At 68.2% G+C, this 55,697-nt stretch carries 52 protein-coding genes and 6 pseudogenes (1 of these 58 running past the window's edge); 30 read left to right on the top strand and 28 right to left on the bottom strand.

The window, feature by feature from the left end:
• Together ACZ4RZ_RS44960 and ACZ4RZ_RS44955 are read left to right on the top strand one after the other, a co-directional pair.
• Positions 1-193: the 3' portion of a hypothetical protein gene (locus ACZ4RZ_RS44960; protein WP_467753377.1), read on the top strand. The gene continues 230 nt to the left of window position 1, outside the view; only the last 193 of its 423 coding nucleotides appear in the window; its start codon lies beyond the left edge, outside the window; its stop codon occupies positions 191-193.
• Positions 194-219: 26 nt separating this feature from the next.
• A pseudogene (locus ACZ4RZ_RS44955) lies at positions 220-837 on the top strand (transposase); the annotation flags it as partial.
• Positions 838-863: 26 nt separating this feature from the next.
• Here the strand turns inward: ACZ4RZ_RS44955 and ACZ4RZ_RS44950 are convergent.
• Both ACZ4RZ_RS44950 and ACZ4RZ_RS44945 read right to left on the bottom strand, forming a co-directional pair.
• Positions 864-1,817, bottom strand: coding sequence for a GNAT family N-acetyltransferase (locus ACZ4RZ_RS44950; RefSeq protein ID WP_467753352.1), 954 nt, complete (start codon positions 1,815-1,817; stop codon positions 864-866).
• Positions 1,818-2,293: 476 nt separating this feature from the next.
• Positions 2,294-2,497 carry a hypothetical protein gene (locus tag ACZ4RZ_RS44945; protein WP_467753351.1) on the bottom strand — a complete coding sequence of 68 codons (204 nt, stop codon included), beginning with the start codon at positions 2,495-2,497 and terminating at the stop codon, positions 2,294-2,296.
• Positions 2,498-3,292: 795 nt separating this feature from the next.
• Here ACZ4RZ_RS44945 and ACZ4RZ_RS44940 point away from each other — a divergent pair.
• The 6 genes and pseudogenes from ACZ4RZ_RS44940 to ACZ4RZ_RS44915 all read left to right on the top strand — a co-directional run bounded on the left by ACZ4RZ_RS44940 (position 3,293) and on the right by ACZ4RZ_RS44915 (position 9,008).
• On the top strand, positions 3,293-4,483 hold the full coding sequence (locus ACZ4RZ_RS44940) for a glycosyltransferase (protein ID WP_467753350.1): 1,191 nt from the start codon (positions 3,293-3,295) through the stop codon (positions 4,481-4,483).
• Between the two features lie 190 nt (positions 4,484-4,673).
• Positions 4,674-6,824: an RNA polymerase recycling motor ATPase HelR gene (helR, locus tag ACZ4RZ_RS44935; RefSeq protein WP_467753349.1), complete on the top strand. Its 2,151-nt coding sequence runs from the start codon at positions 4,674-4,676 to the stop codon at positions 6,822-6,824.
• Between the two features lie 6 nt (positions 6,825-6,830).
• Positions 6,831-6,980, top strand: a pseudogene (locus ACZ4RZ_RS44930) (glycosyltransferase); the annotation flags it as partial.
• Positions 6,981-7,205: 225 nt separating this feature from the next.
• Entirely contained in the window at positions 7,206-7,910 is a 705-nt protein-coding gene (locus tag ACZ4RZ_RS44925; RefSeq protein WP_467753348.1) for a hypothetical protein, read from the top strand.
• Positions 7,891-8,100: a hypothetical protein gene (locus ACZ4RZ_RS44920; RefSeq protein ID WP_467753347.1), complete on the top strand. Its 210-nt coding sequence runs from the start codon at positions 7,891-7,893 to the stop codon at positions 8,098-8,100. Before ACZ4RZ_RS44925 ends, ACZ4RZ_RS44920 begins: the two co-directional genes overlap by 20 nt.
• A gap of 539 nt (positions 8,101-8,639) precedes the next feature.
• Complete coding sequence (locus ACZ4RZ_RS44915; RefSeq protein WP_467753346.1) at positions 8,640-9,008, top strand: PRC-barrel domain-containing protein; 369 nt, start codon at positions 8,640-8,642, stop codon at positions 9,006-9,008.
• A 98-nt stretch (positions 9,009-9,106) separates the two neighbouring features.
• Here ACZ4RZ_RS44915 and ACZ4RZ_RS44910 read toward each other — a convergent pair whose 3' ends face one another.
• Positions 9,107-10,378, bottom strand: coding sequence for an MFS transporter (locus ACZ4RZ_RS44910; RefSeq protein ID WP_467753345.1), 1,272 nt, complete (start codon positions 10,376-10,378; stop codon positions 9,107-9,109).
• Positions 10,379-10,455: 77 nt separating this feature from the next.
• Positions 10,456-11,214, bottom strand: coding sequence for a GntR family transcriptional regulator (locus ACZ4RZ_RS44905; protein ID WP_467753344.1), 759 nt, complete (start codon positions 11,212-11,214; stop codon positions 10,456-10,458).
• A gap of 303 nt (positions 11,215-11,517) precedes the next feature.
• Here ACZ4RZ_RS44905 and ACZ4RZ_RS44900 point away from each other — a divergent pair.
• Both ACZ4RZ_RS44900 and ACZ4RZ_RS44895 read left to right on the top strand, forming a co-directional pair.
• Positions 11,518-11,759, top strand: a pseudogene (locus tag ACZ4RZ_RS44900) (IS5/IS1182 family transposase); the annotation flags it as partial.
• A 146-nt stretch (positions 11,760-11,905) separates the two neighbouring features.
• Positions 11,906-12,681: pseudogene (locus ACZ4RZ_RS44895) on the top strand (IS5 family transposase).
• A gap of 38 nt (positions 12,682-12,719) precedes the next feature.
• On the opposite strand, the gene ACZ4RZ_RS44890 reads toward ACZ4RZ_RS44895, so the two are convergent.
• Both ACZ4RZ_RS44890 and ACZ4RZ_RS44885 read right to left on the bottom strand, forming a co-directional pair.
• Complete coding sequence (locus ACZ4RZ_RS44890) at positions 12,720-13,088, bottom strand: DoxX family protein (protein ID WP_467753343.1); 369 nt, start codon at positions 13,086-13,088, stop codon at positions 12,720-12,722.
• Positions 13,085-13,603: a cupin domain-containing protein gene (locus tag ACZ4RZ_RS44885; protein ID WP_467753342.1), complete on the bottom strand. Its 519-nt coding sequence runs from the start codon at positions 13,601-13,603 to the stop codon at positions 13,085-13,087. The genes ACZ4RZ_RS44890 and ACZ4RZ_RS44885 overlap by 4 nt, the downstream gene beginning before the upstream one ends.
• Positions 13,604-13,683: 80 nt before the next feature.
• Here ACZ4RZ_RS44885 and ACZ4RZ_RS44880 point away from each other — a divergent pair, with 80 nt between their 5' ends.
• A complete protein-coding gene (locus ACZ4RZ_RS44880) occupies positions 13,684-14,535 on the top strand; it encodes a LysR family transcriptional regulator (RefSeq protein ID WP_467753341.1) in 852 nt (283 codons plus the stop codon).
• Between the two features lie 661 nt (positions 14,536-15,196).
• Here ACZ4RZ_RS44880 and ACZ4RZ_RS44875 read toward each other — a convergent pair.
• Complete coding sequence (locus tag ACZ4RZ_RS44875; RefSeq protein WP_467753340.1) at positions 15,197-16,180, bottom strand: 2-hydroxyacid dehydrogenase; 984 nt, start codon at positions 16,178-16,180, stop codon at positions 15,197-15,199.
• A 162-nt stretch (positions 16,181-16,342) separates the two neighbouring features.
• Here ACZ4RZ_RS44875 and ACZ4RZ_RS44870 point away from each other — a divergent pair, with 162 nt between their 5' ends.
• Positions 16,343-16,912, top strand: a complete 570-nt coding sequence (locus tag ACZ4RZ_RS44870; protein ID WP_467753376.1) for a gluconokinase — start codon at positions 16,343-16,345, stop codon at positions 16,910-16,912.
• A gap of 63 nt (positions 16,913-16,975) precedes the next feature.
• Positions 16,976-18,814 carry a glycoside hydrolase family 15 protein gene (locus ACZ4RZ_RS44865; protein ID WP_467753339.1) on the top strand — a complete coding sequence of 613 codons (1,839 nt, stop codon included), beginning with the start codon at positions 16,976-16,978 and terminating at the stop codon, positions 18,812-18,814.
• A 244-nt stretch (positions 18,815-19,058) separates the two neighbouring features.
• Here ACZ4RZ_RS44865 and ACZ4RZ_RS44860 read toward each other — a convergent pair whose 3' ends face one another.
• Entirely contained in the window at positions 19,059-19,598 is a 540-nt protein-coding gene (locus tag ACZ4RZ_RS44860) for a hypothetical protein (protein ID WP_467753338.1), read from the bottom strand.
• A gap of 32 nt (positions 19,599-19,630) precedes the next feature.
• Positions 19,631-20,248, bottom strand: a complete 618-nt coding sequence (locus ACZ4RZ_RS44855) for a TetR/AcrR family transcriptional regulator (protein WP_467753337.1) — start codon at positions 20,246-20,248, stop codon at positions 19,631-19,633.
• A 215-nt stretch (positions 20,249-20,463) separates the two neighbouring features.
• Here ACZ4RZ_RS44855 and ACZ4RZ_RS44850 point away from each other — a divergent pair, with 215 nt between their 5' ends.
• Entirely contained in the window at positions 20,464-21,054 is a 591-nt protein-coding gene (locus ACZ4RZ_RS44850) for an ATP-binding protein (protein WP_467753336.1), read from the top strand.
• 15 nt (positions 21,055-21,069) lie between these two features.
• Here ACZ4RZ_RS44850 and ACZ4RZ_RS44845 read toward each other — a convergent pair whose 3' ends face one another.
• Together ACZ4RZ_RS44845 and ACZ4RZ_RS44840 are read right to left on the bottom strand one after the other, a co-directional pair.
• The gene (locus tag ACZ4RZ_RS44845) at positions 21,070-21,201 is read right to left on the bottom strand and encodes a hypothetical protein (RefSeq protein ID WP_467753335.1); all 132 of its coding nucleotides are present in this window, start codon (positions 21,199-21,201) and stop codon (positions 21,070-21,072) included.
• 27 nt (positions 21,202-21,228) lie between these two features.
• Positions 21,229-21,369 (bottom strand): hypothetical protein, encoded by a 141-nt coding sequence (locus ACZ4RZ_RS44840; protein ID WP_467753334.1) that lies wholly within the window; start codon positions 21,367-21,369, stop codon positions 21,229-21,231.
• Between the two features lie 161 nt (positions 21,370-21,530).
• On the opposite strand from ACZ4RZ_RS44840, the gene ACZ4RZ_RS44835 reads away from it, so the two are divergent.
• Complete coding sequence (locus ACZ4RZ_RS44835) at positions 21,531-22,346, top strand: hypothetical protein (RefSeq protein ID WP_467753333.1); 816 nt, start codon at positions 21,531-21,533, stop codon at positions 22,344-22,346.
• Positions 22,347-22,556: 210 nt separating this feature from the next.
• On the opposite strand, the gene ACZ4RZ_RS44830 is transcribed toward ACZ4RZ_RS44835, so the two are convergent.
• Positions 22,557-22,994, bottom strand: a complete 438-nt coding sequence (locus tag ACZ4RZ_RS44830; protein ID WP_467753375.1) for an Lrp/AsnC family transcriptional regulator — start codon at positions 22,992-22,994, stop codon at positions 22,557-22,559.
• 84 nt (positions 22,995-23,078) lie between these two features.
• On the opposite strand from ACZ4RZ_RS44830, the gene ACZ4RZ_RS44825 reads away from it, so the two are divergent.
• On the top strand, positions 23,079-23,987 hold the full coding sequence (locus ACZ4RZ_RS44825; RefSeq protein WP_467753332.1) for an SMP-30/gluconolactonase/LRE family protein: 909 nt from the start codon (positions 23,079-23,081) through the stop codon (positions 23,985-23,987).
• Between the two features lie 97 nt (positions 23,988-24,084).
• Here ACZ4RZ_RS44825 and ACZ4RZ_RS44820 read toward each other — a convergent pair whose 3' ends face one another.
• On the bottom strand, positions 24,085-25,356 hold the full coding sequence (locus ACZ4RZ_RS44820) for an SMI1/KNR4 family protein (protein WP_467753374.1): 1,272 nt from the start codon (positions 25,354-25,356) through the stop codon (positions 24,085-24,087).
• A 363-nt stretch (positions 25,357-25,719) separates the two neighbouring features.
• Here ACZ4RZ_RS44820 and ACZ4RZ_RS44815 point away from each other — a divergent pair, with 363 nt between their 5' ends.
• From ACZ4RZ_RS44815 to ACZ4RZ_RS44795, 5 genes are all read left to right on the top strand, one after another.
• Positions 25,720-27,261, top strand: coding sequence for a carboxylesterase/lipase family protein (locus ACZ4RZ_RS44815; RefSeq protein WP_467753331.1), 1,542 nt, complete (start codon positions 25,720-25,722; stop codon positions 27,259-27,261).
• 425 nt (positions 27,262-27,686) lie between these two features.
• Positions 27,687-28,241, top strand: a complete 555-nt coding sequence (locus tag ACZ4RZ_RS44810) for a YwqG family protein (RefSeq protein ID WP_467753330.1) — start codon at positions 27,687-27,689, stop codon at positions 28,239-28,241.
• A gap of 452 nt (positions 28,242-28,693) precedes the next feature.
• Positions 28,694-29,185, top strand: a complete 492-nt coding sequence (locus tag ACZ4RZ_RS44805) for a peptidylprolyl isomerase (protein ID WP_467753329.1) — start codon at positions 28,694-28,696, stop codon at positions 29,183-29,185.
• A gap of 374 nt (positions 29,186-29,559) precedes the next feature.
• A complete protein-coding gene (locus ACZ4RZ_RS44800; RefSeq protein ID WP_467753328.1) occupies positions 29,560-30,252 on the top strand; it encodes a nucleotide-binding protein in 693 nt (230 codons plus the stop codon).
• On the top strand, positions 30,249-30,473 hold the full coding sequence (locus tag ACZ4RZ_RS44795; protein WP_467753327.1) for a hypothetical protein: 225 nt from the start codon (positions 30,249-30,251) through the stop codon (positions 30,471-30,473). Before ACZ4RZ_RS44800 ends, ACZ4RZ_RS44795 begins: the two co-directional genes overlap by 4 nt.
• Before the next feature lie 162 nt (positions 30,474-30,635).
• Here the strand turns inward: ACZ4RZ_RS44795 and ACZ4RZ_RS44790 are convergent, their stop codons facing one another.
• Positions 30,636-31,268 (bottom strand): thiamine pyrophosphate-binding protein, encoded by a 633-nt coding sequence (locus ACZ4RZ_RS44790; RefSeq protein WP_467753326.1) that lies wholly within the window; start codon positions 31,266-31,268, stop codon positions 30,636-30,638.
• Positions 31,269-31,407: 139 nt separating this feature from the next.
• Between ACZ4RZ_RS44790 and ACZ4RZ_RS44785 the strand changes: the two genes are divergently transcribed.
• A complete protein-coding gene (locus ACZ4RZ_RS44785) occupies positions 31,408-32,001 on the top strand; it encodes a TetR/AcrR family transcriptional regulator (protein WP_467753325.1) in 594 nt (197 codons plus the stop codon).
• A 37-nt stretch (positions 32,002-32,038) separates the two neighbouring features.
• Here ACZ4RZ_RS44785 and ACZ4RZ_RS44780 read toward each other — a convergent pair whose 3' ends face one another.
• A complete protein-coding gene (locus ACZ4RZ_RS44780; RefSeq protein WP_467753324.1) occupies positions 32,039-32,257 on the bottom strand; it encodes a hypothetical protein in 219 nt (72 codons plus the stop codon).
• A 144-nt stretch (positions 32,258-32,401) separates the two neighbouring features.
• Here ACZ4RZ_RS44780 and ACZ4RZ_RS44775 point away from each other — a divergent pair, with 144 nt between their 5' ends.
• Both ACZ4RZ_RS44775 and ACZ4RZ_RS44770 read left to right on the top strand, forming a co-directional pair.
• A complete protein-coding gene (locus ACZ4RZ_RS44775; protein WP_467753323.1) occupies positions 32,402-32,572 on the top strand; it encodes a hypothetical protein in 171 nt (56 codons plus the stop codon).
• Positions 32,569-32,787, top strand: a complete 219-nt coding sequence (locus ACZ4RZ_RS44770) for a hypothetical protein (RefSeq protein WP_467753322.1) — start codon at positions 32,569-32,571, stop codon at positions 32,785-32,787. The genes ACZ4RZ_RS44775 and ACZ4RZ_RS44770 overlap by 4 nt, the downstream gene beginning before the upstream one ends.
• 89 nt (positions 32,788-32,876) lie before the next feature.
• Here the strand turns inward: ACZ4RZ_RS44770 and ACZ4RZ_RS44765 are convergent, their stop codons facing one another.
• Positions 32,877-34,103, bottom strand: a complete 1,227-nt coding sequence (locus ACZ4RZ_RS44765; protein WP_467753321.1) for a cytochrome P450 family protein — start codon at positions 34,101-34,103, stop codon at positions 32,877-32,879.
• Positions 34,104-34,209: 106 nt separating this feature from the next.
• On the opposite strand from ACZ4RZ_RS44765, the gene ACZ4RZ_RS44760 reads away from it, so the two are divergent.
• Positions 34,210-35,442 carry an FAD-dependent oxidoreductase gene (locus ACZ4RZ_RS44760; protein WP_467753320.1) on the top strand — a complete coding sequence of 411 codons (1,233 nt, stop codon included), beginning with the start codon at positions 34,210-34,212 and terminating at the stop codon, positions 35,440-35,442.
• 122 nt (positions 35,443-35,564) lie between these two features.
• On the opposite strand, the pseudogene ACZ4RZ_RS44755 reads toward ACZ4RZ_RS44760, so the two are convergent.
• The 4 genes and pseudogenes from ACZ4RZ_RS44755 to ACZ4RZ_RS44740 all read right to left on the bottom strand — a co-directional run.
• Positions 35,565-35,741: pseudogene (locus tag ACZ4RZ_RS44755) on the bottom strand (IS701 family transposase); the annotation flags it as partial.
• A gap of 317 nt (positions 35,742-36,058) precedes the next feature.
• Positions 36,059-36,487 carry a DoxX family protein gene (locus ACZ4RZ_RS44750; protein ID WP_467753373.1) on the bottom strand — a complete coding sequence of 143 codons (429 nt, stop codon included), beginning with the start codon at positions 36,485-36,487 and terminating at the stop codon, positions 36,059-36,061.
• A 514-nt stretch (positions 36,488-37,001) separates the two neighbouring features.
• Complete coding sequence (locus ACZ4RZ_RS44745) at positions 37,002-37,907, bottom strand: NmrA family NAD(P)-binding protein (protein ID WP_467753319.1); 906 nt, start codon at positions 37,905-37,907, stop codon at positions 37,002-37,004.
• Positions 37,908-37,986: 79 nt separating this feature from the next.
• On the bottom strand, positions 37,987-39,033 hold the full coding sequence (locus ACZ4RZ_RS44740) for a hypothetical protein (protein WP_467753318.1): 1,047 nt from the start codon (positions 39,031-39,033) through the stop codon (positions 37,987-37,989).
• A 162-nt stretch (positions 39,034-39,195) separates the two neighbouring features.
• Here ACZ4RZ_RS44740 and ACZ4RZ_RS44735 point away from each other — a divergent pair, with 162 nt between their 5' ends.
• Positions 39,196-39,756 carry a TetR/AcrR family transcriptional regulator gene (locus ACZ4RZ_RS44735; protein ID WP_467753317.1) on the top strand — a complete coding sequence of 187 codons (561 nt, stop codon included), beginning with the start codon at positions 39,196-39,198 and terminating at the stop codon, positions 39,754-39,756.
• A 261-nt stretch (positions 39,757-40,017) separates the two neighbouring features.
• On the opposite strand, the pseudogene ACZ4RZ_RS44730 reads toward ACZ4RZ_RS44735, so the two are convergent.
• Together ACZ4RZ_RS44730 and ACZ4RZ_RS44725 are read right to left on the bottom strand one after the other, a co-directional pair.
• Positions 40,018-40,308: pseudogene (locus ACZ4RZ_RS44730) on the bottom strand (carotenoid oxygenase family protein); the annotation flags it as partial.
• A 410-nt stretch (positions 40,309-40,718) separates the two neighbouring features.
• A complete protein-coding gene (locus ACZ4RZ_RS44725; RefSeq protein ID WP_467753316.1) occupies positions 40,719-41,315 on the bottom strand; it encodes a hypothetical protein in 597 nt (198 codons plus the stop codon).
• A gap of 283 nt (positions 41,316-41,598) precedes the next feature.
• Between ACZ4RZ_RS44725 and ACZ4RZ_RS44720 the strand changes: the two genes are divergently transcribed.
• Both ACZ4RZ_RS44720 and ACZ4RZ_RS44715 read left to right on the top strand, forming a co-directional pair.
• Positions 41,599-42,504 (top strand): serine hydrolase, encoded by a 906-nt coding sequence (locus ACZ4RZ_RS44720; protein WP_467753315.1) that lies wholly within the window; start codon positions 41,599-41,601, stop codon positions 42,502-42,504.
• Positions 42,505-42,778: 274 nt separating this feature from the next.
• Complete coding sequence (locus ACZ4RZ_RS44715) at positions 42,779-43,513, top strand: DUF899 domain-containing protein (RefSeq protein WP_467753314.1); 735 nt, start codon at positions 42,779-42,781, stop codon at positions 43,511-43,513.
• 160 nt (positions 43,514-43,673) lie between these two features.
• Here the strand turns inward: ACZ4RZ_RS44715 and ACZ4RZ_RS44710 are convergent, their stop codons facing one another.
• Positions 43,674-43,811: a hypothetical protein gene (locus ACZ4RZ_RS44710; protein WP_467753313.1), complete on the bottom strand. Its 138-nt coding sequence runs from the start codon at positions 43,809-43,811 to the stop codon at positions 43,674-43,676.
• Between the two features lie 154 nt (positions 43,812-43,965).
• Here ACZ4RZ_RS44710 and ACZ4RZ_RS44705 point away from each other — a divergent pair, with 154 nt between their 5' ends.
• Positions 43,966-45,174, top strand: coding sequence for a chitinase (locus ACZ4RZ_RS44705; RefSeq protein WP_467753312.1), 1,209 nt, complete (start codon positions 43,966-43,968; stop codon positions 45,172-45,174).
• 545 nt (positions 45,175-45,719) lie between these two features.
• Here the strand turns inward: ACZ4RZ_RS44705 and sbnB are convergent.
• From sbnB to ACZ4RZ_RS44685, 4 genes are read right to left on the bottom strand one after another with little or no spacing between them, the layout of a single operon-like run.
• Complete coding sequence (gene sbnB, locus ACZ4RZ_RS44700) at positions 45,720-46,790, bottom strand: 2,3-diaminopropionate biosynthesis protein SbnB (protein ID WP_467753311.1); 1,071 nt, start codon at positions 46,788-46,790, stop codon at positions 45,720-45,722.
• Positions 46,787-47,791, bottom strand: coding sequence for a TauD/TfdA family dioxygenase (locus ACZ4RZ_RS44695; protein ID WP_467753310.1), 1,005 nt, complete (start codon positions 47,789-47,791; stop codon positions 46,787-46,789). Before ACZ4RZ_RS44695 ends, sbnB begins: the two co-directional genes overlap by 4 nt.
• 60 nt (positions 47,792-47,851) lie before the next feature.
• A complete protein-coding gene (locus tag ACZ4RZ_RS44690; RefSeq protein WP_467753309.1) occupies positions 47,852-50,353 on the bottom strand; it encodes a non-ribosomal peptide synthetase in 2,502 nt (833 codons plus the stop codon).
• Between the two features lie 37 nt (positions 50,354-50,390).
• Positions 50,391-53,018 (bottom strand): Pls/PosA family non-ribosomal peptide synthetase, encoded by a 2,628-nt coding sequence (locus tag ACZ4RZ_RS44685; RefSeq protein ID WP_467753308.1) that lies wholly within the window; start codon positions 53,016-53,018, stop codon positions 50,391-50,393.
• 586 nt (positions 53,019-53,604) lie between these two features.
• Here ACZ4RZ_RS44685 and sbnA point away from each other — a divergent pair.
• Positions 53,605-54,591 carry a 2,3-diaminopropionate biosynthesis protein SbnA gene (sbnA, locus tag ACZ4RZ_RS44680; RefSeq protein ID WP_467753307.1) on the top strand — a complete coding sequence of 329 codons (987 nt, stop codon included), beginning with the start codon at positions 53,605-53,607 and terminating at the stop codon, positions 54,589-54,591.
• A 95-nt stretch (positions 54,592-54,686) separates the two neighbouring features.
• Here the strand turns inward: sbnA and ACZ4RZ_RS44675 are convergent, their stop codons facing one another.
• Positions 54,687-55,550 carry a maleylpyruvate isomerase family mycothiol-dependent enzyme gene (locus ACZ4RZ_RS44675; RefSeq protein ID WP_467753306.1) on the bottom strand — a complete coding sequence of 288 codons (864 nt, stop codon included), beginning with the start codon at positions 55,548-55,550 and terminating at the stop codon, positions 54,687-54,689.
• Positions 55,551-55,697 lie beyond the last annotated feature (147 nt).

Genomic DNA, 55,697 nt, shown 5'->3' with positions numbered 1-55,697 from the left:
CGACCCCGAGCGGTTCGTCCGCTGCCGGGACGGTCACGAGCCGTGGCCTGGTGAGATCCCGGCGGGATTCATCCCGCGCCACACCTGCAAGGACGAGTGCCTTTACCACGATCGTCAGGTCCTCGAAGCCATCACGCAGTGCACCTGCGGCCGGCCGCCGTGCCGGGCGTGCGAGATCGGCGGAGAGCTCTGAGAAGCTCGAGCGGGTGCGGAGCAAGGTACGCGATTGCCGACGGCGAGGTCATACCCGACGCGGACGAGCCCAAAGTCGTTTTCTGTATGGACTAGTTCGGGCCGCTCAACCTGATACCCCACCCGGGCCGGCAGTGGGCCGAGCGCGCCGGCAAGCACAAGGACCCCGACCGCGAACCCCGCCGCAGGCGGCGGGCGACCTACAACCGCTACGGCGGAGTGCGGCACCTGTTCGCCGCCCTGGACCTGGCCAAGGACAAGCTCTACGGCCACATCAAGCCGGTCAAGAAGCGCACCCAGTTCGTGGAGTTCTGCCGGTACCTGCGAACCCTCTACCCACTCGGGGTCCGTATCGCGATCGTCTGTGACAACTTCTCCCCGCACTTGACCACGAAGAAGTGCCAGCGGGTCGGCACCTGGGCCACGGCGCACAACGTCGAGATCGCCTACACCCCGACGAACTCCTCATGGCTAAACCGCATCGAAGCCCAGTTCACCGCCCTGCGCTACTTCACTCTCGACGGTACCGACCACGCCAGCCACAAGGAGCAGGGCAGCATGATCCGCCGCTACATCATCTGGCGAAACCGCCACGCCGACGACACCTGCCTACGTCAGGTCGTCGCCCGGGCCAACGTGGCCTGACCCGCGACCACCCGAACGGTCAGTCTTCAGCCCGCGGTCTTGGTTTTGATGAGCGGCGCGTCCCGCGTGAGCTCCCGGAACCCGACGCTGTAGTACAGCCCGCGCGCCTTGGGATGCCCCGGCGCACCCAGGCAGGCGACCGTCATATGAGTGGCCCCGGCCGCCCGCGCCAGATGCATCCCGTGCAGAAGCATCGCCCTTGCCAGCCCCAGACGCCGGTAGTCCGGATGCGTCCCGACCGGCTCGAACTCAGCGGTCTTGTTCGCTTCGTCGAGCCACATGATCGTCGAGGATGCCATCGTTCCGTCCGGCGCCTCCACCAGGATGTGCAGGTCGCCGCGATACCCCACCGTCTGCCGAACGCCCTGGTAGCCCTCGGCCGTGTACGTCGAGGGAGCCCAGGCGTCCAGATGGGCCTGGACCGCAGCCTTCGGCCCGGCCTCGTCGGCGGTGCGGAACCGGAATCCGTCTGGCAGTACCGGCTGTTCCACGTCGGTGAGGTCCCGCTCGTTGAGCTGGGTCCAGGACCCGGCGTCGCCGAGTGAGGCCGCGTCGGTCTCATAGCCGTGCACCGCCCATCGCTTCAGGGCGAACTCATCGGCGGCGCTCGGCATCACCGTACGCTCGATGTCCGCAGCCGTACCGTCGTACCAGTCGATCACCTCGTCAACCAGCCCGGCATGGTCGGGATGGACCTGATACGCCAGATGGGCGCCGGTGACGTCCTTCACCGACCCGTCGCTCCGCCTCACCTGGTGCGGAAGATAGGCCCAGCTCCACGCCACCAGATCCCCGCCAGAGAACCACAGTCGACGCGGCCAGCTTGCGCCGTCGCCGGCGAGCCCCTTGCCCCAGTTCCAGGCCAGCTCGCCGAACGTCGCGTCGCTGTTCACCAGGTCCGGACGGGTGGCGGTGACCCGCTGCGCCAGACCCTGCATGAGCTGCACGTCCGCGGCGGTCACAAGCTCGACGTTCGTCATAGTGCGCCACGGTGTCAGGACTCCGCGAAGCCGCCGAACCGTTTTCCGGGGCCGCCGATCGCGGCAGAAGACAGCACAACGCGCGAAGCGCATCGTCGTGGCGGCGCAGCCGATGGCAGGCCGGGCAGCCATGTCCCACGATTACGCCGGCCGACTGCGGACATCGACCGCCGCGCGTCACGACCTACAGGGCGAACGTTGCCTGATACGGCACTAGATGCACGGCAAGCGCCGAAGATCGAAGATTGGAATGCGGCGCTCGTCACAGATCCACAACCCCGGGTCCTCTAGGCAGCGGTGGCGGCAGTGGGCGGGCGAAATCGTGCCAGCAGGCGGCCGATTCCGGCCGCAGCAGGGCACGCGGGCGTTCCAGACGTGAATGGTGGCAGGCCAGAACGACTTCGAGTCGCTCCGTGGGCGGCGTTGCGGCCTACGACACCGGTCCCTTGAGGGGCCGTTCGTGCGACATGAACTTCCTAGTCGCCGCTGCTGTTGGTCCGGCTCAGGCTCCGACGCCGGTTCTTCCCGGAGCGGCGCAGCAGCTCGCCCACGGTGACCGTCACACTCGCCAGGACACGGACCCAGCGGGGCCCGCCGCGCTCCGCCCACACCACACATACACACCCGCCGACGGCGAGCGCCAAGACACCGAGCAGCACCAGAACGGTCACGTTCCCCACCCCTGCATTCGTATTGGTCCTGGTGATCCTCTCAGACCGGGAAAGGGTCCCACGGCGCCCGACCCTTCATCCTGGGGCACCAGAAGGGGGCGGTGTCGGACACGTCCCGGGCCTGCCGCACAACCATGCGCCAGCCCCAACAGATCGGAGAGGTGCGCGAAATGAGGACGAGCCGCCCACCGCAGCCACTGAGCCGACGCACACACCGGAAGCGAGACGAGCTTGAACCGGCCGCGGAAGGCGTCCAATTCGATCGACTCCAGCGGCAGCATCAGCGGTTCCTGCGACTCTGAACTGCCCAACACCACACAGCCGTTCCGTTCCGTGTCACCACGCGCCAAGAGCTCATGACGCGATCATGTCTGGTCTCGTTCGAGGCGTCGCCAGCAGATGAGGCTGCAGGCGAGGGAGATGAAGGCGTCGTGAAATTCGGTGCGGCGTTCCCAACGGACACGCCTACAACATCTTGTTAAGGCCTCTGAAGAGGGCGGAGAACCTCTCGTTCCGCGGCTGCATCCTGCCGGCCCGTGGGAGACCCTCGTGGGCCGACGGTGCCGCCGTACGCGGCGCACCGCCGCTTCGCGAGGCGGTTGTCCGTCCACAGCGGACGACAAAAGGAAAGGCAAGGAGGTTACCCACTCCTTGCCACTCTCAACATATAGCGCACCGGGGGCCTTGCGGCAAGACCCCCATCGTGCCGCAGAATCTCCGGCCGAGGCCAGAACGTGCGGAAATGGGAGTCGCAGAGTGCGTGTGTTGTTGTCGACGTATGGGTCGCGCGGGGATGTCCAACCGATGGCGGGACTCGCGGTGCAGTTGCGGGCACTCGGCGCGGAGGTGCGGGTGTGCGCGCCGTCGGACGAGGAGTTCGCGAAGCTGCTGGCCGGTGTCGGCGTGGAGTTTGTTCCGGCCGCCGAGCCGGTACGCACGCTGGTGACCGGGACGACGCCGCTGCCGGAGGGCCTGCCCCAGCGCGCGGCCGCGTTGGTCTCCGCGCAGTACGAAGCGGTCGCCGCGGCGGCCGAGGGATGTGACGCGGTGGTGGCGACCGGCCTGGTCCCGGCCGTGGCCGGAGCGCGGTCAGTGGCCGAACAACTGGGCATCCAATTCGTGTACGTGGCCTACTTCCCGACCATGCTGCCGTCGCCGCACCACGCGCCGCACCCGCTGCCGGGCCGGCCGTTCCCACCGGACATGACCGACAACCGGGCGCTGTGGGACCTGAACGCCCAGAGCTTCAACGCGCTGTTCGGCCCAGGGCTCAACGCTCACCGGGTGTCGATCGGCCAGCCGCCGGTGGACGACGTCCGCAGCCATGTTTTCACCGACCGGCCGTGGCTGGCGGCGGACCCGATCCTGGGGCCGTGGCAGGAGCCGGCGGACCTCGACGTGGTGCAGACCGGCGCGTGGATCCTGCCGGACGAACGGCCGCTCCCGGCCGAGTTGACGGCGTTCCTGGAGATCGGCGAACCACCGGTGTACGTGGGCTTCGGCAGCATGCCCATGCGCGAATCGAAGGATGCCGCCCAGGTGGCCATCGAGGCGGTGCGCGCGCAGGGCCGCCGCACGATCGTCGCCCAGGGCTGGGCCGATCTTGGCCTGGTCGACGACCGGGACGACTGTTTCGCCGTCGGCGAGGTCAACCAGCAGGCGCTGTTCGGCCGGGTGGCCGCGGTCGTGCACCACGGCGGCGCGGGCACCACGACGACGGCCGCCCGGGCCGGCGCGCCCCAGGTGGTCGTACCCCAGATCGTGGACCAGCCGTACTGGGCCGGCCGAGTGGCCGACCTGGGCATCGGCGCGGCACACGCCGGTCCGACTCCGAACTTCGAGTCCCTGTCGGCCGCGCTCAGGAAGGCCCTGACGCCCGAGACGCGCGCACGAGCGAGGGCCGTGGCCGGCACGATCCGCACCGACGGGGCGACGTTGGCCGCGAAGCTGCTGCTCGAAGCGATCAGCCGAGAAAGGCCGCCCATGTCCGCGTGAACCACGCGGGATCGTCGAGCCAGGACCCAGAACCCGAGAACCTGCACACCCTGGCGAGCTGAACCGACCACGGCCACGGGGGCCACGTCGGGCGGAGCGTTGCTCGTCATGGCCCCCAGGTTCGTCACGTCGGTCCAGACGCCTTGCTGCACGCAATGGTCGCCAGTGACCTCAGATCGGAGCCAACATCGTGAACCTCCTGACTACCAGGGCGTTTGACCTTCCCGACCACCTCTCCCCCAAGGCCGACCCGACGCTGATCGCCGGCGATGAGCAGCACTTCGCGGCCGTCGCGGAGTGCCTCGATCAGTCGATCGCCGATGTGTCCGACCGCCTCGATGCCGAGCGCAGGGCGCCCGGCGGCCTAGGCCAGCAGGCGATGGACCGGGACATGGAGGTCCACCGGTTGACCGCTCGTCTGCGCGCACTACGTCGCTTCGGTCTGGACCTGTGCCTCGGACACATGGTCAGCGCAGACGACCCCGAGCCCGTGTACGTCGGACGACTTGGCCTTACGGACAGCGCGGGTCGTCGGCTGCTGGTCGACTGGCGCTCCCCCGCGGCTGAGCCATTCTTCGGAGCGACCCACGCCAACCCGATGGGTCTGGCGAGCCGGCGCAGGTATCGCTGGACCCGCGGCCGGATCAGCGACTACTGGGACGAGGTGTTCACCTCGGACGGGTTTGCCGGGCACGCCGCGCTCGACGACCAGTCCGCCTTCATCGCCAGCCTGGGCAGCAACCGGTCGACCCGGATGCGAGACGTGCTCGGCACCATCCAGGCCGACCAGGACGCCATCATCCGGGCGGGATCCCGCGGCGCTCTCGTCGTCGACGGCGGTCCGGGTACGGGGAAGACCGTCGTCGCTCTGCACCGCTCCGCCTACCTCCTCTACTCCGACCCTCGCCTCGGTCACCGTCGGGGCGGCGTGCTGTTCGTCGGTCCGCACCGGCCCTACCTGGCCTACGTCGCCGATGTTCTCCCCAGCCTCGGTGAGGAGGGCGTGCAGACCTGCATCCTGCGGGACCTCGTCGCCGAGGGAGCCGCGGCAGCGGTCGAGGCCGACCCGGACGTGGCCCGCCTGAAGTCGTCCGCGAACCTGGTGAAAGCGATCGAGACGGCCGTCAGGTTCTACGAGGAACCGCCCACCAAGGGGATGACGGTCACGACCCACTGGTCCGACATCCGGCTGAGCGCCGACGACTGGGCCGTGGCGTTCGAAGCGGCAGAACCCGGTACCCCGCACAACGAGGCGCGCGACCAGGTCTGGGAGGAGCTGCTCACCATCCTGGAGGACAAGCACGACGACGCCCCGGCCGACCTGCTCCGCAAGTCGCTTCTGCGGAACACGGAACTGCTCACGGCCTTCAACCGCGCGTGGCCGCTGCTCGAAGCGGCCGACCTCGTCGGAGACCTGTGGTCGGTACCCGCGTACCTGCGGATGTGCGCTCCCTGGCTCGACCGCGATGACGTTCAGAAGCTCCAGCGCGCGGACGCCCAGGCCTGGACGGTGTCCGACCTGCCGCTCCTGGACGCGGCACGGCAGCGGCTCGGCGACCCGGAGGCGTCGCGCCGCAAGCGTCGGCAGGAGGCCTCTGTCGCCGCCGAACGCGCACGCAGGGCCGACGTCATCGACGGCCTGCTGCAGAACATCGTGATCGACGAGAGCGAAGGCGCGGTGGGAATGCTGCACGGACGGGACCTGCAGGACACCCTGATCGACGAAAGCGCACTGCCCGCCACCGAACCCGACCTGCTCGCCGGCCCGTTCGCCCACATCGTCGTGGACGAGGCTCAGGAACTGACCGACGCAGAGTGGCAGATGTTGCTGCTCCGGTGCCCTTCCCGGAGCTTCACCATTGTCGGGGATCGCGCCCAGGCCAGGCACGGGTTCACGGAGTCGTGGCAGGAACGGCTCGAGCGGATCGGGCTCGACCGGATCAACCTGGCCGCTCTGAGCATCAATTACCGGACGCCGGAAGAAATCATGACGGAAGCCGAGCCGGTCATCCGGGCCGTGCTCCCGGACGCCAACGTGCCGACCTCCATCCGCAGCAACGACATCCCCGTCGTACACGGATCTGCTGCGGATCTGGGCTCGATCCTCGACACCTGGCTCGCCTCACATGCCGACGGGATCGCCTGCGTCATCGGCGATCCCACATTCCGGGAGACGTCCCGCGTCCGGTCGCTGTCCCCGGAGCTGTCGAAGGGGCTCGAGTTCGACCTGGTCGTCCTCATCGACCCAGAGGAGTTCGGCAAGGGCATCGAAGGAGCGGTCGACCGCTATGTCGCGATGACCCGAGCGACCCAGCAACTCGTCATCCTCACGAGCTCCTGACGCCGGCCGGACGAAAGCCCACTCCCAGCCGAGTTGGAGGCATTCCTGGACGCCGACGCACCACCGGTGTCCGTGGGCTGCGGCAGCTTGCCCATGCGCGCCGCTGCGCACGTCGTCCGGGTGGCCATCGAGGCGGTGCGCGCGCAGGGCCACCGAGCGACACGGTGGTCTGCGTATCTGCGAGGCCCGGCGTTCTGCCCGACAACAGCTGAGCCGCCTGCAGCGTGCTGCACATCATGCGTGCTCAATCACACCCTTATGACTGGGCGCTTCCCTTGGTTGTGGCCGCGCTTCCGTGATGGCTACGACATGGGTACGCGCGACCTTGCTCTGAGTAGCGCTACTCATGCCCGGCCCACTGCTCGCGCCCACACTGCGAACATGAGGCAACATTCCAGGGAGAACCAGCTTGTTGGACGGATCCGGCGACCCATTCGCGCCCGGCGTGGCGCGGCGCTGGCGGCACTGTGCGCGCTTGCCCTCGCCGCCTGCGGCACCGATCGAGCGGGCGACAGGGCTCCGAAGGCCGGACTCGACGACCGGGTCGAGGCCGGCTCGTCCGCAGCCTCCGAAGCCGGGTCCAACGACACCGAGTTCCTCGCATTCATGGAACTTCTCAACTCCCTTGCCGAGCCGTGCCTGACGGACCTCCCGGTCTCCGAACCGCCGAAGGAGCCGGATCCGTCGGAGCCGCCCACCACTCCCCTGCCCGAGCTGTCCGTCCCCGACGAGCCGCCGCCCACTGGTGAACCCAGAGACCCCAAGGCCGTCGAGCAGCCCGTGGTGCTGAGCTCCGCGGAGAAGTGCGAGGCCCGCATCCACGCCCGCCGCATCACGAAGGCTCTCGAGGGCACGCGCGACCAGACGCCACGCCAGGTCAGAGAGGTCCTGCGCAGCCTCGGCTACATCGACGAGCGGATCCACGGCCCGCAACACTCAGGGGAGAGCGTGGCGTTCACCCTCGACCTGCGCGTGCTGGGCGGCCAGCTGTGCCTGTTCGGCAGCGTCACCAGTACCAGGACCCTCGTCGAACCGTACGGCGCTTCTTCGGAAGTAGGCTGCTTGGATGTGCAGCGCCACCGCTGAACAGAGTCGCTCCGCAGCTGCCGGGCAGCAGGAAAGGAGACTGCCTGATCTCTCAGTCGATGAGCGCGGTGCCGTAGTTCGCCCGCATGAAGAGCCGGAAGAACCTCCGCGACTGCCGCCCGAAAACGGCAGCGTCAACCACGCCATGCTCGGCATTGCCCACCTGCGCAACCTCACCCTCACCGGGTGAGCAAGCATTGCGAACAGGTCAGATGACACGTCGAGCTGCCCCGAGTTTCGTAGCGGCTGATCTTGTGTGTTTCAGGCCGCGTTCGGGTTGGTCATGAAACGGTAGGAGGCCGCCTCGAACTCCTCTGGTGGGAGATAGTCGAGTGCGGAGTCCAGGCGCTCGGCGTTGTACCAGCCGACTCACTGCACGACGGCGCGTTCGACCTGGTCAGCGTCCCGCCAGGGCCCTTGAAGCACTGCGCCGGTGTCTCGCCACCCTCAGAGGTACGGCGGGCCGCTCCCAGATCAACAGGCGTGGCGACTGGTTTTTTCGGTGTGGGCTATTGAACTGGATATCGAGGGAGTCGGGGATGCCACTTCGATTCGCCCTGATGCGGCGGGGAGGGTTGCCTTCTCATGTCGGATTCACCCCGGTTCGAACGCTGGGTGCGGGGCACTCGGAACGAAAGCGGAGCACAGATCCGCCAGGCACGACATACGGAAAAGGGGAAACGGCGGGAATCCCTGCCGTCCTCTGTTTGACGGAGGAGTTGTTTTCGAGTGACTGATCATGTGTGGAACTACAAGTCGACCGCGGGCCGCGTGACGGACGCCGACCTCACTGGCTACAAGGTCGAGGCCACCGACGGGAGCATTGGCAAAGTCGACAAGCACTCCGACGAGGCCGGTGCCGCCTACCTGGTAGTAGACACCGGCGTGTGGATCTTCGGCAAGGAAGTACTGCTTCCGGCGAGCACGGTGGTCAGTATCGACCCGGACGAGCAGAAGATCTTCGTCGACCGCACCAAGGAGCAGATCAAAGATGCCCCGGAGTTCGTCCGGGACAAGCACCTTGGTAACCCCGACTACCATGACGAGCTGAGCACCTACTACGGCACCGGCATCCCCTTCGGCGGATCGCACTCGTAACCCAACATCCTTGTCAGGAGTGTGGCTCCGGGACTTTACCGGGTTCCGGCTAGCGGCCCACCAAAATTTCGTAACGCTCCTCCAGGATTGGAGGGCATCTATCCGCAGCCTCCCTCCGAAGACGCCATCCCGTCACTGATGCGCACAGGCCCGGGGTATTTTCCCTTGGGCAATTTGCGCAGAGTTCGAAGCGGTGACAGGAAGTTTGGGAGGAAGCTCAGCGTCATGCCGACTGCGCCGATCCACAATGTGGCTGTTGCTCCGAACACCGAGCCCGAGGCTCCAGCCAGGACTCCACCCAGAGGAAGGCCGCCCCAGGACACGAATCGGGCGGTCGCGCTCATGCGGCCCAGGAGTCGATCCGGTGTGAGGGCCTGTTGGAAGCTTGACTGAGCCACCACGCGGACGACTCCACCCAGCGAAAGAGCCGCGAGTCCGATCGCCGCGACATACACGCTCCAACCAGGTCGCGCCACCGGCATCAGGGCTGTCAGGGGACAGGTGGCCAGTGGCGAGAGCCAGATGACCGGACCTTGTCCGAGCCGCTTCGAGACCCTGGTTGCCAACAGTGCGCCCGCCAAGGCACCACAACCCATTCCCGACAGAATGAGGCCGATACCGAAGGACCCGAGGCCTATCTCCCTTTCCAAGAAGACCAGCAACATGGTTTGATACATGACCAGAAAGAGGTTGAATATCGCATCCCCCAGTATGGTTGCGCGTAGGACAGAATGCTTGAGAACGAACTTCAACCCCTCCTTGATATCTCGACGCAATTGACGGCGCTCGCTTGGCTCTGGCTCCTGTTCACGTTTGCGGATACTGATCGCGAGCAGACCCGATACGGCCATCCCGACCGAACTTGCCAAAAGCGTTGCAGGGGCCCCGACCCAGCCAACCAGTGGGCCTGCTACCGCCGGACCACTGATACTGGTCACCGAGCGTATTGCCGAGAGTTTTGAGTTCCCTTCGACAAGATTGCCGCGTCCCACCAAGTGCGGCAGATAGCTGACGTACGCGACATCGAAGAAGACAGTCAGCACTCCATGAACCAAGGCGACTGCGTAGAGCCAACAGATTGTCAGAAGGTCTGCCCACCACGCCATCGGTACCGTCAAGAGGACCAGCGCCCTCACAAGATCGGTGCTGATCATCACCGATCGCTTCCGCATGCGATCCACCCACGCGCCTGCCGGTAGTCCGACCAGGAGCGAGCCTGCCGTGGTCATCGCTGTCAGTAATCCCACCTGCAACTCATCGGCATTCAATGCCACGATTGCAATCAGCGGCAACGCCAGAAAAATAATGCGATCGCCCAGCTGGCCGAGCGCTGTGGCGGCAAACAAACGCCCGAAGTCCGGATCGCGCAAGAGTCCGAGCCGGGAGGGTAATGACATTCGAGTTACCTACTGTCGGCTTTGAAATGTCGCTCTACTGGCTTCAACGGCTACGGCTGGTCGACTGCGAACTCGTAGGCCACTTCCCGGCACACGTCCGGAATGAAGATGTCGGCCGTTTCCACCGGACGTCCGTCGGTGTCGTAGATCGTCCGCTCGATCTGGAGCACCAGGTCCCCGACGCTGATCCCCAGGAGGTTCGCCTGTGCCTGGGTGGCACGAGCCGGGCGCGGCAGTTCGACCACGGTCTCGATGACCACGCCGATGGAGCGCATGCGGTCGACCACCCCCTTTCCCGCGAGGGGGCCCATCTCGGGCAATACGATCGGCGTTCCGTCGGTGATGGCCATCGGCTCCCAGGATTCGGAGAGCTGGACGGGTTGCCCGTCGGCGAGGAACTCGTAGTGCGTGTTGACGCAGAGGTCTCCGGGGCTGATGGCCAGCCGCTCGGCGATTGCCTCGGGGGCGGGGACGCGCGCCTGGCTGTGCGAATCCCAGGCACCGGCCTTGCCCCGCTCCTTCATGCCGGCGCGGGAGAGGGAGCCGCCCCGGCGTTCGCGGTGCCGCGAGCGGACCATCCGCAAGCGCTCGCGCGGCATGCGGACATAGGTGCCCGAGCCCGCGCGTCCCTCGAGGAGGCCCTTGATGATCAAGTGATCCATGGCCCTCTGCGTGACATTGCGCCCCACTCCGTACTCCTCGGCGAGCCGCGTCCGAGACGGCAGGCGCTCCCCGATCTCCCACTCTCCGGCGAGAATCCGTGCGCGCAGCGCGTCGGCTACTGCAAGGTACGGCGCCTCTCGGGGCATTTGCGACTCTCCGGTTGCTCTGCTGCGCGGCAGCTGGTGATTCCAGGCGGCGTTGGCAAGCTACTGCACCAGGCGAAAGCTACTGGAGTAGAAATACGCTCGGTGCTAAAAGGCGGCTACGGAGGTTCGCTCGATGCGAATCAGTGAGGTCTTTCAGCGTTGCCGCAGCGGTCCTCACCCTGCAGCGGCAACGCTGAAAGACCTCAGTATTGCGCTGCCCGCGCGGCCTACAACGGCCAACAAAATGAGGTGGCTCGGCCCTGACGGCGGGTCTGGCCAGGGAGTTGAGCGTTAGCTCCGGTACAAAATCTGGGCTTCGGCTCGGGCATGACCTGCTGGTGCAGGCTGCGGGACTCGAATGAGGCCGACGTGTAGCAGCGGTTCCACGAGGTCGCGCCGGCCGAACTCTACGCGGCCTCCCGGCTGGGCTGGTCCCGCTGCGTTGTCGACTCCTCCCAAGTCAGGGCTTTGGAAGGGGGAGTCACACAGGTCGGTCGCCGATCGACCGGGGCCGGGCCGGCTCGAAGCACGACCTGATTTCCGACAGGTGATCAAACGAACCTCGTCCGGCTGCACTGCTTCCTGCACCTGCGGATGGGAGCGGCGAGCCGACATCCACGAAGCGTTCTTCAAACTCGCCTGCCGCCTCATCACTCACCGACAACTCGGCTGCTGATCGCCGCACGACGACTTGTGGAGACGGACCGAACCGCTGCTGCCGCCCTGGCCCGCACGATCGCCGGGGCCGAAACCGGTGCCGGACCGGCTTGGCCTGCAGGGCATCCTGTACGTCCTGCACCAGGACATCGCCTGGCTGCTGCTGCCGCTCGAGATGGGGTTCGGCTCCGGACAGACCTCCTGGCGGCGCTTGGATCGCCGGCAACAGGCCGGAGTCTTCGAGCAGTTGCGCCGTGTTCTGCTTGCCGGGCTGCACGCGGCCGGCGAACTCGACTGTTCGCGTGCGTGCGTGGAGGGCTCTCACGTCCGCGCGAACAAGGGGGAGCCGCGACCGGTCCGTCGCCGGGCGATCGCCGTAAGACGGGCAGCGAACACCACCTGATCTGCGACAGCAAGGGCATCCCGCTCCACGTCGTCACAACCGCCGCCGACGTCACCGACGTCACCCAGACCCTCGCCCTGGTCGACGGCATCCCACCGGTGGCCTGACGCTCGGGCCGTGCGCGCAGGCGACCGGATTCCGTGCTGGGCGACAAGGCGTATGAGTCCCGGACCGTGCGGCGTGAGCTGCGGCGCCGCCGGATTCTGCCGGTGATTCCCCGCAAGAGAGCCCCGAACATCAAGGGTCCGGGCAAGCTCCGCTACGTAGTCGAGCAGACCTTCGCCCTGCTCCACCAGTTCAAGCGGCTCGCCGTGCGCTGGGAACGACGACTCGAACTCCACGACGCCTTCGTCCCGCTGGCCTGCGGACTGATCTGCTGGCGCCGCCTCAAGAACGCCAACTCATGATCGTGGTACGAACTCATAGGTCGTGGCCTCGCCTGAAGTCACAGCCATGTCGTCGCCAGCCATGTGGTCAGGGCCGCAGCGAGTACGAGCGTGATGTTGAGGGCGACCTGGCGGTCTCCGCGGTTCAGGTGAACCCTGGTCGCGCCGATCTGCAGGACCACGAACCCGATGGCCGCGGCCAGGGCCAGGGCCAGCCAGGGCGCGATGCCGGTCAGCGGCGCAAGGATCAGCCCGATCGCGCCGAGCACTTCGATCACCCCGATGGCCCTGACGGCCGGCATCGGCGTGCTGTCCACCCAGGCCATTATCGGTCGGAGCTGCTCACGGCTCTGGACCACCTTCACTCCGCCCCCGTAGAGGTAGAAGAGAGCGAGCAGTCCGGCAACGATCCAATATGCGACGTTCACGATTCCCGTCCGCCCCGAGCGTTGGCGAAGTCGGTGGCGGGCTCGGTGGCGTACCGGCTCATCGTTTGGAGGTTCGCCTGTGGGGTCAGCGCCTGGCCGTCGGCGAACATGTCCTGCAGGTCCCGGAAGTACTGCACGTACAGGTCCGGCGTGAACGTGCTCAGCATGACGGCCGGTTGGTCGGTCATGTTGGCGAAGGTGTGCGGGGCTCCGGGCGGGACCATCACGAGCGTGCCCGCGGTCGCGTCGTAGTCCTTCTCTCCCACCGTGAACCGCACCGTGCCGCAGATGATGTAGAAACCCTCGTCGTGCTGGGCGTGACGGTGCTGCGGCGGTCCGGGCGTGTGCGGCGCGAGGACGGACTCGGCGATCCCGAGGCGGTGCCCGGTGTTGCTGCCGTCCTCGAGGACGCGCATCCGAGTGGTGCCCAGGACGATCGTCTCGCCGTCGCCCGGACCGACCACCGATACGGCGGGGTCGGCAGTCGGCTCACTGGTCTTCGGTTCGTCAGTCATGCTTCGATTCCACTGCCGGGGCTCTGGGACTGTCCAAGACCCATTCCAAGACCTCGATACCGTACGGGTATCGTTGCAGCATGGAGCTACGCACGCTGCGCTATTTCGTGGCGGTCGCCGAGGAACTCCACTTCGGCCGGGCCGCGGCCCGGCTGCACATGAGCCAGCCGCCGCTGAGCCGGGCGATCAAGCATCTGGAGACCGAGGTCGGCGCCGCGCTGTTCGAACGGTCCTCCGCCGGCGTCACGCTCACTCCGGTGGGGGCGGTACTGCTCGATGAGGCGCGTGCCCTGCTCGACCAGGCCGACCGGGCACGCGTACGCGTGGCCGCCGCGGCCGGCGCCGCGACCCTCACCGTCGGCATCCTGGGTGACACCACCGACCCGGGCGCGACCCGGCTCGCCCGCGACTACCGCCGGCGGCACCCGCACGTCGAGGTCCGTATCCGCGATACCGACCTGACCGATCCCACCTGCGGACTGCACGCCGGACTGGTCGACATCGCCCTGACCCGCGGGCCGTTCGACGAGACCGGACTGACCGTGCACGAGCTGCGCGCCGACCCGGTGGGAGCGTTGCTGCGCGCCGACGATCCGCTGGCCCGCCGCGACCGTCTGAAGCTGGCCGACCTGGCCGACCGGCGTTGGTTCCTGTTCCCGGAGGGCACCGACCCCCTCTGGCAGTCGTACTGGAACGGCGGCGAACCTCGCGAGGGTCCGGTGGTGCGCGCCGTCCAGGAATGTCGGCAAGCCGTTCTCTGGAACGGCACGGTCGGCATGACTCTCGTGGACCACGAGCCGGGAGGGGGGCTCACCGTAGTGCCGCTGATCGACATGCCGCCCAGCCGCGTGATGGCGGCATGGAACGAGGGCGACACGAATCCGTTGATCCGCTCGTTCGTCCAGATCGCGACCGCCGCCTACCACGACTGAGCGTCTCACCGGCGGCACCGAGTACGACCAGTACGACATGTGCGAACCCCACGCCCCAATCCTCCCCAGCCCTGGGGCCGGGAGACGGCCCGGGCTACGACCGCAGAACCGGCTCGACCGTCCCCAAGGCTCTCCCGTGACTGCTGATCGTCATCGTCGGGAACTGTCCGTGGTCGATGGTCAGCCGAATATCGGCTCGACTTCTCTGTCCAGGCAGAGCCTCATGACGGCGACCAGCTGGCGAGTGTCGTCGATGCGCCGCCGGAGCACAGGATCGCTGTGCTGCGCCGCACCCACATCTGGCGAAGGCTCTGTGACGACGATGGCTTGGAGGACCGTTGACTGCCGCCCTCCCGGGGCACCCACCGGGGGAATCAAGCGAATGAGGGCGAACCTCGTCCTCGCATGCGAGGCCCGGGCACGGGCAGCGCCGAGGTTCGTGGTGCTCGAACGGACCTGGTGAGCCTGCGCTGTGTCAGCCGACGATGCTGAAACGGCACCACAATCCCGTAGAGCGGACCATGATCCCGTCGGGCGGGCCATGCCGTCCGGCGCACGCGGCCGGGTCTGACCGCGCGGCGATGGAAACCGGCGGGGTACAACCCAGGCGCCCGACGGCGCAGCCTGATGGAGGTCCGCACGGTAATGGCGCGTGCGGCGGTCAGCTGCCACGCTCTGATCGGCCCGCCCGATCGTCCTGAACCGGCGTCACGACGTTGGCCAGGGGCATACCGGCCGCATATCGGGCCAGCTGGTCGCGAATAAGCGCCAGGGCTCGAGGGCGGAAGGCAGAGGTGGTTGCGGCCGCATGCGGGCTGATCAGCGTGTTGGGTGCCGTCCACAGCGGGTGACCGGGCGGCAGGGGCTCCGGGTCCGTCACGTCGAGTGCCGCACGCAACCGTCCGCTCTGCAACTCACCGACCAATGCGGTGGTATCCACCACCGGACCCCGCGCGATGTTGACCAGGAGGGCGCCGTCCTTCATCCGAGCAAGGAACTGTGCGTCGGCCAACCCGCGGGTGGCATCGGTGAGGGGCACGGTCAGCACCACCACGTCGGCCTGCGGCAGCAGGGACGGCAGCTCTTCTATGGCGTGCACCGGGCCTTGGGAAGTCTGCCGCCCAGTACGGGCCACGCGCAGCACGCTGCACTCGAACGGCGTCAGCCGGGCTTCGACGGCGGCGCCGATAGACCCGTAGCCGAGCAGCAGGACCGTTCGGTCGGCCAGTGCGGGCCGGAAACCGGGCTGCCAATGCTGCGCGTCCTGGGCTCGGACGAAGTCCGGGATACCGCGCAGTGAGGCGAGCGTCAGCGCCATCGCGTGTTCGGCTGTGCTCGCGGAGTGGACATGTCTGGCGTTGCAGAGCGTGACTCCGGCGGGCAGCCGCGGCAGCACGTCGTCCACACCGGCGTTCAAGGACTGCAGCACACGCAAGCTCGGCAGCGCCGCAAGCAGCGGCAGTGCTTCGGTGGTGAAGGTGTAGGGGATGACGAAGAACTCGACGGCCTTCAGTCCCTGGCTGCTGGGGAGCTGTCCGGTGCCGTCCCAGACAAGCGCATGCCATCCCGGAGGGAGACCGCCGAGGTCGGCCGGTGTGAACGGCAACAGGGCTCTAGCCCTGTCGGACGTCTCGACGGAAGTCATCGGCTGGACCTCCTGGCCTGACGACCGGTTGCGGCCAGGTTGTCAGAGCCGGTCGGGCACCTGGCCCGGACAGTTCGTACGCGCGCCGCGATACGGAGCGGCAGGCGCTGGTGGACTTGTACCAGTGTTCCACCGCCACCTCAGGGAGGCTCGTTGGCCGGCATGGTCGGCGGTTCGCGCGTGGTGATCGTGATGGGCGTGTCGGCGTCCGGGAAGTCCACCGTCGGCGCGCGGCTCGCGGAGCAGCTCGGCGTGCCCTTCCTGGAGGGCGATGACCTCCACCCCGCGTCCTACCGCGCCAAGATGGCGTCCGGACACCCCCTCGACGACGCAGATCGCCGGCCTTGGCTGGCGGCTCTCACGGAGTGGATTCGAACGACAGCGGCAGGGGGACACGGAGGTGTCGCCACATGCTCCGCGCTCAAGCGCACGTACCGCGACCAGTTCCGGCCCACGGGAGCGGACGTGTGGTTCGTCTACCTGGCTCTTGATCGTGAGATTGCCGCGGAGCGGATCGCACAGCGGCTGGGGCACTTCATGCCTCCGAAGTTGTCGACTCCCACTACGACATCTTGGATCCGCTGCAGGCTGATGAGCCGGGCGTCACCATCGACGCATCCGGCAGCCCGGCGCAAGTCGTCGCAGCGGCGCTGCACGCAGCGGCCGAGCAAGGCGATCATGTCCGCGACCTGGACGTCTCGCCCGGCCCGAGCCCGGCGGGACGGAGTCTGACCCTCGACTTACGCTGATCAGGGGGGTGCATTCGGGTGAACGCACGCCGGAAGGGGCGCCCCGATGGACGACTACCCACTGATCGAGAACCACGGCCTGCTCGGCGATCTGCAGACTGCGGCGCTGGTGACCACCGATGGGACGGTCGACTGGTTCTGCGTTCCGCGATTCGACTCCCCCAGCGTGTTCGGCGCGCTTCTGGACAAGGGCAAGGGCGGGCACTGCACGGTCCGGCCGAAGCACGCGACCTACACGACCAAGCAGTTGTACCTGCCCGACACGGCGATTCTGGTGACCCGATTCATGACCGAGGCAGGCGCAGGGGAGGTACTCGACTTCATGCCCGTGACCGGTACGACGGTCACCCCCAGGCACCGGTTGGTCCGCATGGTCCGCTGCGTCCGCGGCGGCATGACGTTCGACGTCGAGATCGCACCGCGGTTCGACTACGGACGCAAGGCCCACAAGTTGCACATGACCGAGCACGGAGCGGTGTTCGTCTCGGACGACGGCACAGAACTCACCGTGCACGCCATCCGTGAACCGGAGGACGAGCGCATACTGGATGTCCTCTCGGACCGGCAGGACGACCTGCACTTCACAGTGACCCTGCAGGCGGGCCAGGAACGCGGGCTGATCCTGGAGTCGGCCGCCGATGGGCCGCCCAAGGAGATCCGCCTCGCCGAGTACTGGCAACTCTTCGACGACACCGTCATGTTCTGGCGCTCCTGGCTCGGCCAGTCGCAGTACTCGGGGCGCTGGCGAGAGTCCGTGGAGCGCTCCGCGATAACACTGAAGCTCATGACCTACGCCCCCAGCGGCGCCCTGGTGGCCGCCCCGACGGCAGCGCTCCCGGAGCAACTGGGCGGCGAGCGCAACTGGGACTATCGCTTCACCTGGGTCCGTGACGCCTCCTTCTGCGTGTACGCCCTGCTTGGACTGGGCTTCACCGAAGAGGCCAGGGCGTTCATCGTGTGGCTGGGCGACCGGGTCAAGGAGCGGGCCGGCAGCGACGGGGACTCCGGCCCCCTCAACATCATGTACAAGGTCGACGGCTCCTCGGACCTGGAAGAGCAGATTCTCGACCACTGGGAAGGCTATGCGGGCTCCGCGCCGGTGCGGATCGGCAACGGCGCTGCCACGCAGCTTCAACTCGACGTCTACGGCGAGGCTCTGGACAGCATCTACTTCGCGCACCGGCACGGGATCCAGCTGGGTCACCGGGGATGGACGTCGCTGCTGACGAACCTCGACTGGCTGGTCGACCACTGGGACCAGGCGGGCGAGGGCCTGTGGGAGACCCGCGGCGGCCGCAAACACTTCACGTACGGACGGGTGATGTCGTGGGTGGCCTTCGACCGCGCTCTGCGGCTCGCCGAGTCCAACGGCCGACCGGGCGCGGCCGCACGCTGGAGCGCCGCACGGGACGCGATCTACGAGCAGGTCATGACCAAAGGGTGGAGCGAGGGACATCAGGCCTTCGTCCAGCACTACGGCAGTGATGTACTGGACTCCTCGCTGCTGCGCATGTCGACGGTCGGGTTCATCATCCCCGAGGATCCGATGTGGCTGTCGACCCTCGACGCCATGGAACAGGAACTGGTCAGCGACAGCCTGGTCTACCGCTACAACCCCGAGGCCTCGCCCGACGGCCTGCGGGGCTCGGAGGGAACCTTCTCGCTGTGCACGTTCATGTATGTCGACGCCCTGGCGCGCGCGGGGCGAACCAACAAGGCGAGGCTGGTGTTCGAGAAGATGATGGGGTACGCCAACCATCTCGGCCTGTACTCGGAGGAGATCGACTTGACGGGCCGTCAACTGGGCAACTTTCCACAGGCGTTCACCCATCTTGCCCTTATCGACGCGGCCATCACCTTGGACGCGGCTCTCAACCGGCGGTAGTCGGATCCGGTTCAGTGGTCGGACAGCCGCCCGGTGCGGTTCCGAGGAGCTCGAGCGTTGCGCCCTCCTGAGCGGTGACCGGCAGGCCTCGGTGACCGGTTCGAGAAGGCCATCACGCCGTACGGCGAACAGGGTTTCGCACCGTGGCGGGCGCGGGGCCGACCCGGGCCGTACGTGGAAGCGGGCGCCCCGCTCATGGCGGGCCGCCGGGGCGTGGTGGACGAGTTCTGGGCCGAAGACGGTGTCACCAGCCGTGTAAGGGGCAACGACGCCCGGCTGTCGGGTGGCGGGCCGCACGGTAGACCGGGCCCTCGACACTGTCCTCCGTGACGATCGCGGCGAGCGCGTTGAAGTCGTCGTCCGTGAGCAGGAAAACCGACGTGACACCCTCCAACCGGGCTCGCGGATCGGTGGCCGCGGCCATGAGCTCCCCGCCGGCCCGTTCGATCCCCGCTTCCCTAATCCGGGCGACGCCCAGCCCGGCGCCCACCGGCCTCGCCGTCAGTGCGTAGATCATGACCGTTCCGGCCATCACCAGGTAGGTGAGGGGAAGGATCTTGTCTGCGCCGCACAGTCCGGCGGTGCTCAGCGAAGCGGACAAGGTCGTGGCGGTGGACGCGGCGACGATGTCACGCGGGGCCATCCAGCCGTTGAAGGCGCGTTCGAGGGCGACGAGAACCGTCCCGATGGCGGACAGCAGGCCAACCAGCGGTCTGACCAGCAGGACGAGCGCGGCGACGAGTCCGAGCGCGGGCAGCAGCTGCGGAGCGACAGACTTCGGCATCACTGTGGCCGAGATGGAGATGAACAGGGCCTCTACACATCCCGGACCTCTTCGTGCGTTGCTCGCCACCCGGGCTCGAGGCGGTCGAGGAGAAGACGGAAGGCCGTGGTGGCTCGGTCCCAGTCGCCGGTTGCCAGCGGCGCGAGGAGAAGGCCGAATATGGCGTCGACGAGCAGGGTGGCCTCGCGCCTGGCGCGCTCTTCGGGCATGCCCAGGCCCCTGAAGAGCGTGGTCATCAGGTCCGTCCACTCGGTGAGGAGATCACGCATCAACGGCCCGTACCGGTCGGGATGCAGCAGGCTTGTGGTCATGATCTCGAAGTACAGCGGGAGCGCCGCACGCAGGTCAGGGGTGGCGAACTGCTGCCACCGCTCTTCGAGGAAGCTGCGCAGGCCGGCAACATCCTTCGGCGGGCCGACCGTGGCCAGAACCTCCCGGCCCCTCAGGAGCGGTCGCCTCTCGTCGATGGCGAGGGCCTCCGAGATGAGTCGTTCCTTGGTCCCGAAGTAGTAGAGGAGCATGCGGTCGCTGGTACCCAGCGACCGCGCCAGCGGGCGCAGGGACAGGTCGGACAGCCCGTTCTGAAGCACATATGCGCGAACGCGGTCAAGTAGTTCCCGGCGTTTGGCCGGGTTGGACGGTCGCGGCATGGACGCCTCCTGACGCGCGGTGACGAGCACACGACACCCATATGTCCAATATGCCCTGATTGCTCTCTTTACTGTAGCACCTGTTACATGTATCCTATTTATGTAGCAGGTGCTACGCGAAAGGTAAGCCCAGCGGAGCAGTCGTCTGATCTCAAGGAACGCGACTTCGCCCCGGGCAACCGGGCCACTCGACACCGCAGAAGGGACTGATCACCATGGTCCGCCCGACCGATGGCCTCACCGCCGGTCTGTCGACCGGCGTGCAGCAGGAGGAATGGGTGGCGAAGGACGCCTCGACTTCATGGTTCGCACGACAGCGTGGCCTGTGGGCACGCACCCTGGCGCCCCTGCGCCCACTGGACGCACCGGCCGCGCGTGCCACGCCCTTCGAGGCGTCCTGGCCACTGGCGCGAGACCTCAGATCAGTGGGCCGGGCCCGGCGAGCGGTGACGGGGCGCCTTGACGAGTGGAACCTGGGCCACCTGACCGAAACCGCCGAGCTGCTGGTCAGCGAACTGGTCACCAATGCCCTGCGCCACGCGCCCGGCCCAGTACGGCTCAACCTGCGGGTCACCGTCAACGGCCTGCGGTGCGAAGTCGAAGACACGAACCTGGCCACCCCCATACGGCGTTTCGCCGCCCCGGATGCGGAAGGCGGTCGCGGTACCGAACTCCTCGATCTGCTCAGCGACGGCTGGGGCAGCCACGACACGGGGATCGGCAAGACCACCTGGTTCGAACTGACCGCTCCCTTCTGTCAAGGGACCGCAGAAGAAGCCGGTGAATCGGCGACGGTGGGACCGTGACAGCAACGGCTGTCTTCAGTCGTGGCAGCCGCGGTGCTCGCAGCTGTCGTCCCACGTGGCTGCGAGCCGACTGACCGGTCCGGTCGGCTCGCCCACCGGCGGCACGGCGCGGCCGGGCGGCAGCAACTCGGCCGCCAGCTCACTCATCTGCTGCCGGAGTGTGTCCGCCCGTTCCTAGGCCTCGGTGGTGCGGTGCAGGGCGGCTCCCGCGGCGTTGGAGAAACCGATCACCTGGCTGAAGCGTTTAACGAGCCCGGCCGCGGCCCATTCCCGGGCGGCCCCCTCATCGGCGAGGACTGCACGGAGGATGCGCAAGTGGCCACCGATGCGGTCCGCCAGGTCATCCGCCCGTGCATTCGTTGCCTTGGCCCGGCAAGCCTGGTGGGTCGTGCGCTGCCGGTAGTGGGCATGGGCGGCCACCGGCCGGCGTGATCAAATACGCGGGCGGGGACTCGTGGGAAAGGTGATGAGGCACGGTGGGGTCGGCGGAGCACAAGGCGATAGGCGCCGTGGCATGGCTGCTGATCGCTGTTGTGGCTCTCGTGTTCGGGGCGGCTACGGCCTTCGAGATCCGCGGAGCGCTGGAGCGGGAGCGGGAGTTCCGTGCCGCGCCGGCGTGCGCCTCGGTCCCAGTGAAGGCGTCGGGGTGCCTGTGGGAGCAGGAATTCACCGTTCGCAAGGCCCACACGCACCGCGGAGAGCGGAGGGTGTCGCCGGAGGCGGAGTTGTTGCTGCCATCCGGTAAGCCGTGGAAAGTGACGTTCCGGCAAACTGATCCGGTCGTGTCGGAGATGGAGCCGGACGACAAGGTCGTCGGCCTGATCTGGCACGGGCAGGTCGTCGAGGTACGGGACGCCGACGGACGGCGGCAGCAGACGTCCTCCGGGCCCGTGGGGTGGCCCGAGGACCGCCTCGGCGGCGCGATCGCCTGTATCTCGTTCGGCCTGACCGCCCTCGTCGGAGCGCTGTGGCCACTCCTCGCGCCGGGCAACCGGCGTCACGCGACAGCAGCGACCGTGGTGCGGTGGCACGGCGTCGGCATGGGCGTCGCAGCCATCCTGACGCTCTGGGCGCAGTCGGCCAACGACTGGCCGATGTGGGCGATCCCGGCCATCTGGGGACCGCTCGCGCTGCTCCTCCTGGCCTCCATGGTGGCCTTCGCCATCGCCGCCCTCCGCGGCGACTTGGACGACGACGCCCCGTCCACCCCACGGGTACCGCCGCCACAGCCCCCGCCGCCGATGGGCCGACCGGACGGGACAGCAACGGGCGCAGGCAACAGTCACTCCTGATCCGGGATGCAGTCGGCCTGTGATGCGCGGGGGTCGCGGGCAGAGGACCATTCACGCCTCCAAGCCTCGAGCCGGGCAACAACCGAGCCGGTCTCGTGATCAGGCGGGACGTCTACGGGCCGGCATCCCGGAGCCGCGGGACGCACCGGCGGCGAGCAGGCGCCGCGCCTCCGAGTCGGTCTCATCCGAAGGACACGGCCTAACCGTGGCCTAACCGGCGTCCAACGGCCGTTCGAAGAAGGTCTCCAGAACCACCGTTGCCTGCGTCCCGCTGACCCCTTCGATCGCGTACAGGCGGCGCAACACGTCCTGGAGCCGCTCAGTGGTCGCGGTGCGCACCTTCACCAGGACGGCCGCTCTGCCCGCGATGACGTGCGCCTCCTGGATCTCCGGCACGGCGGCGAAGTCCTCGGCCCGGTCGCCCATCCAGGCTGTCGAGTCGACCAGCACGAAAGCGAGGACCCCGCGCTCGAGCGCCGCGGGGTCGACGTCGACCGTGGTGGCCCGGATGACCCCCTGCTCGCGCAGCTTGCGCACACGCTCATGCGCGGCACCCGCCGACAGACCGACGGCCTTGCCCAGTGCGGCGTACGACTGGGTGGCGTCCCGCTGGAGCAGCGCGATCAGGTGACGGTCGATGTCATCCACTGACTTCATGCAACGACCATACTTGGTTCGGCCGTTTGCGTGCTACGTTGAATCACATTCTGGTCATTCCTCTGAGAGGACGCCATGTCCGCCAACGGGCTGTACGAGATCCTGGACGACCGCTTCCGTACCGGACGCTGTGCGAACGGCGACAGCAGGCTGGAGGTCCTGCACGACTGCTGCCGCTGGGCCGAGGGCCCGCTGTATCTCCCCGCCTGGCGCCAGCTGATCTGGAGCGACATCCCGAACGACCGCATTCTGCGCTGGGACGAGGCCACCGGCACGGTCGGCGTCTTCCGCACCCCGGCCGGCCACAGCAACGGCAACACCCTCGACCGACAGGGCCGCCTGGTCACCTGCGAGCAGGGCAACCGCCGAGTCACCCGCACCGAGCCCGACGGGACCGTGACCGTCCTCGCCGACCAGTACGCCGGCAAGCGGCTCAACAGCCCGAACGACTCCGTCGTACGCTCCGATGGCACGATCTGGTTCTCCGACCCGGACTTCGGCATCACCAGCGACTACGAGGGCCATCGCGCCGACTCCGAGATCGGGGCGTGCAACGTGTACCGGATCGACCCCGCGACGGGGGACGTGCACCTCGCCGCCGACGGGTTCGCGGGGCCCAACGGCGTCATCCTGTCCCCCGACGAGAAGCGGCTGTACGTCTCCGACTCGCGGGCCGCCCGGATCCACATGTTCGACATCCGCGAGGACGGCACGCTCTCCGACGGGAAGGTCTTTGCCGAGGGCCGGGGGGACGTCCACTTCGACAACATCCGACTCGACGACGAGGGCCGCCTGTGGGCCGCCGCTCTGGACGACGGCGTCCACTGTTACGACCCCGACGGCACCCTCATCGGACGGCTGCGCGTGCCCGAGCCCGTCTCCAACATCGCCTTCGGCGGCCCGAAGAACAACCGCCTGTTCATCACCGCCACCACCTCCCTGTACTCGCTGGTGATGTCGGTGACCGGGGCGCCTCGCCTCTAGGCGCCGGCCAGTTGGGGCCGAGGAGTCTTTGGACTGCGGCGGTGACGGTGTCCGCGGCGGAGCGGGGCGTCCGCTGCGGTGCGGTGCGGCATGGCCTCTATGGCCGGTGCCACACCATATGGAGGGTCGCGTAGGCCTCACCCGGGCCCGGAGGCCGGCTCCAGGAGCGGGTGCGGAAGGCGTGCAGATGTCCGCGGGCGAGGGCGAAACGCGGCAGCCGGACGTCGAACTCGGCCGCGAGGGCCTCCAGGGCGCGGCGCTCACCTCGGCGCTCGCCGTGCGGTTCGCCCTGAGGGAAGAGGCGGTCCCCCTCCACCAGCCACGCCAGGCCCGCCGGGTCCAGGTCGGCCGCGGGAGCCGGGGCCTCGCCCTGCTCTCCGCCCCGGGGCGTGGCCAGCAGCTCCCGGCCCCGCTCCGGAGTGCACAGGGGCCCGAGAAGCGGATCGGCGCACAGGCCGACCGGGGCGATGTGGTCGGGGCCCAGCGGCCTCCACTCGGGCAGCGCGGCGCGCAGGGTGTGCCATGCCGCGTCCGTGTCGCCCCATCGTGCCTGCTCCCGTGCCTCCTTCACGGCACGGCCGAAGGGGCCGTCGGCGGTGTAACGGAAGGTGCCGTCTCGTACCTGTTGCATAACCTCGTCCGCCGCCTCCCGCACCGAGTCGGGGGCGCCCCGCAGTTGGTGGGGCGCCAAGGTGTCGTTCCGCCGGTTGCGCACGTGCTCCTCCGCCAGCGCGGGCAGGAACTCCGGCGCGTACCGCGGGTCGGCCGTGAGCCCGTGGAAGGACACCAGGTAAGTCTCCCCGAGCAGCCGGCGGATCTGGTCGAGCAGCCCCGTGGCCCGGGGCCTGCCGTACGCGATCGCCTGCGCCAGGGACGCCGAGGCCTGCTCGTACCGACCGCGCAGCGCGTCCAGCCGGGCGGCCTCGACCGACGCGTCCAGTGCCCGCGTCGTCGCGTTGACGAACTCCACCCCCGCGCGTTCGGAGCGACTTACCTGCAGGCTGTGGAACCCCCGGTACATCGCCTCCATGAACGCGCGGAACGACGCGTACCGCTCCGGAGGACTCGCTCGCCACGACGCGTAGCAGTACACGGCCCATTCACCGTCGCCGTCCACATCCCGCGGGTCCAGCAGGACGTAGGCGGCGTCCGACTCCACGTCCAGTTGCAGCGCCCGCTCCCACATCCCGGCGACCAGCGCCTCCTCGGGCGTCGGGTCGTCGCCCAGGTCCTCGCGGTAGAACCGGGCCATCCCCGCCGCGTCCTCGTGCCACCGGACCCGGTCGGTGCCGGCGAGCAGCCAGACGAAGCCGCCCGCGTGCCGCCAGCCGTCACTCACCGCCAGGAACGTCCGGAAGGATGGCGGCAGCCGGTACCCGAGCCACTCCTCCAGGGCGAGGATCCGCTCCTCGGACGCGGGCGGGAACCCCAGCCAACGCGACCGCAGAGCCTCTGCGTCACGCTCGCCCGCCGCAGCGTCGAAATCCTGCGTTTGCCCACTCCTGGCTCCAGCACGCCAGGAAGGACCGCCAGTCGTCGATCGTGTCCGTCATGACGGCGATCCTGCCAGCGACCACCGACAACGCCCCGCCCCAGCAGGGCAGTTGGGGCCCTCCCGGCAGGTGTCGAGTAAATGGCTGGCACGCATCCTGGTGCGGCGGGATGATCCCGTGTGTCCGGGCCGACTCGAACCCCTGTGATCGCGCTCCACCTACCCAGAGAGGGAGTTGTGATGACCGTTGACGCGTCCGAGCCGTCCGGGTCCCAGCCCGAAGTCCGCGCGGCGGCCGGGGCGCTGCGCGGTAGCCGGGAGGCGGGTGTGGCAGTCTTCCGCGGCATCCCGTTCGCCGAGCCGCCGGTCGGCCCGTTGCGTTTCGCGGCGCCGCGGCCGGTACGGGAATGGGACGGGGTGCGAGCGGCGGTTTCGTACGGACCACCGCCCCCTCAGGGTGGCCATTTCGGCATGGACGCGCTCTCGCAGGAGGCGGTGGGCGACGACTGGTTGACGGTCAACGTCTGGTCGCCCGAGCCGGGCCCGGCCGCAGGGCTGCCGGTGATGGTGTGGATCCAGGGCGGCGCCTACACGGTCGGCATGTCCGGTCTTCCCGAGTACGACGGCGGCCGCCTGGCGCGCAGCGGAGTCGTCGTGGTGACGTTCAACTACCGTGTGGGACTTGAGGGATTCGGGCAGATCGAGGGGGCCCCCGCCAACCGGGGTCTGCTTGACCAGGTCGCCGCTCTGGAGTGGGTTCGTGACAACATCCGGTCCTTCGGCGGCGACCCCGACCGCGTCACGGTCTTCGGCCAGTCGGCGGGCGCCGGATCGGTCGCCGCGCTGCTGGCGATGGAGCGTGCGGCCGGGCTCTTCGGCCGGGCCATCGCGCAGAGCGTGCCGGGCACGTTCTTCTCGCCGGAGCTCGCCGCAGACATCGCCACCGCCTGCGCCGCCGAGCTGGGACTGAGACCCACTGTGGCCGACCTGTCCGCGGTGGCACCGGCCCAGTTGTCCGCCGCCGGTGATGCGGTCGGCGCCAAGATGGCCCAGTGGGCGGAACGCTGGGGAAAGGTCGCGCACCGCTCAATCCCGTTCTCGCCCGTCGTCGAGGGTGATGCTCTGCCGGTCACCCCATGGCAGGCCCTGGCCGACGGCGCCGGCCGGGACGTCGAACTACTCGTCGGTCACACCCGCGACGAGCAGCGGCTGCTCACCGCGCTCGACGGCCTGCTCGGCCAGGTGACACAGGAGCAGGCGGCGACCGCCCTGCGCGTCTTCGGCCCCGGCCGAGACGGCCCACGCCGTTACCGCGACATCTTTCCGGCCGCGGGCCCGGACCAGCTGTACGAACTGGTCCACTCCGACTGGTTGTTCCGCATGCCGAGCCTTCACCTCGCCCAAGCCCAGACGAGCGCCGGCGGCCGTACCCACGTCTACGAGCTGACCTGGCCAGCCCCGGGCATGGGCGGTGTCCTCGGCGCCTGCCACGGCCTCGACGTGCCGCTCGTCTTCGGCAACCTGGACCGCGGCCAGCCTGCCGTGCTGATCGGCGAAGGCCCGTCCCCGGACGCTGAGGCGCTTTCCACCCGCATGCGCGCCGCATGGACGGCGTTCGCCACCCACGGCGACCCCGGCTGGCCCGCGTACGACACCGAGCAACGCCTCGTGCAGCTCTTCGACACCCGGCCGACTGTCACCGCCTACCCGGAGGAAGCCTCCCGCCTAATCTGGCAGGACCACACCTTTCCCGTACTGCCGCTGTCGGAGCGCCCTGCGTAGCCCCTGAAAGATCACAAGAGATCGGCACTCGGCAGTTACCGTCCGGAGCCATCGCGCACTGAAGTCCGGATTTGCGCCATCACCGCGCATCGGGCTCCGACCTTGCGCATCGAGTCGCGGACCCTGCAAGTGTCAGGGGGTAGCTTGCACCGAACTCAACCGCCACCCCTTAGGAGAAAAGACCTGTGGCCCCAGGACCTCGCAACACGTCTCTCGAGGTGGAGCAGTTGATGCCCGAGCTGGCCCCTCTCGCCAGGCGGACGACCGTACTGTTGCCGAAAAGCGGAGCCCCCCGGGTCCAGGACAGCTCCATAGGCGGTCCGATGCTCTGGCCTGTCGACGAACCCTGGCCCTACTGCGGCCAGCCTGGGCACTGGGCCTGGCCCAATGAGAATTTTCCGAAGGGGCCGACGCCCGTTGTGCCGGTGGTCCAGTTGTTCGCGCGTGACGTGCACCAGTTGCAGTTTCCCAAGGGCAAAGATGTGCTGCAGTTGGTCTGGTGCGCGCTGCTCCATTCCCAGGACCCGTACGTCGCGCTGCCCAGGCTCTACTGGCGCAACGAGGCAGAGGTCCTGGGCGTTGGCGTGCTGCAGGACATTCCCGAGCCGACCGACGGAGAGTACGACCAGGACTTCATGCCCCGTCCGCCGTGCACCGTGTCGCCGACCGTTGTCGTCGAGTACCCGAACTGGGATCTGCCCGAAGAACTCAGACCCCGTATCGCGGAGATCGAGGAAGAGTTCGGCGTCTGCTACACGGAGCTGGCCTGCGCCCTGCAGAACAAGGTCGGCGGATATCCGGCCTGGACCCAGCCGCCGGACTGGCCGTCCTGCGACTGCGGTCATCGCATGGAGCACCTCCTCAGCATCACCGGGGAGGAGCCCCTGGACATGGACATGGGCGACGCAGGAGGCATCTACATCTTCCTCTGCCGGCACTGCCCAGAACTCCCGTATGCACACCGCTACGACTGCCACTAGCCGTTTCGTTCGGCTCATCGGGTGGACCCGAGAAGGATGGGCTTGAGTCGATCGATGAGCCTGGGTACCTGCAGGCGGGCCGTGACCTGCCCGAAGGTGGGCACGTCCCTGGCCCGGCCTGGGATGAGATGGAAAGCCATGGGCAGGCAGTTGCCGTCAACGGCGAGAGGGAACTTCGTCATCAGTCCGCTGCGGGACCGGCCGAAGCGCGACCGCCCAGTTGAGATCTTGACGTGCTCCGGCGCGCAGCATGTGTGACATGCCGGTAGGCGGAACCTGCCGTGGGCGGGACACCGGGCTCACCGCTGCCGAAGTACACGCGCAACGAATCGCCAACAACTCATCGCTTCAGATCCCAAGCCGGACGACGCATGATCACCCCGGGTCACGCATCCAGCGCCTCGGCCTCCTATGCTCGGGGGGCAACCATTCGAGTCCAGAGGAGCGGAGCAATGAGCCAGAACGTCTTTTTCGAGGTGACCGCAGACGGCGAGCCGATCGGCCGTATCGAGTTCAAACTCTTCGACGACGTCGTCCCGAAGACCGCGCAGAACTTCCGTGAGCTGGCCACTGGCGCGCACGGCTTCGGCTACAAGGGCTCGCCGTTCCACCGGGTGATCCCGGACTTCATGCTCCAGGGCGGCGACTTCACCAACCAGAACGGCACGGGCGGCAAAAGCATCTACGGCGAGAAGTTCGCCGACGAGAACTTTCAGCTCAAGCACACCAAGCCGGGCCTGCTGTCCATGGCCAACGCGGGCCCGAACACCAACGGCTCGCAGTTCTTCATCACCACCATCGTCACCGACTGGCTGGACGGCAAGCACGTCGTCTTCGGCGAGGTCGTCGAGGGCATGGACGTAGTGAAGGCGATCGAGGCGCTCGGCAGCCGTTCCGGCACTACCGCCAAGAAGATCGTCATCTCCGACTCCGGCACTGTCTGAGCGGTCTGACTGCGGTTCGAGCCGGTTGGCCGACTCGAACTGCTCTTCGTCGCGGGCGGAAGGCGTGTCCGCGCCTTGTGGGAGCCCGCATCCTCCTTACCGGGCTGGCCAGCCCGGTAAGGAGGGTGTGCGGGTAGGGGGCTGCGAGCTGTACGCGCTGCGGCGTCGTCGGCACGCGTGTGGAAGGGAACCACGGCGGTGGAGTGAGCACGGCGGTCTCCTCAGGGGCCAAGCATCTCCAGGGGGGCGGATGGTGCTGGGCAGACCGTGCCATCCGGGCTCGTCGGTCGCCGCCACGCCAGGCCCCCAGTGGCCTCGCGGCTTCCGCATTGACCCATGCGAATGATTCACCGGCGCCGCAGGGTGAAGGTGACATGGTGTGCCCCGCGCCGACGGCAGTCAGCCGCTCGCCATCATTAGCGTTGGCTCTTGTGTTGATGAGCCATGCCTTTGTGAACCTGAAACCCGGAGTGGGAAAGACGACCAGCGCTGTCTGGTTGGCTCACGCACTTCACGAGTCGGGCATCTCACCGCTGCTGGTGGACAGTGACCCCGCCTCCTCCGCGCTGCGTTGGAGCGAATTGGCAGGTGGCTTCCCGTTTCCCGTGGTCGCCCTTCCTGTGGGTGATGTGCACCGGCGCGTGAACGACTTCCTCGGCAACCGGCAGGCTGTCGTGTTCGACGCCCCGCAGATGGAGGACCACGCGCACATCGCCCGGAGCATCATGAGGTACGCGAGCGAGTGGATCGTGCCGGTGACCCCAGCCCCCATCGAGTTGGACCGCATGGCGCCCATCGGCGGTGAGATGGGCGACGTACAGTCCCTGCGCGCACAGCCGGCCCGCGCCACTGTCCTGCTGAACCGCACCAATCGTCCCGACGCCACGCGCACCGGTCCCGATGCCGACGCCCGCGAAGCCCTCACCGAGCGGGGCTTCGACGTGCTGTCCACCCATATTCCACGACTCGACTTGTACGCCCAGTCATTCGGCAGCCCGGTCGTAGTCAAAGGCTCGGCCTACATGGACCTCGCAAACGAACTCATCAAGCGTCAGGACAAGGCGTGAATCAGCGCAAGGACACCTACCGAGCCGCACTGCAGCGCGGGCCCGAAGTCGCCGCACCCCGTCACACCAAGGTCGCTCAGCTGCACACCCGATACCTCCGAGTGACCATCGAGTTCGACCCTGCCCTGCCGCGCGACATCACCCGATGGGTGGGGCTACCCGTATCCGCGGTCCTGCGCGCCGGCGCAGCCGTGCTGCGCCCCCAAGGAAGCACCCCGTAAGCCGGGCGACGTACACCCCGGGTGCGGTGCACGGTCGGTTTCAAGACGACCCATACGCTTGAACTCCCCTCCGGGATGGAAACCGACGGCAGCAGGTGCAGCTTGGACGTCTCCCCCGCGACCGTGCTTCTCTCCGCTCCCCCGGCTAGGTTCTGGTCGCGTCTACAGCTGCCGGTCTCCTTGCCAGGTGCTGACGTCAGCGCGGCCAGGCCGCCATGTGCCAGGCCCTTGTAGGTCACTGTCCGGGCGGGGTCGAGCTCGTGTGCGACCTGTCTCGCCAGGTTCCTTCCCTCGCGGAACAGCCGCTGCCACTCGGCGTCGCACTTCCCGTCCTCCCGGTCCCGGACGTCCAGGTTCATTGTGGTGTCGATCCCGTCTGCCCACGCGTACAGGCCGGTGACGAGTCCGTCGGACAGGTGTGACACGAGCGTAGGCGTCGGCCATCACCACGGACGCGGCCTCGCTGCGGGCGAGGCACATCTCGATGCCGTGATCGTGCAGCGCACGCCAGAGCCACAGATCGCCACCAGTGACCAGGAAGACACGGTCCACGCCGCTGCCCTTCAGCGCGCGAGCGACTTCGTGTGCGACCCGGGACGGGTCGGCTGAGACAGCGCCCGCCGCTCCACTGCCTATCGCCACAAGCGTTCTCCTCAACGCGCCGGTTGACGCCCGTCGGCACCGCGACGATGTCCATGCCCGGTGGCGGATCGGCCGCCGGGATCGGGATCGAGTCGGACAGCTGGGAGGGTTGGGGCAGCGGTGACGACGCGAAGCTCCGGGCCAGACACGCATGCACCACGGCGTCCATCGACTACCAGGAGCACAATAAACATGATTGACCGTTTTCTTATTTCCTTTGACTTCACCGGGCCTCGCGCGCGGTCCGCTGCCAAGAAGAACGATTGATCAGTTTTCGATGTAGGCTGGCGGTGTGCCGAAGGTGAGCCAGGAGTACCGCGACGCCCGCAGAACACAGATCCTGACCGCGGCGAGGCGCTGCTTCGTCCGGAACGGGTTCCACGAGACGTCCATGCAGGACCTGCTCGCCGAAGCAGGCCTGTCCTCGGGGTCGGTCTACCGGTATTTCCCCAGCAAGCAGGACATGATCATCGCGATCGCCGAGGAGAACCTGGCCGAGGTGGTCGCCGAGGCCCGACGGCAAGCCGAACGTACGCCGGCCGTCGGGATCGGCGAGGCGCTCGCCGATCTCTTCGAGGTCATCAGGACGAAGCACGCGGAGAACGGCTTCGCCGCCATCGCGCTGCTGGTCTGGGCCGAATCCCTGCGCGACCCGACACTCGCAGAGCGGATCAGGACCGCACTCACCGACGCGACCACCGAACTCGCCACGATCGTGCGGGAACACCAGAACCTGGGCGATCTGCCCCCCGACGCCGCGACGGACCCGCTTACGCGACTGATCACGTCCACCGTGCCCGGCTTCATCCTCCAACTTGCCACCCTCGGGCCCGACGCGGTCGACGGCCTGTCCGGCGCCGCCCGCGCGCTGTGGCCGGAGCGATGACGGGCCGCCGACGGGGCGCCCCCAACCGCGGCAGGAGCTACGGACTCCTCGGCAGCGTCTGTTCGGTCCAGATGGTCAATTCCTGCGTCTCGCGAGGCAGACGGCCGATCCCCAGCGGCGGACCTGCGGGAACGCCGAGAATCTCGGCATCGGCATCGGCATCGGCATCGGCATCGGCACCGGGCATGACGACGGCGGGTGGCTCCTGACCGGGGCCGGCAACCGGACAGCGGCGAGCCACGGGCTCTTCGACCACGTACAGGCAGTGGCACACCGGGGATCGGCTGGGCTGCGGATCCCGCAGTTCTGATGGCTTGGGACGCGAGATGTGGCGCTGGCTGCTCGCCCTGCCGGGGTCGAGGGAGGAGCATAGGAGATGAGCGACCAAGGGAGGCCCGCCATGAAATCCGAAGCCTCGGATTACGACACCTGGCTGTACTCTCACACACCCTCCCAGGCCGAGGGCGAGCGCGACGAACCGGCTGAGCGTTCAGCCATGCACCCGGAGGTCCCCAGGACCGAGCCGTCGCAGGCGGAGGGCGAGCGGGTGGACGACATCACGACCACATGACCGCAGTGAGCCGGACTGGGCGTTGCTGGATCCGGCTCACTGCTGCTCGGCACCGGACGGCCACCCGGGAGGCGTCGCTGTCGCGGCGATTTTCGCTGCGGTTGCTGCTCCTGCTGCTGTTCGCCGGACTTCAGGGCCTGGGTCTGGTGGTGGTGCGACTGGCCGAGGGGCATTTGGCCAGGCACAAGTGGTCATCGACGGCCGAGCGGACATAGCTGTAGCCGGTCACAGGCTTGCAGTTCTTGTGCCGAACGTGCTCGTGATCAATACGCCTGGGGCGTGCTGCACGTCCGGCGGCGGACTGTCAGCTGGAGTCGTCGGGGGTGAACGTGACGGGCAGCTGTGCGGGGCCGCGCAAACCGCCCGTGCGCCATCGCAGCTCGCTGGGTGGCACGGCCAGGCTGAGGTGGGGCAGGCGGCGCAGGGCGGTTCCAATGGCGATCTGGCCCTCGAGCCGGGCCAGTGGCGCCCCCAGGCAGTAGTGGATGCCGTGCCCGAAGGCGAGGTGCGCGTTGTCCTGCCGGGTGATGTCCAGGCGGTCGGGGTCCGGGAACTGCGCCGGGTCGCGGTCGGCGATGGCCGAGGCGACCAGCACGGTTGCTCCGCGCGGGATGGTCACTCCCCCGACAGTGACGTCCTCGCGCGCGAACCGGGCGATGCCGGGGTTGACCGGTCCGTCGTAGCGCAGGAACTCCTCGATCGCACCGGGCAGCAGTTCCGGATCGTCGCGCAGCATCCGCAGCTGGTCAGGGTGGGCGAGCAGCGCGGCGATGCCGCTGCCGATCAGGTTGACCGTGGTGATGTATCCCGCCACCAGCAGCAGGAAGGCCATGGCGATCAGCTCGTCCTCGTCCAGCCGGTGTTCCTCGTCCCGGGTGGCGATCAGCGCGCTGAGCAGGTCGTCACCGGGCCGGGCTCGCTTGTCTGCGAGAAGTCCAGTCAGGTACGAGCGCATCTGCCGCCACGCTCGGTCCACCCGGGCCGGGTCGGGCGGCTCGTCTCCTTGAAGGATCATTTCGTCGGTCCACCGCTGGAAGTCGTGCCGGTCGGCGACAGGCACTCCGAGCAGCTCGCGGATCACCGTGACCGGAAGCGGCAGCGCGAAATCCTCGACGAGGTCGGCCTTGCCGGCGGGCACGATCGCGCCGAGCAACCGGTCGGTGATCTCCTGGATGCGCGGCCGCAGCTCGGCCACCCTGCGGGCGGTGAACGCCTTGGAGACCAGCCGGCGCAGGCGGGTGTGGTCGGGCGGGTCGGAGCGCAGCATGGTGCGCAGCATCGACTCGCGCTCCGTGGCGGGCAGCCGCTCGAGGAGACGGGGGTCCGAGGCATCACGGACGTCGCTGCTCAGCCGTGCGTCGGACAGGGCTGCGAGGCCGTCTTCGTAGCGCGTGACCAACCAGGCCTCGATGCCGCCGGCGATAACGGCACGCCGTACGGGGCCGTCCTCGCGCAGCTGCCGGTAGAGCGGGAAGGGATCCGCCATGAAGGCCGGATCGGCGTAGGGCAGAAGGACCGGCTGCGCGCTCATCAGTTCTCCAGGGGGCGTCACGAACCCACTCGGCGAAGTTGTTCATTTTTGAGGGTATATGTCCCATGGACTCGAATCGTGGATGCCGCCGAAGGGAAGAACTGCCATGGAGCGGACAACGTGCTGCGTGGTGGGCGGCGGCCCCGCGGGAATGGTCCTCGGCCTGCTGCTGGCCCGGGCCGGCGTGGCCGTCACGGTCCTGGAGAAGCACGGCGACTTTCTGCGCGACTTCCGCGGCGACACAGTGCATCCCTCGACCCTGGCACTGCTGGACGATCTCGGTCTGGCCGAGCGCTTCGCCCGTCTGCAGCAACGTCGGGTGACCACGGTCCAGCTGCCGCTCGGCGCGGACGGTTCGCTGATCACCGTCTCGGACATCAGCGCGCTACCCGAGCCGTACAACTACGTGGCGATGGTGCCGCAGTGGGACTTGCTCGACCTCCTCGCCGACGAGGCCCGAAAAGAGCCGTCCTTCTCCGTGCGGATGAGCACCGAGGCGACATCCTTCCTGGAGGAGCGCGGACGGGTCACCGGAGTGCGGTACCGGACGTCCGACGGCCGAACTGGCGAACTGCGGGCCACCCTCACCGTGGCCTGCGACGGTCGGGGCTCGCTGGCCCGGTCACGGCCCGAACTGCGACTGCGGCAGTTCCCCTGCCCCATGGACGCCTGGTGGTTCCGGCTGCCACGGCGGGCGGGCGACCCGCACGGACTTGTGGGAGGCGTCGGCGACCGGTTCCTCACCGCGATGATCGACCGTGGGGAGTACTGGCAGTGCGCCGCGCTGATCCCCAAGGGGACCGACGCCGAGCGCCGCGCCGCCGGTCTCGAGCGGTTCATGGCCGACTTCTCGGCCGCGGTGCCCTGGCTCGGGGACCGGGCGCATGCACTGCGGTCATGGGACGAGGTGAAGATGCTCGACGTACGGCTCGACCGCCTCCGGCGCTGGCACCGCCCGGGACTGCTGTGCATCGGCGACGCGGCGCACGCGATGTCACCGGTCTTCGGCATCGGCATCAACCTCGCCGTCGAAGACGCAGTGGCCGCCGCACGGTATCTCGTCGAACCGCTGCGCACAGGTGTGGTCGGCCTGCGGGACGTACGCGGCGTCCAGCGGCGCCGGTGGCCGACCACGGCGGCGACGCAGACACTGCAGCGGTTCGCTCACGCGAGGGTCATCGCGCCCGTACTCTCGGGACAACCGCCCTTCGGCAACGCCAGGCGGGCGGAGCGGATGAGCAGGATGCTCACCACGTCACCGTGGCTCAAGCGCATCCCGGCGTACTTCATCGGCTACGGCGCCATGCGCGAGCGTCCGCCCGCCGAGTCGGTGCGGTGAGCTGCGGCGCACGGCTAGGAGTGCTGCTGGCTCAGCCTCTACCCAGCAGCGGCCGCAGGCAGCACAGATGCCCGTCCAGCACCGCAGCAGCTCCTGCAGGGCGTCGAGGACTTGGTGGCGGGTCAGACCGGTGTGGGGACTTTTGGATCCAGGCACCGGAGGGTGAGGAAGGATTGGGCTGCGGTGACGAGGGTGACGTGGTGACGCCGGCCGCGTCAGGTGCGGCCTTCGACGTGGTCCAGGCCCAGGCCGTACCCGAGTTCGCGGCAGTCGTATTCGATGCGCCGGCGCAACTTGGCCCCCGCACCAGGTCCACGCCCATGCGGGCTCGGCCCTGTGGCAGCCGGCGCGTTCCTGGCGGCTGCCCGAGGCGCATCGCCGCCGAGAGCTGGCCACGGAACTCCGGGCCACCAAGATCCGCGGCCGAGTCCGGGGCGTGGGCAGCGAATTCACGCCCACCTGCTCGGCGACGGCTCCTGGGCCACCTGCAGTGACCTGGACGGCAACGGCTGGGTGCTCGAAGAGATCAGTTACCCAAGCGGTCGAGACCTGCGGCGCGGCGCTCCGTTGGCGCGCAGGGCGTGGCCCGCTGCCAGTTCAATGGACGTCTGGTGATTCAGAGACTCAGCGTGATCGCAGCGGCGACACCGCCCAGGCCGAGGGCAAAGGCGGCCTCGCCCCAGCCGCCGGCGCCCCAGCGGAAGAACCTGTCGACAGCAAGCCGGCCCGGGCCGATGGCAGCGACAGCCAGGGCAACCACGGTGATGCAGACGCTGTACTCCACGCCGCCGTCCGACTCCCACAGACCATGAGCGCCAGTGACGGTCGCCATGGCATTGATCATCACGCCGATCAGGGCGGCGGCCGCGAGTGGAGTGAACAGTCCCAAGGCCAGGCCGAGGCCACCGAGGAATTCGGACAGGCCACCGATCACGGCGAAGAGTTTTCCCGGGCGGTAACCGAGTTCGGCGAACCCGTTGCCGGTCGCAGTCAGGCCACCACCTCCGAAAAGCCCGAACAGTTTTTGAGCGCCGTGCGCGGCCATCAGCAGGCCAAAGGTGAGTCTGATCAGCAAAAGACCCCAGTCGGCCGCGGACGACGTCGCCGCGGTGGCGACGTGCGCTTGCGATTCCGTAGGAGTCGAAAGAGAGCGCAAGATGTGTTTCGTATGCATTTCAATGCTCCGGAAAGAGCGCCGGAACGGGCATACCCCCAACTCGGCCAGACGCCGAGGAACCGGTCGGCGGTAGGCCCTGCGCAGCATCGCAGAGAACAGACCGCCCCTGCCGATCCTTCCGCAGCGACCATGATCATGCATCTGGGCGCTGCTTTCCGTAGAGCAAACATGGCAACCGCAAACCACCGACACCGCCGGAGGTGTCGGCATGCCCACCGACACCCCCACCGAGCCGATGACACAGCCACCGGCGTCCGGGGCACCACCCCGCCGACGAACCCCGCCTCACATGGCGGCCCAGCGGCCAGCGAGGGCCAGGTCCGCCCCATAGGTCGCCCAAGGGGCGGTGCTTCCGCGGCGAGTCTGGCCCGGCAGGAGCGGCTCAGCCCAGGTAGAAGTCCTTGCGAGCGGCCACGAACGCCTCGATGGTTTGGGCAGGTACGCCGGTGACGCGTTCGACGTCGTCGGATGCGCGATCGTAGCGGTTGTCATGGTGCAGTCGGGCCATGGTCAGGATGTGCTGTTCGGTGTGTGGCGGCAGGCCCACCTTGGCGAGCGCCTCGGTCCGCCACTCGTCCAGCGGCACGTCCACATAGGTCACCGGACGCCCCAGCGCCCGTGAGAACTCCTCGGCCATCTCCGTCATGTCGACCGTGCGTGGCCCGGTCAGCTCGTAGACGTGCCCGATGTGCGGAGCCGGGTCGCGGAGCACGGTGGCGACCACCCGGGCGACGTCGTCCACGGCGACCGGCGACGTGCGCCCGGTACCGAACGGCAGCGCGATCGTGCCGTCCTCCCGGATCGATTGCGCCGCCAGCGTGGTGAACAGCGGATTGTCCAGGAACGACGTCGGCCGGATGTGGATCACGGGCAGGCCCGACCAGTTCAGTACCTGCTCTGCCAGCCAGTGCAGCCGCTGCTGGTGGGACTCCGCGGTGCTGGTGGCGGTCATCTGCGACACCGTCATCTGTGACATGTCGACCAGGCCGTCCAACTGCCCGTGCTCGCGGGCCACGGTGGCCACGACCGTCGCGGCCAGCAGATGGTCCGGCGACACGGGCATCGCGAAGTACATCCGCCCGACGCCCTCCAGCGCGGTCGCGACGCTCTCGGGTCGGGTCAGGTCGCCGACGACGACCTCCGCGCCGAGCGCACGCAACTCTGCGGCGCGATCGTCGTCGCGGCGCACCATCACGCGCACCGGCACCTCCTGCGCGCGGAGTTGTTCAAGGACCGCGCGGCCAACGCCACCGGCGCCGGTGATGAGAACAAGCTTGCTGGTAACCATCGGCCAATCTCCTTCTGCCTGGATAGCTGAGTAGTTGAGTGCTGGCGTGATCTCACGTGCGTGCGGCGTGCGACAGGGGTCAGGCGGCGGCTGCGGTGCGCCGCCGCATCAGACGGGGGCGCAGGCCCACCAGGACGCCGGCGATGGCGGCCCACAGCGCAAGCGTGATCACAGGGCCTGCTGTGTGCGCGCCGTCGAAGTAGCTCAGGCCGGTGATCGCGCGGACGGCCGCGCCAGGTGGCAGCAGTGCGGAGACCGCTCGGGCCGCGGCAGGCAGCAGATCGGCACCGATGGTGGCACCACTGGTGGCATTGCCGGCGGTGAGGAGCAAAAGGGTGGCAACCGGGAGCCCGATGGGGCCGAGGTAGGTGCCGAGCAATTTCGTGGTGAAGGCGGCCGCGGCTGCCAGCAGGGTGAGTGTGCAGACCAGCGGGATGACCGGGGCCGGGACCGCCCCCAGCACCGGGCCGGCGATGATAGCTGCGACGGTGCCGATGGCCGCGGAGGCACCGGCCAGCAGCCAGAACCGGTGGCGCAGGCGCAGGAGACCGGTCAGGCCAAGAGCGTTCGAGCCGAGGACGAACCCGGCCAGGGTCACGCCGAACGCCATGTAGAAGCCGGCCAGTCCCCGGGCGTCGAAGCGAGTCAGGGGGACGACATCCACGGTGGTGACATGCTCGCCCGCACCCGTTGCGTAGGCGCCGACGAGGTTCTTCACGGCCGATGTGGTGGACGTCCCGGCTGCCCCCGCGATCTTCAGGCGCAGCCGGTCCGGGCCGTCGGTGCTGAGCACGGCGACGACGTCGTGGCGCTCGAGTGCGTGGCGCGCGGCCTCGGCACCGACGGCAGGGTGGACATCGACACTGTCGCCGAGGGCCTGGCGAATCTGGCCCGGCAGATTCGGTCCGGTGACGGCTATGGGGATCTGATGGGGCTGGGGGTCGCGCTGCAGCCCTACGTAGCAGCCGATGAAGGCCGCCACGACGATCAGGGCAATCACTGTCGGCTGGAGCCAGGCCTTCACCGGCGGCCGGCGGCGGACGGCCGGGGTCGGCTGGGGGGAGAACTCGGCCGCTGCGGAGGGCGTCTGCTCACGCTCGGGAGCGGTTCCGACGGGGGTTTCCATGAAGAGGCTTTCTGGTGGAAGGGGCTGCGGCGCGGGACGGGGGTGGGCGCTGATCAGCAGGGTGGCCAGGTGGCGGCTGCCACGCTCGACCAAATAGATTACCAGCGTAATTTATTCCAGAGCTACAATAGATGCCAGCCGTCATCCATGAAGGAGGTGCTCATGGGCCGCGTGTCGCAGGCGCAGGCGCAGGAGAACCGCAAGCGGGTCGTGGAGACGGCGTCGCGCCTCTTTCGCGAGCAGGGCACGAGCGTGAGCGTCGCCGACCTGATGAAGGCGGCGGGCCTGACCCACGGCGGCTTCTACAAGCAGTTCGACTCCAAGGAAGCCCTGATCGACGAGGCGGTCAGGCATGCGTTCGACGAACTGGCCCGGTGGCGCACGGCCGCCCTGGAGGAGAACGAGGGGCGGCGCGCAGAAGCCCAGCAGATGATGATCGGCGCGTATCTGTCTCCCCGCCACCGGGACAACGCGTCCACAGGTTGCCCCGCCGCCGCGCTCGCCGCCGACATGGCCCGCGACACAGGTGATCGCGACGCCCACCGTGCCTACTCCGAGGGCGTGCAGGACTTCGCCGCGTGGCTCGCCACCGATGACGAGGACGGCATCACGCGGCTGTGCACCATGCTCGGCGCCGTCGTACTGGCCCGTGCCGTCAAAGACTCGCCGCTGTCCGACGAGATACTCACCATCGCACGCGCGGCGCTCTCCCCAGCCCGCTGAGCTCCGCATGCGGCGTGATCACGGGTCACGCCGTAGCGCGGGTAGCGGTCGTCGTGCCGGTCGGCTGATTTCGCCGGGCAGGCCCAGGCAACAGGTGCCAGTCGCGTGTCGAGCTGCGACCGTGCCTGCGCCATTCACCGGACGCACGTGCGGGCAAAGGCCTGGCCGGGCAAGGAGGTGGCGGGGCCGTCTCGACGTCATTCCTTCGTGGGGAGCACACCGGTGACCGGACCGTCCTTCGGATGGGCGGTGATGCCTGCGCGCAGCGCCCCGTACGAAACGGTTGCGATAGCGGGCCTCACACGTCGGAGATCCACACCCCGTGCAGCATGCTGTCGCCATCGATCGGATACAGGTAGGAACCGATGGGACTGAAGCGGGGATTGGGACCGTTGCGCAGATACACCCCGTCCAGATCATCCGGCGGCCTTCCAACTCCAGGGCGAGTACGTCGACTTCATCGGTCACCGGGGCGAACCGGCCCGTGAGATGCGCGACCCGTGCCGGGTCGAACGCGTTGGTATCTGTGGTCCCGACGGTCCCCCCTGCGATGTTCCGGAACGGGTAGCCACGCCAAATCGGGGTGGGTTCCGCCGTCGGTCGTGCGGTCAGGCAGACCGGGGAAACACCGGGCACGCGTTCTGTCGACTTCCAGCGCGGCGGTTCGGCCGCGCACACGGGCACGATCTCGCCCGCGAGTGCTCCGCGGGGGCAGGCGGGCAGCCCCCGCGGGACGGCCGGAACGGGCAGCCGTACGGCGGACCCGGTCCAGGGCGGACTCCTCGCCCGGGTGTCGATGTTCCTCTCCGACGATCTCCGGTGCCCGCCCGTGGCCATGCCCCGAACGCCCCGTACGAGCCTGTCGGCATGCCCCGACCGCCCCCCATACGAGCCCGTCGGCGTGTGCACACACGTGCAGGTGACGGCGGCCGGAGGGCTCGCAGGGCCGACGGCCGGAGCGCTCACACAACGGCGCGTGCGGCGTCCTGCCTGGCCATGTACTGGTCGGGATAGCGTTCCGTGAAGCGGACGGCCAGGACCAGAAGAGCCACGGGAATGATCCAGTTCAGCCAGTCCGAGGTGCCTTTGGTGTGTACGGCGATGAGGCCGAGCACAGCAGTGGCCGCGAACACCGCGGACCAGGCCGCGGTGAGAACGAAGTTGATGTGCCGGAACGTCGGCGAATCCCAGTGCTCACGCGGCGTCGACTCGCGGGCGTACTGAGTCGTGAACGGCACGAACGCGAGGGAGACGAGCGCGACGAGGGCGATGACACCGTTCGCGAGCGCCTGCGCGTAGGTCTCCAGCCAGATGAGTTCGTGCCGGTCGAGGGCGAGCGCGAGCAGGCTGAGGACCGCGAAGAAGACGATCCCGGTCACTTCGAGGATCTTGAAGCTGCCCCGTCGCATGTCGCCAAGACTGAGCACGACGGAGGCCAGCAGCGCCGCCAGGGCGGCGTATTCCCACGTACTGGGGCTCGCCACGACGTCGAAGATGATCCAGGGGGCGAAGCCGAAGAAGATGTTGCCCGTTCGCTTGGCCGATCCGGTGCCTGCCACTGGGCACCTCCCGTCGTGCCGGGGCTGGATGGGCGCGCTGATCCCCGTTCCACCACGTTCCATCGTCACCTCCGCCACCGCACATCGCATCCGATGCGCGGACCGGGGACGTGCCGGATGCGCACGAAAGCGGCTGCGAAGTCCCCCACGTCCGAACCTGTGGTTCTCGCCACATTTCCTACCCAATGGGCCCTGTCGTGGCAGGGGTCACGTCGCGGGGCGGGCGTTTTCTATACGTTCGCAGTTCTGTGCCCCTCCCTCATGAACTGCCGAGGCTCCCCGCATGCCGCACCGACCGTCCCCCCTGCCGCACCCGCAGAGCGCGGGGAGGCGCCGGCCGCGCGGCAGGCGCGCCGTGGTCCGCGCCGGCGTTCTCGCGGCCTCGCTGACGACGCTCTTCTCAGCCGCCTCGCTCGCCCCGGCGGCCGCGGCCCCGGCATCGGTGCGGCCCGAGGCCGCCACGACTGACGTCCTCGCGCTCGTGCAGCCCCAGCGGAAGGCGCGGGTCACGGCTGCGGTATTCGACCTGGACGGCACAGGCCGAGGGCCCGCGGTGTACGGCGACGACACCCCCTACGACACCGCCAGCATCGTCAAGGTCGACATTCTTGCCGCGACGCTGCTCCAGGCGCAGGACACCGGACACGGCCTGACCACGCACGAGCGCACCCAGGCGGAGGCCATGATCGAGCGCAGCGACAACACGGCGGCCAACGCGCTGTGGCGACGGATCGGCCTGGCACCCGGCCTGGAAGCGGCGAACAAGCGGCTGGGGCTGACCTCGACCAAGGGCGGCCCCGGCGCCAAGTGGGGGCTGACTCGGACGACGGCGAGCGACCAGATACGACTGCTGCGCGCGGTGTTCGACACCGGCCCGGCCTCACCCGCGGGCTCCAGGGCGCTCAACAAAACGTCCCGAACCTACATCCGCGCGCTCATGAGGCGCATCGTCGGTGAGCAGGCGTGGGGTGTCTCCGCGGCCGCCGGCTCCGGATGGGCGTTGAAGAACGGCTGGCTGCAGCGCAACACAACCGGACTGTGGGACGTCAACAGCGTCGGCCAGGTCACGGCGAGCGGACGTCACTACCTCGTCGCCGTCCTCTCGGACGGCAACACGACGATGCAGAACGGCATCGCGCTGGTGGAACGCGAGGCCCGGGCTGCTGTCACCTCGGCGACCACCCGCTGACGGCCTCAAGGAGCGGTGGCGATCACACGACCAGCCGCGCCGAGAATCAGGTTTTCGCGCGCTTGGGACAGCGGACCGAAGCCGGCTGCCCTGGTCCCGACCAGGCAGATCTCGCCGACCGCAGCGATGTTCGGCTGATCTCGAAGCCCCGCCGCCGCGCACGTACGGTGGACGTATAGCCGGACCGGTACGCCGGTGCAGGCGCTGCAGGCAAACGCTGCGGCGACCGGCCGCCGCGACGCGGTGCTCTGCTCCCACACAGGAGGGAGAGGCAATGACCGAGCACAGGATCGGCACACAGAAGGAATTCGAGGCCGCCCGCGAAGAACTGCTCGTGGAGGAGAAGGACCTCACCCGCCGCGGCGACGAGCTCGCCCGGAAACGGAGGGAGCTTCCCTGGGTGCCGGTCGAGAAGGACTACAGCTTCGAGACCGAGGACGGGACGAAGTCGCTCGCGGACCTCTTCGACGAGCGCTCGCAGCTGCTCATCTACCACTTCATGTTCGGCCCGCCGTACGAGGCCGGATGCACGGTCTGCTCCTCGATCGCGGACACCCTCAACCCCAACGTGGTCCACCTCAAGGCCCGCGACGTGACGCTGATCTGCTCCTCACGGGCGCCGCTCGACAAGCTCCTTGCCTACAGGGAGCGGATGGGCTGGAGCTTCGACTGGGTCTCCACCGTCGGCAGCAACTTCCATCGCGACCTCGGCTTCCTGCACACCGAGGAGGAGCTGAGGCCGTTCCTCGAGGGCGAGATTCCGCCGACCGTGCGTCAGATGGCGCAGGCGTCCGGCACGGACGTGCTCGGGTACGTCACCGAGGGGCCCGGGCTGAGCGCCTACGCGCGCTCGGACGGCACCGTCTACCGGACGTACGTCAGCACCGCGCGCGGCCTTGAGCCTGCCATGGCCTACTACGGCCTCCTCGACCGGACGCCGATGGGCCGCCATGAGGAGGGCGAGGAGACCTTCTGGCTGCGCCGCCACGACGAGTACGGGAAGACCTGAAGGAGCATTTCGGCCCCTGAAGGTCCGCTCGACGACCCGACGTCTCTCCGCGTAGAGCCCCGTAGAGGAACCTGACGCTTTGACATGCTCGCCCACCTAAGGGAGGGCAATTCCCGCTTGCCGCGCCGTTGCCGGGCGCGGCTTCGGGTGGGTTCCTGCTTCACCGCGCTGTGCCGATACCGACCGTGCCGAGCCTCCACGGTCGCTCCCGGCCGGTGCGGCCCTCCGCCTCGACGACGTAGTCGTATTTCGCCAGCGTCCGCAGATGGCAGGAGCCGTTGGACACGGTGCCGCCCACGATCTGTGCCGCCTCGATGGCGGAAGTGGGGGTACTCCAGGTAAAGGGAACGTATGGTCTAGTCCAAAGACCCTTCTGGTCTAGTCCAAATCATTGACGTGATCGCGACAGCACGCAGAAGCTGGGGCCACTCCCCCACTCCCCTGGAGGCACAGTGAGACGTCTTCGCGCGTGTCTGGGCGCGGCAGCCGCCGTAAGCCTGGCCGCAGTCGGTACGACCGCCCTGGTCGCGGGCAATGCCTCGGGCGCGACCACGGCGCTCAGCAACCGCTGGTACGCCGCCGCTCCCTATCTGATGCCACTGGACAACGACCCGCCGGACCCGACCGCCATCATGGACGCGACCGGCCTCAAGGCATTCCAGCTGGCGTTCATCCTCGCCCCCAACGGCGGCGGCTGCTCCCCCACTTGGGGCGGCACGGCAGCGGTCTCCTCGGACACCGCCGTGCAGTCGGTCATCAACACCATCCGCGCCAAGGGCGGCGACGTCTCCGTGTCAATCGGCGGCTACGGCGGCACCAAGCTCGGGCAGACCTGCTCGGACGCGGCCGCCACCGCCGCGGCGTACCAGCAGGTCATCACCAAGTACGGCCTGCACGCGATCGACTTCGATCTGGAGGAGCCGGAGTACGAGAACACGGCGGCCATCAAGAACGAGATCGGCGCTGCCAAGATCCTCCAGCAGAACAACCCCGGCCTCTACGTCTCCGTCACCACGGCCGGCACGGCGGACGGCACCGGCTGGTTCGGCAAGCAGATGCTGCTGGAGGCGAAGTCGCAGGGGTTCACGCCGAACAACTTCTCCATCATGCCGTTCGACGGCGGGTTCAACGGCGCGGCCTCTCAGACCAGCGCGCTCACCAACTTCAACACGATCCTCCAGTCCACCTTCGGCTGGGACCAGGCGACTGCGTACGCCCACGAGGGCTTCTCCGGCATGAACGGACGCAGCGACACCGGCGAAATCTTCTCGCAGGCCGACTTCCAGACGGTGCTGGACTACGCCACCAGCCACAACATGGACCGCTTCACCTTCTGGTCCCTCAACCGCGACCGCCAGTGCACTCCCGTCGACAACGGCGGCCGTACGTCGGGCACGTGCTCCAGCGTGGCGCAGAACTCCTGGGACTTCGCGAAGTACTCGGTGAAGTTCGCCGGAGCCACCCCGCCCACCAGCACCCCCACGCCCACTCCGACCCCGCCGAGCACCGCGTGCAAGACGGCCTGGAGCTCGACGGCGGTCTACACGGTCGGCAATGAGGTCTCGTACAACAAGCACAACTGGAAGGCCAAGTGGTGGACCCAGAACGAGGTGCCGGGCGCCTCGGAGTGGGGGCCTTGGCAGGACGAGGGGACCTGCTGACGCACTGGAAGATGTCGGGGCGGACACACCTCCGCAGGGGTGACCGGGGCACAACCCCGCGATGCCCGCGACCGGACAACTGCCTGCCCAACGACCGGAGGTGGTGGCCGGCCACCACCTCCGGCCTCAGGACCTCAGCTGTCCCCGCAAGCGAGTCCATCAGCGTGGCGGACCAACGGAAAGCCGGACGCGGGCCAGATCAGAGGAAGCCCCATACGGGACACTTCTAGGCGATGGAGAAGCGGAACGCGCCGGTACCGCTCCCCATCGTCAGCCAGATGTGCTCCCCCTCCATGACCAGCCCGAGGGCGACGTGCCCGCATCCCAGCTGGGCCGCCGTGCTCCGGAGAGAGGGGGTAGTTGTCGGCGATCCAGGGCTTGCCGTCGAGGGGGTCCTCCAGCGGCAGGTTCCTGGTGTAACCGCCACAAGGTGAGTGACCGCAGGGCCTTCGGATGCCAGGCACGTCATTCTGCGCTTGGCACTGAGATCCACCAGCCAGTGTCAGCGCGGAGCGGCTGCTCGTCCAGTCAGAGGTGTGGGCCGGTCATCCGTGCCGGCGCAAGTCGTGGAAGAAGTCCTCGATGACGCACAGCTGCCCGGAGTGGGCCGTCTCGTCGTAGACATATTTGCCGACGGCAAGGTCGAGTACTCCGAGGCCGAAGGGCGAGAACACCAGTGGCCGGTCGGTAGGGGGCGTCACCCGTCCGGTCATGACGTCGGCGAGTGTCCCGTGCAGGAAGTCGCGGTTGCCCGTGAGCTGTTCGGCCAGGTGGGGCGAGGTGTTGGCTTTGAGGCAGTGTTCCACGTCGTCGACGATGTTGGTCGAGGCGAGAATGATCTCGGGCGCGAGGTCGCGCAGGGACACGTGCAGGACCAGGGGGTTGTGGTCGAACCAGGCCGGGTCGCTGATGTGTGGCTCGCCGGCGATGGTGGCGAAGACGACGAGATCGCTGGAGCGGATGAGTTCCTCGGACCTGTCGTACACGGTGATCTGTCCGGCGGTGCCGGTCTGTTGGAGGTAGTCGCGGAAGCCGGCGGCGCTGTCGGGGGACACGTCGTGGACGCCGATCTCGTCGAAGGACCAGCCGACAGCGGTCAGGAAGGTGTGGATGTAGCGGGCGATCAGGCCCGTGCCGAAGAACCCGATACGAGTGGGGCGTTGCCGGTTGCGAGTGAGGCGGTCGGCGGCCAGTGCCGCCGATGCGGCCGTTCTGGTGGCGCTGATGATGGAGCTTTCCAGGCAGGCGAAGGGGTAGCCGGTGTCGTGGTCGTTGAGGATCAGGACGGCGGAGGCCCTGGGAATACCGGCCTGGACGTTGTCGGGGAAGCTGGAGATCCATTTGAGGCCGTCCACCCGCACCTGCCCGCCGATCGAGGCGGGCAGCGCGATGATCCGGGAGGAGGGGCGGTCGGGGAAGCGCAAGAAGTAGGAGGGGGGGTTGACCGACTCTCCGGCGGCGTGCAGCTGGTAGGTGGCCTCTACGAGGTCCACGATCTGCTTTTCCCGGTCCTGCAGGGCTTGCTGGACCTGGGCGCCGGAGATCACCGCGAACGGTGGCACGGTGTGCTGCTGTGACATGGCGGGCTCGATTGCGTTGGAACGGACGGTGGTCATCCGGCGCTCACCTCGGCAGTCGGCGGGCACTGGGCCTGGCGCAGCGGCTCGGCCATGGCGACGAGTACCTCGCGTGATCCTTGGAAGGCCTCCCTGCTGTGCGCCGTGCGCACATTGTCGACGAGCATGAGGTCGCCGGCCTGCCACGGCTCGCGGGCGGTGTGGGCCGTGTAGGTGTCGTTGAGCAGCTGGATGATGTCCGGGCCGATCGGGTCGCCGCCTCCGAAGCGGGTATTGAACGGCAGTGACTCGGCGCCGTAGACGTCGATGAGGTACTCGCGGATTTCGGGTTCGATCGTCCATTCGTTGAGGAAGGCGATCTGGTTGAACCAGCAGCGGCGGCCGGTGACCGGGTGGACCGTCACGGCGGGGCGGCGCTGGCGGGTGCGCAGGCTGCCGTCGGATTGCCAGGCGAATTCGATGGCGGCTGTGCGGCAGTAGTCCTCGATGGCCCTCCGGTCGTCGGTGCCGAAGGCCTCGGCGTAGGGGGCGCCGATCTCGTCGTTGTAGGTGCGGGTGAGCAGCCAGCCTTCCTGTTCGAAGCGGTTGACCAGCTCGGTGGGCAGTGCCTCCAGCACGGTGGCGGCGTCGGCGACGGCGGTGGCTCCGCCGGTGGTGGGTGCGGTCAGGCAGGCGAACAGCATGAGGCCGGGGGGCCGGAGGGTGTAACTCAGTTCGTGATGCATGCACATCGGCTGGTTCGGCGGCCATGCCGAGGAGGAGTACACGCCCGGGGTGTAGGTCTGGCGGGGGGCGAAGGCTTCCTTGTCGGTCATCAGGGCCGGGGCCAGGCGGTGGAGGACGGCGCCGGCCCGGTCCACGTCGCGCAGGTGCAGGCCGCGGACGAGGACCGAGCCGTGTTCGGTGACGAGAGTGCGCAGTGCGCGACCGTGTTCGGCCGCCCAGGCCGACACGTCGTCAGGGGTCTCGGTGTACAGGATCGGGGGCTTGCCGGGGTTCAGGTCCATCTTGAGGAGGGACGCCGTGGTCGGGTAGGACATGGTGCTTTGCCTTTCGATGTGGTTTTTCGATGTGGTTTTTCGATGCGGTTCAGGAGGAGGTCATCGGTTGGTTGCGCGGCGCTCGGGTCGGTTGTCGACCAGGGCGGCGAGGTCGGTGAGGACCGGGTGTGCGGTGACGTCTTTGAGAGACACGGTGCGGTCCAGGGCGATGGCGAGTTTCACCGCCGCGAGGGAGGTGCCGCCCCGGTCGAAGAAGTGGTCGCGGCGTCCGATGCGGCCCTGTGGGAGGCCGAGGACGTGTCCCCACGCGGCTGCCAGCCGACGCTCGGTCGCTGTGGCCGGCGGCTCGTGGTCGTCCTCGGTGGCGGCGAGTTCCGCGGCGAGCGCCGTCAGTGCCTTCCTGTCGATCTTGCTGTTGGCGGTCAGCGGCAGGCTTTCGCGCCAGTGGAAGGCCGCCGGGACCATGTAGGCGGGCAGCGAGGCACCCAGCCGGTTGGCGAGGGTCCCGGTGTCCAGGGGCTCCGGGCCGGAGAAGAAGGCGACCAAGTGCTTGCTCTGGTCCGCGCGTTCGGCCACCACCACCGCGCCGTCGCGGACACCGGGGAGACGGAGCAGGGTGTTCTCGATCTCGCCGATCTCGATCCGGAAGCCCCGGATCTTGACCTGGGCGTCGCGGCGGCCGAGGAACTCCAGCTTCCCCGAAGGGTGCCAGCGGCCGTAGTCACCGCCGAGGTAGAGCCGCATGCCTTCGTGGTGCGGATCGGCCAGGTAGGCCTCCTGGGTACGTTCGGGATCGTTGATGTAGCCGCGGCCGACACAGACCCCGGAGAACGCGATCACGCCCGGGGCGCCCAGTGGCACCGGTGCGAGGTGCTCGTCGACGACGTAGATGTGCACGTTGTTGACCGCGTGGCCGAGCAGGATGCGTTCCGGCGCCCGGTCCATGACGTCGTGGTTGGTGTCATCCGAGGTCTCGGTGAGCCCATAGGCGTTCACCAGCCGGGTCCGGGGCCTGGCGGTGAACCAGCGCTCGGCGAGCTCCTTCTTCAGCGCCTCCCCGGTGACCGACACGTACCGCAGGTCGGGCAGCGTCCGGGGGCGCTGTTCGAGCTCGGTCAGGACGGCTTCGAGGTAGGCGGGCACGACCTGCAGGACGGTGACCCTGCCGTCGGTGATGGTGTCGAGGAAGCGGGGGACGTCGAGGATGTCGTCCTGCTCGACCAGTAGGGTCTGCCCGCCGGCCAGCAGCGCCGAGAGCAGTTGCCACAGGGAGATGTCGAAGCACTGGGGTGCGGTCTGGGCTACCACCTGTGCCTCGCGGATCCGGAGGTCGTCGATCTTGGCGTAGAGGTGATTGAGCATGCCGGCGTGTTCGCACATCGCGCCCTTCGGCTCACCGGTGGAGCCGGAGGTGAAGTAGATGTAGGCGAGTTGGTCGGGAGTGACGTGGATGCCGAGATCGTCGTCGGCGTGGTCTTCTTCGTAGGCCGCCTCGACGAAGAGCCTGTCGACTCCGGGCCGGGAGTCGAGTGCCCGGTCGAGGGTGGTGGTGCTGCCCGGTTCGGTCAGCACCAGGGTGGATTCGGCGCGGGAGAGGGTGGCGGCGATGCGCTCGGCCGGGAAGTGCGGCTCGATGGGGAGGTAGACACCTCCCGCCTTGAAGACCGCGATGACGGCGGCCAGCCAGTCCAGGTTGCGTTCGGTCACCACCGCGACGACACCTTCGCGGGCAAGCCCGCGGGCTGCAAGGGCGCGGGCCAGCCGGTTCGCCCGGGCGTTGAGCTCGCCATAGGTCCACTGCCGGTCGGCGTGCACGGCGGCGACGGCATCCGGATGCATCCGCACCCGGTCCTCGAACAGCTCATGCACCCGCGCGTTCGGCAACTCCCGGGCCGGTCCTGCCAGTTGCTCGAGTTGGAAGGACAGCTCTTCGTCGGACAGCAGGCTCTGACGTGCGTGTTCGGCATCGGGGTCGGCGGTGATCAGCGCGAGTGCGGTCAGGTGATAGCCGGCGATGCGGGCGGCGCTGTCGGCGTCGAGCGCGTCGGTACGGTAGCGCAGCCGCAGTACGAGCCGACCGTCGCGGTGACGCATGCCCACCCGTAGCGCGGTGTCCTCGGCGAGGTCCCCGTCGATCGCGGTGGGATCGAAGACGGTCTCGAACGACGGCCCGGTCAAACCCAGTTCGCGCCTCAGAGTGTCGATGTCCTCGGTCGGGACGTCCTGGTGTGCCAGCAGTTCGGCGGCGACCTGATGGGTGTTCCGCAGCAGTTCCCGCCAGGAGGCGGGTGCGGTGGTGAGCCGGCAAGGCAGCGGGCGGCCTCCCCCGGTGACGTAGCCGGTGATGATCTCCTGCTCTGCGGACAGTGCCGCGAGCACCTTGGCGTGCGCGGCCAGCAGGAGCGAACCGAGCGGCATCGCCAGCTCGTCCGCCAGTCGGCGCAGCCCGGTAACGGTGTCGTCGGGGGCTTGCGTCTCGTGCTCCCCCACGCCGGTCTCCGGGTGGAGAGTCCAGCGTGGGGCGGGGGTGAAACCGCCTGCTGTCAGTACGCCGCGCCAGTACTCCCGGTCCGCCTGGGCGCGCTTCACATGCGTTGCCATCGGTTCGTTTCCTCTGCTTGTCGCTGGTTTCGTGGTGTCAGTGGCCGCCGACCGGGGCGGCGTGGGTGGCGTTGTGTTCTCGGCGGGCCTCGAGGTGGGTTCCGTTGTCCGGCATTTCCCGGGCCGGGTTGCCTCCCCATTGGGCGTGCGAGGGAATTTCCTCGCCCTTCATGAGGAAGGAGTCGGGGGCGAGCACGGCTCCGTCGCCGATCGTCACGCCGTAGTGGACGAAGGCACCGACCCCGAGGGTGCAGCCGCTGCCGAGGCCGCTGCGGTCGGACTTGAAGGCGCCGTCCTCCTGCGAGTGGCACTGGACCACGGTCCCGGCGTTCAGCGCGCTGTCGTCGCCGATGGTGACGAGGGTGCGCTCCGGGAAGAAGCAGCCGTCGTCGAAGACCCGCTTGCCGATCCGGGCCCCGAGCAGCCGCCAGATCACGTTCTTGAAGGGGGTGCCGTTGAAGACCTGGATGTAGTCGATCGAGGCCAGCTTCCAGAAGCGTTCGTGGCGCCAGAAGGAGGACGCGTAGATCGAGCAGTACAGCGGCTTCTGGGACTTGAACCCGGTGGAGGCCCGTTCGATCAGCGCGAAGTAGACGACGGTGAACGTCAGGGTGAGGACGCCGGCCAGGGCGATCGCCAGTGCGCCGAGCGAGGGGTAGAGGTCGGCTGCGCCCATGGTGATGAGGGTGATCACGAAGACGTGGATCAACCGCGCCAGCAGGTACAGGCCGGCGGTTGCGGCATTGTGCTTGTTCTTGGCGGCCAGGCGACGGCGCAACTCGTCGCCGGTCTCAAGGTGGTTGAACCTGTTGTCACGCATCACCGTGCGCGGGATCTCGAAGCTGGGTGAACCCAACAGGCCCACGCCTTCGCGCACCGGTCCGTCGATGGGGACCATGACCTTCGTGGCGAGCAGGCAGTTGTCGCCGGTCCTGCTCCCTGAGGGGTAGGCGATGCGGTTTCCGAGGAAGTTACGCGGCCCGATCGACGTGTGGGACACCCGGAACGACGTGCTCGAGAAGTCGGCGTTCATGAGGGACAGTCCGTCGGCGATCATGGTGCCGGTTCCGACAGAGCTCAAGTACGGGTTCTCCTGCTGTACTTCGGTGCCGAAGTTCGACCCGGTCTGCTCGATGCGGGAGAGGTCGTATCCGAGGTAGCGCAGGTAGTGCACGATTCCGGAGCTGTCGCCGAAGAGCCTGGTGAGGGACTTCCTGTTGGTCATCAGCGCCACAGCCCGCTGGACGCCGTAGTGGAAGCCGTACAGCGGATAGACCTTGCCGGGCTTGATGGCCCGGTTCAGCACACGCGGCACGGTGCCCACCAAGAGGAGGCCGACGAGCAGGGAGCCGAACAAGACGACCAGGGAAGTGGTCAGGGCACAGGCGTAGAAGGCGGGGCTGGTGACGGACACCCGCTGCGGGTTCAGGAGCGCGTGAAGTTGCGGGATCTCGGCGAACAGGATGCTCACACCGCCCATCGCCAGCGGCAGAAACACCACCAGCAGATTCAGCAACTGCAGAACGCCGTACACGGTCCTTTTTCCGGTGGGGCAGTCGGCCGGGCCGACCGTCCGGTAGTCCACCTCGGTCGGCTGCGCCGGTGAGCCGTGCCAGCGCTCTCCGTCGGGCACCACCTGGCCGGTGTGCAGGGAGGAGGCGTGGCCCAGCTGAGCGCCGTCGCCCATCGAGGCCTCGATGTCGAGGACCGTGTGTTCACTGACGAGCACGTTGCTGCCGAGGGTGACCGGGCCGGTCTGGATCAGGCCGGCGTGGGCGCGGTAGCAGGACAGGAGCACGTCCTTGCGGATGATCGTGCCCTCACCGATGGTGAGCAGGTCGGTGCAGACCGGTATGGCCTGGGACAGGATCGTGACGCCTTTGCCGATCCGCGCGCCGAGCGCCCGGAGATAGAGCACGTACAGCGGTGAACCGGCGAACAGGCGCAGGGGGCTGGTGCGGATCAGGGTCTTGACGACCCAGAACCGCAGATAGGCCATGCCCCACAGGGGGAACTCGCCGGATCGCCAGCGGCCGATGAGGGCCCATTTCGCCACGATCGGGAAGGCGCACAGGCCCAGGAAGCTCGCGCCGGCGAACAGGACCGACCGCAGATAGAGATCAAACAGGCCCGAGCCCGCAGAGATCCACTCGTAGCCTTGCGCGGCGACGAGGGCTGCGAGGCAGGAATAGCCCAGGAAGATCAGGAACTGCAGCATTCCGCACACTAGGTAGCGCCGTGTCCCGATGGCTGCCGGCACCTCGGCTCGCGCCGCCATGGCGTGCGCAGCCCTCACCTCATTCGGTGTCTGCGCCGGTGCCGACACGTCCGCAGCCGGGGACGGGACGGGCGTGGGCGGGGCGTCGCCGAGCGCGGTTGCCAGGCTCCGGATTGTGGGATGCCGGTAGATGTCCTTCATCGACACCGTCGGCAAGTCTGCCCGCTTCCTGACCCGCGCACAGAACTGCGCCATCACCAGGGAATCGGCGCCCAGGTCGTTGAAGAAGTGACTGTCGGCCGGTACCTGCTCGACACGCACGACGCCGGCCAGCACCTCGGCCAGAAGCCTCTCGGTGCCGGACGCCGGGGCGGCGGCCCCGCCGGCCTGGAGGGTCGAGAGGTCAGCCGCAGTGGCCGTCAAGACTTCGACAGATTTCCCTATCACGTGAGCTCCCTGAGGACGCTTTCGGTCTACGTCGGTCGGTGCGGACGGATTCGTGATGCCCGCCTCTCCAGTACGCCTGGCCGGGGAATTCCTGTCCTGCCCCTGAATTTCGGGGCTTGACGCAGCACGCGGGTCTTGATAGCGCGACAGCTTTGCGATCTGCGGCCCTGCGTTCCCTTGCTTTCTGTGCGCTTCGCCCGACTTATGGCCGCGTATCACAAGCACGCGTTCGATCCGTGGGGAGATCGCCCGGGAATTGCGCTGAACCGCCTGTGCGGCCCGGCGTTTTCCGGAAGGGGGCCAGGTACCACGATGGGGCAGGCCATAGGGGCGGGACATGGATGTGGTCAGGCACGGACGGGCGGTGCCCCTGGTGCCGACGGCCGGTTCAGCCCCTCTCCCGGCCACTTATGCGCGCACAGAGCGCATGTCAAGCCCCGAATTTCGGTGGCATGACAAGGCTGCTCCGATTCGGGCGTACTGAACGTACTCCGGCGAATCACAACTCGCCGTCGAATTCCTCCCCGGGCCGGGCCGAGACGGATCAGCAACCGGGAGACAATCCGCCGCAGTCGAGGAGACGACCATGCCCGTCATATCCGTACCCCAGGCCTTCAACGAGGACGACCTCTACGTAGACCTTGAGCGAGTCATCGGGCACCCACTGTTCCTCAAGTGTGAGGGGTTCAATTTCGCCGGATCGATCAAGCTCAAGGCTGCCACCGAAATGATCGAGGCCGCCGAACACAACGGCCTGCTGACGCCGAACTCGGTTCTGGTCGAGTCGTCCTCGGGCAACCTGGGCGTGGCCCTGAGCATGATCGCGGCCAGCAAGGGCTACCGGTTCCTGTGCGTGACCGACTCCCGCTGCAACCTGGCGACGAGGCTGATGATGGAGGCCCTGGGCAGCGAGGTCCACGTCATCACCGAGCCCGATCCCGCCGGCGGCCTCCTCGGCGCGCGCATCGACCACGTCCGCGCGCTGTGCGCCTCCGATGATCGCTATGTGTGGCTGAACCAGTACAACAACCCCGGCAACGGCATGGCCCACTACCGCAGGACTGCCCCGGCCATCGCCCGACAGTTCCCGGACCTGGATGTGCTCTTCGTCGGTGCCGGCACCACCGGGACCCTGATGGGTTGCGCGCGCTACTTCCGCGAGTGGCACCGACCGGTGCGCATCGTGGCCGTCGACAGCATGGGCTCGGTGACGTTCGGAGGCGCCCCGGGCCGGCGCATGATTCCCGGCCTGGGCACCAGCAGGCGCCCGCCGCTGCTGGACGAGTCCTACGTGGACGATGTGGTGTGCGTGGCGGAGGCCGACACCATCCGGACCTGTCACCGGCTGGCAAGGCGTGGGTTTCTGTTCGGGGGTTCCACCGGCACAGTGGTCAGCGGCGCGATGGACTGGCTGGCCCGGCAGGAGGAACGGGAGCTGACCGCGGTGGCCATCGCCCCGGATCTGGGTGAGCGGTATCTGGAGACCATCTACCAGACCAACTGGGTGCAGGGCCTGTACGGCGAGGACGTCCTCGGCTCCCAGGCGTCGACCACCGCATCCCAGGCAGCCTGAACCCCGCACCCGGTGAGGCCCTCGCACATCGCGAAGAACAGCGCCCACCGTGGGTCGGGACGCCGACCCACGTCGAGACAGTCAACGGCGCCGCCTCAGAAGGCGGAGTTGGCGAACCAGTGGGTCAGCAGGCCCTCGTCCCCCTCGTGCACGAGGACCTCTGCGTCGTAGGACAGGCGGCCGTAAACGAGCAGGAGCAAGTCGGCCGCGGTTCCGCGGACGGTCGCGTCAGCCGTGTTTGTGGTCGGATGGGTCGTGTCGAGCCCGAAGCCGTCGGGCCGCAAGCGGACGAGCCACTCGTCGTCCCCGGCCGTGGCGCGGAAGCGGATGGTCTTGCCGGCGCCGCGCAGGTTGGCCACCTTGGGGGCGAAGAAGGCGGCGAAGGGCAGATTGACGAGGAACTCATCGATCCCATCGACCGCGACCGGGCGGTCGATCGTGGGCCGCAGGCCGAGTGCCAGCTCGGCGTCGACTCGGTGCAGCAGGGTTTCGAAGAGCATCCGGCGTGCCCAGAAGCGGGCGTGCTGGTCGGCACCCCATGCCCACATCGGCAGGTTCGGGTCGGTGGCTGCGAAGGCCTCCGCGGCCACGGTCGCGCTCTCGGCCAGCCAGTCGGCGTATTCGCTCTCCTGGTCCGGGAGCCGCAGGTCCACCTCTCGCTTCCGCGGAGGTTCCTGGATGCGTGCCCGCAACAGGACCGAGAACCAGCGTTGGACGCTCCCTGTGTGCTTGACCAGGTCTGCCAGCGTCCACCCGGGGCAGCTGGGCACCGCTGTCGCCAAGTCGGCGTCCTTGACCACTGACACAAACCGGGCGGTCTCCGCCACAACCGCCGTGCGGTGGTCGACCGGGGCGAAACCGGATCCGTGGTCGCGGTGGTCCGAGGTCTTCATCGTGACATGCCTTTCGGAGGGGTCCGCCGAGGGGCTGGTTGAGGAGGGCTTTGGAGCGGCGAACATGTCGATGACGATATGCGCTGTGCCGCCGTTCCCTGTGCCTGGCCCACAGTCGACTTGACCCGGCCGTGAACGGCCGGGCTTGGAGGTAGCGCCCAGCTGGCTGTTGGGTGGGCTCCTCCGTCCAGACACCCCTATGGGGTGGCAGGG

This window comes from Streptomyces sp. NPDC027189, assembly GCF_055566975.1.
The sequence above is the reverse complement of the archived record's forward strand: the minus strand, read 5'-3'. Positions and strand labels throughout refer to the sequence as shown.

Coding starts and splice junctions, on each gene's coding strand:
- sbnB (WP_467753311.1), bottom strand. CDS start 46,790: ATGACCACCGTCCGTTCCAACGCAATCGAGCCCGCCATGTCACAGCAG.
- ACZ4RZ_RS44880 (WP_467753341.1), top strand. CDS start 13,684: ATGGAGCTACGCACGCTGCGCTATTTCGTGGCGGTCGCCGAGGAACTC.
- ACZ4RZ_RS44715 (WP_467753314.1), top strand. CDS start 42,779: ATGACCGAGCACAGGATCGGCACACAGAAGGAATTCGAGGCCGCCCGC.
- ACZ4RZ_RS44775 (WP_467753323.1), top strand. CDS start 32,402: ATGAAATCCGAAGCCTCGGATTACGACACCTGGCTGTACTCTCACACA.
- ACZ4RZ_RS44850 (WP_467753336.1), top strand. CDS start 20,464: ATGGTCCGCCCGACCGATGGCCTCACCGCCGGTCTGTCGACCGGCGTG.
- sbnA (WP_467753307.1), top strand. CDS start 53,605: ATGCCCGTCATATCCGTACCCCAGGCCTTCAACGAGGACGACCTCTAC.
- ACZ4RZ_RS44825 (WP_467753332.1), top strand. CDS start 23,079: ATGTCCGCCAACGGGCTGTACGAGATCCTGGACGACCGCTTCCGTACC.
- ACZ4RZ_RS44750 (WP_467753373.1), bottom strand. CDS start 36,487: ATGGCCGCGCACGGCGCTCAAAAACTGTTCGGGCTTTTCGGAGGTGGT.
- ACZ4RZ_RS44790 (WP_467753326.1), bottom strand. CDS start 31,268: ATGCGTGTCTGGCCCGGAGCTTCGCGTCGTCACCGCTGCCCCAACCCT.
- ACZ4RZ_RS44740 (WP_467753318.1), bottom strand. CDS start 39,033: ATGGAAACCCCCGTCGGAACCGCTCCCGAGCGTGAGCAGACGCCCTCC.
- ACZ4RZ_RS44760 (WP_467753320.1), top strand. CDS start 34,210: ATGGAGCGGACAACGTGCTGCGTGGTGGGCGGCGGCCCCGCGGGAATG.
- ACZ4RZ_RS44815 (WP_467753331.1), top strand. CDS start 25,720: ATGACCGTTGACGCGTCCGAGCCGTCCGGGTCCCAGCCCGAAGTCCGC.
- ACZ4RZ_RS44675 (WP_467753306.1), bottom strand. CDS start 55,550: ATGTTCGCCGCTCCAAAGCCCTCCTCAACCAGCCCCTCGGCGGACCCC.
- ACZ4RZ_RS44765 (WP_467753321.1), bottom strand. CDS start 34,103: ATGAGCGCGCAGCCGGTCCTTCTGCCCTACGCCGATCCGGCCTTCATG.
- ACZ4RZ_RS44720 (WP_467753315.1), top strand. CDS start 41,599: ATGCCGCACCGACCGTCCCCCCTGCCGCACCCGCAGAGCGCGGGGAGG.
- ACZ4RZ_RS44950 (WP_467753352.1), bottom strand. CDS start 1,817: ATGACGAACGTCGAGCTTGTGACCGCCGCGGACGTGCAGCTCATGCAG.
- ACZ4RZ_RS44870 (WP_467753376.1), top strand. CDS start 16,343: ATGGTCGGCGGTTCGCGCGTGGTGATCGTGATGGGCGTGTCGGCGTCC.
- ACZ4RZ_RS44920 (WP_467753347.1), top strand. CDS start 7,891: ATGTGCAGCGCCACCGCTGAACAGAGTCGCTCCGCAGCTGCCGGGCAG.
- ACZ4RZ_RS44905 (WP_467753344.1), bottom strand. CDS start 11,214: ATGCCCCGAGAGGCGCCGTACCTTGCAGTAGCCGACGCGCTGCGCGCA.
- ACZ4RZ_RS44940 (WP_467753350.1), top strand. CDS start 3,293: ATGGCGGGACTCGCGGTGCAGTTGCGGGCACTCGGCGCGGAGGTGCGG.
- ACZ4RZ_RS44925 (WP_467753348.1), top strand. CDS start 7,206: ATGAGGCAACATTCCAGGGAGAACCAGCTTGTTGGACGGATCCGGCGA.
- ACZ4RZ_RS44885 (WP_467753342.1), bottom strand. CDS start 13,603: ATGACTGACGAACCGAAGACCAGTGAGCCGACTGCCGACCCCGCCGTA.
- ACZ4RZ_RS44770 (WP_467753322.1), top strand. CDS start 32,569: ATGACCGCAGTGAGCCGGACTGGGCGTTGCTGGATCCGGCTCACTGCT.
- ACZ4RZ_RS44875 (WP_467753340.1), bottom strand. CDS start 16,180: ATGACTTCCGTCGAGACGTCCGACAGGGCTAGAGCCCTGTTGCCGTTC.
- ACZ4RZ_RS44800 (WP_467753328.1), top strand. CDS start 29,560: ATGGTGTGCCCCGCGCCGACGGCAGTCAGCCGCTCGCCATCATTAGCG.
- ACZ4RZ_RS44865 (WP_467753339.1), top strand. CDS start 16,976: ATGGACGACTACCCACTGATCGAGAACCACGGCCTGCTCGGCGATCTG.
- ACZ4RZ_RS44845 (WP_467753335.1), bottom strand. CDS start 21,201: ATGAGTGAGCTGGCGGCCGAGTTGCTGCCGCCCGGCCGCGCCGTGCCG.
- ACZ4RZ_RS44860 (WP_467753338.1), bottom strand. CDS start 19,598: ATGCCGAAGTCTGTCGCTCCGCAGCTGCTGCCCGCGCTCGGACTCGTC.
- ACZ4RZ_RS44690 (WP_467753309.1), bottom strand. CDS start 50,353: ATGGCAACGCATGTGAAGCGCGCCCAGGCGGACCGGGAGTACTGGCGC.
- ACZ4RZ_RS44855 (WP_467753337.1), bottom strand. CDS start 20,248: ATGCCGCGACCGTCCAACCCGGCCAAACGCCGGGAACTACTTGACCGC.
- ACZ4RZ_RS44805 (WP_467753329.1), top strand. CDS start 28,694: ATGAGCCAGAACGTCTTTTTCGAGGTGACCGCAGACGGCGAGCCGATC.
- ACZ4RZ_RS44745 (WP_467753319.1), bottom strand. CDS start 37,907: ATGGTTACCAGCAAGCTTGTTCTCATCACCGGCGCCGGTGGCGTTGGC.
- ACZ4RZ_RS44735 (WP_467753317.1), top strand. CDS start 39,196: ATGGGCCGCGTGTCGCAGGCGCAGGCGCAGGAGAACCGCAAGCGGGTC.
- ACZ4RZ_RS44695 (WP_467753310.1), bottom strand. CDS start 47,791: ATGTCCTACCCGACCACGGCGTCCCTCCTCAAGATGGACCTGAACCCC.